Raw genomic sequence first — 57671 nt, 5'->3', positions numbered from 1 at the left:
GAGCTCTTCGACAAGTACAACGTCTTCAACCATCGAGAGATGCACAGCCGCTACGAGGTCGGCCTCGAGCAGTACGCGCTGAGCATCGGCGTCGAGGCACGCCTGGCGGTTGAGATCGGCACGACGCTTATTCTCCCCGCAGCGGTCCGCCATCAGACCGAGATCGCGCAGAACTTCGTTGCATTGAAGGCTGCCGGCCTCGAACCGGATTCAGCGCCGCTGACCGAGGTTTCCGAACCGGTGACCGCTCTTCGGGCAGCGCTAGCCGCTTTGCGTGCAGCGATCAAGGTGATTCCCCACGACTCGCCGCTCGAAGCTGCCACGCATGCGCAAGAGGCGTTGATGCCGGCCATGGCGGATGTTCGCACCGCTGCGGATCTCCTGGAAACCATGGTTGCGGACGACCACTGGCCGCTTCCCACCTATCAGGAAATGCTCTACATCCTCTGACGACAAAGAATATGGCCTGCAACCGAATTCCGGTTGCAGGCCATATTGCTATGCCATATTTCTATTCCATATTGCTATTCTCCGGGCATTCTCATCTCCAGGAGCTGAGCCTCACCGGTTGTCGCTGGGTCCGGCCGGTCGCGCGAATCCGACGACGACATCTTCATACCCGTCAGGTCTGTCTGCATATAGATCACGTTGTAGCGATCCCACGTTGTCGCGACAAACTCGAGCGTGTTGCCGGTTCGAGAGGTCCACGGGTGCATGAACCCGCCGTACAGACTCGGCAGGGTATATCCGCTCAGAAGGGTCTGCGTGCCACTCCACGGACCCTCCGGATGATCGGCCTGCCGAATCACGAGGCTGCCGTCCGCGCTGGTGTACATCGCGACGTACTTGTCGAGATAGTCGTTCCACTGCACCGCGAGTTCACTGACCGGGGCCTTGATGACCTGCACCGCGTCGTCGGAGTTCGCACTCCAACCCGAACCGTCCCAATACGTGTAGGCAAGGGGATTTCGCAGTTCTGTACCGAGGACACGTGCCAAAACTGCCTTACCGAAGCGTCCCGACGGTGTGCCGTACTCGTAGATATAGCCGTCGCCACCGTCGACGAACGCGCTCTGCTGAAAGTTCTCGTTGATCGAGGACACAGCCGGAATTCCCGGAATGTCGAGGCCAGGAGTGTTGGCGCGTACCGTCACGGGATCGATGTCCCAGTTCTCGCCGTTATCCGTCGAGTAGGCCAGCGCCGAGTAGTTGGTTGTCCAGGCGCCCGGCTCGTCCCACGTCCGAACCGACATGAACCGGATGTATTGAACACCGCCGTAGGAGATGCCGGCCGTCGGGATCGTGGTGAACTCGAACGGGATGCCGAATCCGGGGATGATCTCCTTGGAGTGATTCGGAAGGTCCTTGGGTGAACTGTCGATCCGAAGCCGGTCCTGGAAATCGGTGTTACTACTGCGGAAGAGCACATTGCTGCGCCAGTCATCGCCGTCGACCTCGCAGTCGCCGACAGTGTCACCGAATGCCATCAACACGTTGTGGTCAGCTCCGGAAAGCCCGTTGTCCCACATGATTCCAAGGTCTGTACCCGAGACGTTGAACCGGTTGATCGTGTCGTTCGGGCTGCCAGGGCCGGTCACCATTTCGATTGCCTTGGTCCGGCCGGTCAATACGGGCAATGCGCCATTCGGTGCGCCCGTGATCCAGGGCAAAGAATTGACCAGCGATCCCGTGCCGGCAGAGCCAGAGAGGGAACCCGTCATCGAACCCGTCAGCGAGCCAAGCGAACCGGTACCGCCTGCCCCACACGGTCCACCTATCGCCGATGCCGCTGGGGCTGACGCGATGGTCGCCGCAATCGTGATTACACCTATGGACAACAACGCTGACACAGACCGTTTCGAGCGCACACGCATCCCCTCTGTCTATTTGTTCGCTCCGCCAGCAAACCACCAGCGCAGTGTTAACAGAGTGAAAGAAGAGCAAATCGTTATAAAACGGTCACTTGATTTCCCGGAAAAACCCGGTGTGTCGGATTTCACCTTCACCCAACGGATGCCGGATTGGGCAACAAAGGCGCCTACTATGTAACGGAAATGTAAAAAAGTACTCACAATGTCAGGTAGGTGAGCGGTGTCCGTACGTGACCGCGTAGCGCAGATTTATGATCAGGTGTTGGTTCGCAATGCAGGTGAGCCGGAGTTCCACCAGGCTGCAGCCGAAGTTTTCGAATCCCTCCACGTCGTACTCGAGCGCCACCCGCGCTACGCCGACGCCGGGCTGATCGAGCGCCTCTGCGAACCGGAACGCCAGATCATCTTCCGCGTGCCGTGGACCGACGACAACGGCAATGTTCACGTCAACCGTGGCTTCCGCGTCCAGTACAACAGCGCACTCGGCCCGTACAAGGGCGGCCTGCGGTTCCACCCCAGTGTCAACCTGGGCATCGTGAAGTTCCTCGGCTTCGAGCAGATCTTCAAGAACTCCCTCACCGGCCTGCCCATCGGCGGCGGCAAGGGTGGATCGGACTTCGATCCCAAGGGTCGCACCGACGCAGAGGTCATGCGTTTCTGTCAGTCCTTCATGACGGAACTGCAGCGCCACATCGGTGAATACACCGACGTTCCGGCCGGCGACATCGGCGTCGGTGGCCGCGAGATCGGTTACCTGTTCGGCCAGTACAAGCGACTGACCAACACCTACGAGTCCGGCGTTCTCACCGGCAAGGGCATCACCTGGGGCGGGTCTCAGGTCCGCACCGAGGCCACCGGCTACGGCGTTGCGTACTTCGTCGCCGAAATGCTCAAGGCCAAGGGCGAAGACCTCGAAGGCAAGAACGTCGTGATCTCCGGATCCGGCAATGTCGCCATCTACGCGATCCAGAAGATCCACAAGCTCGGCGGCGTCGCGATCGCCTGCTCCGACTCGTCGGGGTACATCGTGGACAAGAAGGGCATCGACCTCGACCTCCTCAAGGAGATCAAGGAAGTTCGCCGCGGCCGCATCAGCGAGTACGCCGACGCCGTTCCGCACGCGCAGTTCATCGCCGGCGGTTCCATCTGGGACGTGCCGTGCGACGTTGCACTCCCCTGCGCAACCCAGAACGAGCTCGATGAAGACGCCGCAAAGACCTTGATCGCCAACGGCGTTCAGGCTGTTGCCGAAGGCGCGAACATGCCCACCACCCCCGGTGGCATCGCACTCTTCCGCGACTCCAACGTCGCGTTTGCTCCAGGTAAGGCCGCAAACGCCGGTGGCGTCGCCACCTCGGCTCTCGAAATGCAGCAGAACGCGTCACGCGATTCCTGGAGCTTCGAGTACACCGACGAGCGTCTCGCCCGCATCATGCGTGGCATCCACAGCCGCACCATCAACACGGCTGCCGAGTACGGCAAGCCTGGCGACTACGTGCACGGCGCGAACATCGCCGGCTTCGTCAAGGTCGCCGACGCCATGATCTCGCTGGGCGTTATCTAAGAAGTACCGTCTAACCGGCAAAGGACGCCTCCACTGAGTGGGGGCGTCCTTTCCGTTGACGAAACAGTGTTGACGGATCAGCGTTGCCGGATCAGTTAAGTCGGTGGTTCGGTTGTGTCGTCGGCGGCGGCTTTCTTTGCCGCCTCACGCATTTCGATACCGTCGGATACCCAGTCCCCGATTTCCCGGGTCACGTCGCGGACTGCACCGGCGATGATCATCGCGATGGATCCGACGTGTGTAGCCGCCGATTCCGTCAATTCCTGGACGGTGTCTTTGCGACGTTCAAATTTCCCGACCATCACGTGTGCGCCTCTCAGGCTACGGTTCTCTGGCGTTCGACAATAACACCGGTAAGACTCTGTGACTTGATCATTCCAGGCGGCAAGGCAAACTTGAAGATCTTGCCCCATACCGATCCGATCTGCTTCCAGAAGCCACCCGTGTTGTACGGCAAACCGTACTGCGCGCACAGCGCCTCGACCTCAGGCGCAATCTGCGGGTACCGATGTGCCGGCAGGTCCGGGAACAGATGATGTTCGATCTGGTGGGACAAGTTGCCGGACATGATGTGGAACAACGGACTGCCTTGGATGTTGGCACTGCCGAGCATCTGACGGACATACCACTGCCCCCGAGTCTCCTCGGCCGTCTCGTCCTCCGTGAAACTCTGTACGCCGGTGGGGAAATGGCCGCAGAAGATGATCGAGTAAGTCCATACGTTCCGGACCAGATTTGCGGTGACATTTCCTGCCAGAGTGGTGACGAACAGCGGTCCGGTAAGAGCCGGGAAGATAACGTAGTCCTTGAGGACCTGCTTGCCTGCCTTCTTCCACCAACCCTTGATCAGCGGCTTTACGTCGTACCATTTCCGCTTGCCGGCGAGGACATTCTCGATCTCCAGATCATGCATCATGACGCCCCACTCGAAGAGCATCATCAGGGCAAACGCCCACACCGGATTACCGAGGTAATAGGGGTTCCATTTTTGGGCTGGGTCGATACGCAGAATGCCGTATCCGATATCCCGGTCTTTGCCCAGAATATTTGTGTAGGTGTGATGCATGTAGTTGTGCGAGTGACGCCACTGGTCCGACGGACACACCGTATCCCATTCGAACACTTCGGAATTGAGGCCTGGTTCACGCATCCAGTCGTACTGACCGTGCATGACGTTGTGCCCGATCTCCATGTTGTCCAGGATCTTCGAGATACTCAGCGCGCCCACCGCTGCGAGCCACACCGGCGGCAAGAAGCCCAGATACATCAGACCTCGACCGGCAACCTCGAAACCACGCTGCGCCTTGATGATCCGATAAATGTATTCGCGGTCCTCGGCGCCGAGCGATGCCACCGTGCGATCCCGGATCGCATCCAACTCACGGCCGATTTCCTCGACCTGGTCGTAGGTGAGTACTACCGGAGCGTCGGGGTCCTTATCAGGTCCGTTGCCCAGGAAAGGGAGTGTAGAAAGGGAAAGTCCAAACATGACAGTCTCCAAAAAGTGTAGGTGTCTTCGCTCAGATATCCACGGCGACATCGCCGACGGGTGCGCTGACACAGAGTTGGATCTTCTTGTCGGGTTCGTCGTCGGTCTCACCGGTGCGAATGTTGCGTGTTCGGCCGAGCTTCTTGACGGAGGTACACGAGAAGCAGATGCCCATCCGGCAGCCGTATTCCGGACTCAACCCCGCGGCTTCCGCCTGTTCGAGGAGGGTTTTGCCTGAGTTTTCGGCCGCCACTCCACTTTTCGTGAACGCTACTTCGCCGCCTGCGTCGCCGGGTTCAGCTGCGGCGGGTGCAAACTCCTCGGTATGGAGCCGGTGCTCGATGTCGAGTTCACGAAAGACCTCGCGCACTCCGTGCATCAGTCCGGGTGGTCCACAAAGATATGCCTGCGCATCTGCCGTTTCCGGATCGGCAATCCAGGGCGCGACCGCGCTCAGGTGCGTGTTGTCGAAGAAACCGTCCAGGTCTCCCCCACCGGATTCGGTGTACACGAGTACCAGTTTCACATTCCGATGCCGCTCAGCGATGGCCTTCAACGCGTGGAGATACGACACATCCTTCTTGGTGTTCACGTAATGCAGGAACACGATCTCGCCGCGATGTTCTGCGTCGACGAGGGTGCGCAGCATCGACATCACCGGGGTGATTCCACTGCCACCGCTGATCAGGAGGATGTGGGAGGGCCGTTCGATGGGGAGCGTAAAAACACCGTCGGCCTGGGACAGGCTGACTACAAGTCCCGGTTCGGCATGCGCGTTCAAATACTGCGACACCAGCCCACCGGGATGGGCTTTCACTGTGAGTTCGATAAGGCCATCACGGCTGGACGCAGAACCAGCCGGCGAGTAGCAGCGGGTATGACGCACCCCGTCGATCACGACGCCTACCTGGACGAACTGTCCGGCAGAGAATCCGCGCCACTGGCGCGTCGGACGCAGGGTCAATGTCACTGAATCAGCGGTCGGATGGTCGACCGCTACGACCTGCGCGCGAATGTCGCGCACCGTCGCCATGGGATTGACGAGTTCGAGGTAACGATCGATCTGATGCGGAGCAGCCATGGCTTCGATCAGGGCCAGCCCGCGTCTGGCCAGAGTCTTGGAGGTTGATGCCATTGTCAGCCACTCCTTCCAGGTTGCATAATTTCAGTGTACAAATGTTCACTGATAATAGTGTGACAGGTGCACACAGGTATATGTCAAGATGAATGTGACGTGAGTTACGCGATCCACAGAAAGAGTCCACCGTGCCGATATCTACACTCGTACATCGTGACCAAGGCTGAGCCGGAAAATCGCGCAGCCAAGAAGGAGCGCACACGCCAAGCGCTGCTCGATACCGCGATGGATCTCCTCGCCGACCGGAGTTTTGCCGGCATCAGCCTCCGCGAAGTGGCCCGCGAGGCGGGCATCGTCCCCACGGCCTTCTATCGGCACTTCGCCTCGATGGAAGACCTCGGAGTCGTCCTGGTCGAGGAGAGCATGCGCATGCTTCGGCAAATGTTGCGCGACGCCAGGCGCGACCCCAGCCCCAAGAACGCCGGAACCTCACTCGATATCCTTGTCCGCCAGGTTCATTCACACGAGCGCGAGTTTCGCTTCCTCTGCCGCGAACGCTACGGCGGCATCAGCGAGATACGACGCGCCATCAACACCGAGATGCGATTGTTCGTCAGCGAACTCACCGTCGACCTCTCCCGAATGGCTGGGCTGGAAAACTGGCGAAACGACGATCTTGAAATTGCGGCCGACCTGATCGTCGGCGTGATGTTCACCGCCGTCGTGGCACTCCTCGACGCAGGCTCGCCGGGATATCCCAGCGAAGATGTTGTAATCGCGCGGGCCGAGAAGCAGTTGCGGCTGATCATTCTGGGTATGGCTACCTGGGATCCCTCTCGAACCTAGAAACAGAGTCGAACACTACGAACTCGTACACGAGGCGCAGTTCCGGTCAGTAGTGGATCCTGAACCCGCCGATGAATGTCAGGGTGTTGCCGTCAGGATCGCTGATGCTCGACAACTGCACACCTTTGTTTGCATCCACCACCGCATCCAGCGTCAGCCCTCGCACACCGATCGCCTCACGGTGCGTCGTGAGGTCGTCCACGGCAAAGTTGAGCAGCGCCAGACCCGCACGGCGAGTGTCCACCGTGACCTGCACCCATCCGGTGTCAGTCACACGCCACTCTGCCAAGTTCACCATCGGGCGATTGTCAGGCCCGCGGCCGAACAGACTCGAGTACCACTGCACTGCCTCTGCGAGGTCTCGAACGGGGACGACAGCAAGAACATGATCGATCGACATAAGGTTGTACCTCTCGACGTAAACAATGGCGCTCGTACTCAGATACTGACCTGGCAGACCGGGCTAAGTCATCGGCGAATTGCTTCTCTTATCGCAGCGTTCGCGAACATTCCAACGCAGCACACACCTGTTCTGCCGCGATCCGTGAGACCCTCGACGCATGAGCGATGTCATCATCATCGGTTCCGGATTCGCCGGATTATGGGCCGCGCTCGGCGCTGCTCGGCGGCTCGACGAACTCGGGATACCGGCCGGGCAGGTGTCGATCACGGTGCTCAGCGCCCAGCCCTTCCACGACATCCGGGTGCGCAACTACGAGGCCGATCTCAGCGCCTGCCGCATCCCGCTGGCCGATGTCCTCAACCCGGCCGGGATCGCCTATGTCACCGCGGAGGTGACCGCAATCGACACCGGTGCGCGGACCGTCTCCGCAAACGTCGGTGGTCAGTCACAGACGTACGGCTACGACCGCCTCGTTCTGGCGGCAGGTAGCCGTGTAGCCCGACCCGATATCCCGGGTCTGACGGAGTTCGGGTTCGACGTCGATACCTACGACGGCGCAATGAAACTCGACGCTCATTTGACCCTGCTGGCCGAAGGACCCCTCACACCCGCCACGGCGACCGTGGTGGTGGTCGGGGCCGGCCTGACGGGCATCGAAACCGCCTGCGAGCTGCCAGGCCGGCTCACTGCCCTGTTTGGCACCGACGTGACCTCGCGCGTGGTGCTGGTGGACCACAACCCCAACGTCGGATCGGATATGGGTGCGTCGGCGAGGCCGGTCATCGAAGCGGCATTGTCCAACACCGGAGTCGAGACACTGACCGGGATGAGTGTGACCACGGTGGACCAGGGCGGGGTCACGCTGTCTTCGGATGAGATGGTGCCTGCCGCGACGGTCATCTGGTGTGCCGGCATGAAGGCAAACCCGTTGACCGCGCAATTCCCGGTCGAACGTGATCGGCTCGGACGGCTCCCGGTCGACGACTATCTCCAGGTGATCGGCGTACCAGGCGTATTCGCTGCCGGCGACGTCGCCACCGCGAAGATGGATAATCAGCATCAGTCGGTGATGTCCTGCCAGCACAGCCGGCCGATGGGCCGCTACGCCGGGTACAACGTGATCGGCGATCTGCTGGGCAATCCGATGCTGGCCCTCCGCATCCCGTGGTATGTCACGGTTTTGGACCTAGGCCCGGCAGGTGCGGTCTACACCGAAGGCTGGGATCGGCAAGTTGTAGCGACCGGCGCACAGGCAAAGGCCACCAAGAACACCATCAATACCCAACGCATCTATCCGCCGTTGACCCGCGATCGGGCCGCCCTACTGACCGCCGCCGCCCCAGAACTACAGACACGGCCGGCCCGCGGACACCAGTAGTCCGCCTTTCGCACACCTTCCCCAAGCGTATCGCCTGCTGAGGCGACCGGCGGTCATCAATTCAGCCCGAAGTGTGGTGTGGATCCGGAGTTGCCTCGTACGGTGGCACCATGTCCTCCACGAATACGTTTCGGATTCCTGTCGGCGACCTGACCTTCGACGTCCTGATTTCCGGTCCGGACGACGGCGTCCCGCTTCTTGCCTTGCATGGATTCCCCGAAAGCGCCGCGTCCTGGGGCAAAGTGACTCCCCTACTGACGGCCGCCGGATTTCGCGTCATAGCGCCGCATCAGCGCGGGTATTCCCCCGATGCCCGTCCCTCCGGCGTCGACGCCTATCGCATCGAGCACCTTGTCGCCGATACCGTCGGCCTGCTCGACGCCCTGGGTTTGCCCGACGCTCATCTTGTCGGCCACGACTGGGGATCCGCCGTGGCCTGGCAGGTTGCGGGACGGCATCCACAGCGAATTCGCAGCCTGACCGCAATCTCGGTTCCCCACCCCACCGCTTTCGGTTGGGCGCTGCGCGAAGACCAGGATCAAAAGGAACGCTCGACGTACATCCGACTGCTCCGCCAGGAAGGGAAGGCCGAAAAGGTGTTGTCGGAGGACAACTTCCGACGATTGCGGGCGATGTTCGACGGCCAGATCGATCCCGAGTTCGCCGACGAACATATTCGCATCCTCAGTGGCGATGGAGCATTGACCGGCGCATTGAACTGGTATCGCGCCATGACTCGCGATTTCGGAGACATAGCCCCCACCACTGTTCCGACGACGTACGTCTGGAGTACGGCCGACACCGCACTCGGCCGCGCCGCAGCGGAACGATGCGGTGAATTCGTGGATGCGCCGTACGAATTTGTGGTTCTGGAGGGCGGCAGTCACTGGGTACCCGAGGAACGCGCCGAGGAACTGGCGGACGCGATAATCCGGCGAGCGGGAGCCTGATCCGACCTACACCTGAGCTTCTATGTAGGTTGTCATACATATACTGACTGCCTACTACACCGATTTCACCGTCAGGAGCTTGTCGTGACCACAACCGTTGCACCCCCGCATCCGTTTGATGCCGCAGTCGACCTGGAATCCATTACGCCGGGTCTCTCGACCGGGCACACCAGTACCGCATACAACAACATGGTCGGCCCGTTCGGCGGAATCACCTCGGCCACGTTGCTGGCCTCGGTTCAGCGGCACCCCGAGTGCCTAGGTGAACCACTGTCGCTGACGGTCAATTTTGCGGGCCCGATCGCCGAAGGCCAGTTCGAGATCACTGCGCGTCCGGTGCGCACCAACCGAACGACACAGCATTGGTGGATCGAACTCGCTCAGAACGGCACCGTGGCGACTACCGCAACAGCTGTGTTCGGCCTCCGCCGCGATACCTGGGACTCCACGGAAATCGAGATGCCCGCGGTGCCGGCTGCAGAAGATGTTCCCGCGCAACCGTTCCCCGAGTTCATCGCGTGGGCTCAGAATTACGAAATGCGGTTTATCGAGGGCGCAATCCCCGATCTGGAATCCGGCGAGCATCCCGACTCCGTCTCGACTCTCTGGGTTCGCGACAGCCCGCCGCGCGCGCTTGATTTCTTCTCGCTGACCTCGTTGTGCGATGTGTTCTTTCCGCGAGTGTTCCTGCGCCGCGGCAAGATGGCTCCCGCTGGAACCGTATCGCTGACGATCTACTTCCATGCCGACGCCGCAGCGCTGGCCCGGCAGTCCGATCGCTCCGTCCTCGGAACCGCACGCACCCAGCGTTTCGGTAACGGTTACTTCGATCAGAGCGCCGAATTATGGGGCAGTGACGGCGAACTGCTGGCCACCACCCACCAATTGGTCTACTTCAAGGACTGACAACCTCCGCACTGTCGCCTTCGGGCGCCTTGACCAGCGACAGGGCAGCCAGGCCCACAGCAAGAACCACCAACAGTCCGACGATGCCGGCGCGATCGGCACCGAACATCCACGCAAACAGGCCGAACAGTGTCGGCGCAAGAAACGATACTGCTCGGCCTGTCGTCGCATACAGACCAAAAAGCTGACCTTCACGACCGGGCGGAGTGATGCGCGCCAGGAACGTTCGAGCGGACGATTGTGCCGGCCCGACAAACAGGCACAGCGCGAGTCCGAAGATCCAGAACATCACCGGCCCGGACACCGCGATCAAGATTGCACCGACCACGATCATCGACGCGAGCGATACGGTGATGACCTGCTTGGGCCCGATCCGGTCGTCGAATCGCCCTGCCACCAAGGCGCCGATGGCCGAAATAACGTTGGCCGCAACGCCGAACAACAGAACGTCCGCCGCACTGATGCCGTACACATTCACGGCAAGGACAGCACCGAAAGTGAACACCCCGGCGAGTCCGTCGCGGAACAAGGCGCTCGCGATCAAGTACCAGATAGTGCCACGGTCGACGATCCACAGTTCACGCAAGTCGCGCCACAGCACGCGGTAGGAATCGAGGAACCCCGCCTTTGCCGCACCCGGATCTGCGTCGGGCGTAGGCAACTCGGGCACCTTGAAGAACACCGGGATCGCGAAGACGGCAAACCACACCGCCGCAAGCAGTGCCACCATCCGGATGTTCAGGCCGCCGTCGGTGGTCAATCCCAGAAAACCTCGCGTGTCGCCGTCACCGACGATGAACCCGAAGTAGCAGAGCAACAACAGAACAATTCCACCGAAATAACCCATGGCCCAGCCGAACCCGGACACGCGGCCCAAGTTCTCCGGCGTCGACACCTGCCGCATCATGGCGTTGTACGGAACTCCGGCCAGTTCGAAGATCACCGAACCGATGGCGAGGAGCACAAGCCCCAGCCACAGATACCGATAGTTGTCCTCGACGAAATACAACCCGGCCATCGACAGAACGGTGATGCCGGTGAGGATCGCCAGCGACCACTTGCGCTTGCCAGACGCGTCGAACCGTTGTCCGGTGATGGGAGCAAGAATCGCGATGAAGAATCCGGCGATTCCGAGTGCCCAACTGAGCCATGTTGTCGCCGACACCGAGCCGGGCAGATCGTCACCCACGGCGTCGGTGAGGTAAACGGAGAAGACAAAAGTCAAGATCACCGCGTTGAATGCTGCAGATCCCCAGTCCCACAGCCCCCACGCAACCACCTGACTCTTGGTCGCCGCGGCGCCTATCCCTGCGGGCGGTTCCGCCTGCGTACTTGTCGACTCTGCGCTCATGATCGCGAGCCTATTCGAGCGAGAGGGACAAAACAGTGCAAACTTTTCAGGGTATGCACTTGGTTGCATATGGAACGAGGTGCATACATACTTCACTCATGGCACTCGAACACGCGCTCCTGACCTCGCTGACCGAGCAGGAGGCGTCGGGGTACGACCTGACCCGTCGATTCGACAAGTCGATCGGGTTCTTCCACAGCGCGACGCACCAGCAGATCTACCGCGTACTCAAGCGGATGGACGAAGCCGGGTGGCTCGAGGTGGAAACCGTCGCTCAGGACGGGCGCCCGGACAAGAAGGTGTATCGGGTCTCCGGAGCCGGCCGCGCCGAGCTGACGCGCTGGATAGCCGAACCGTCCGAACCCAGCCATCTGCGTAATGAACTGGCCGTGAAGATCCGCGCCGCCGGTAGCGCAGACATCCCCGCACTTCGAGACGAAGTCGCTCGCCACCGCGACGGCCACGCCTCCCGACTCGACGTCTACCGACTTATCGAGAAACGCGACTTCCCCAATCCCACAGCTCTCTCCGGATCACCCCTGCATCAGTATCTCGTTCTGCGCGGCGGCATCCGCGTCGAAGAGGGCTTTGTCGACTGGTGCCAGGAAATTCTGGACGCCCTACCCCCTGCCGAAAACAACTCAGCCGCCAACAACTCCGCTGCCAGCAACTCGGAAGGACACCCGCAGCCATGACCACTCCGCAGTTCCCCCTCCTGTTCGAACCCCTCGACCTCGGGTTCACCACACTGAAGAACCGCGTAGTCATGGGTTCGATCCACACCGGTCTCGAGGACCGGGCCAAAGACATCGACAAACTTGCCGAGTACTTTGCCGAACGCGCGCGCGGCGGCGTCGGATTGATCGTCACCGGCGGCTACGCCCCCAACCGCACCGGCTGGCTCCTTCCGTTCGGAGCCAAGCTGACCAACAAGATCGAGGCGCGCCGCCATCGCCGGATCACCAAGGCGGTACACGACGCAGGTGGCAAGATCGCATTGCAGATCCTGCACGCCGGTCGGTACAGCTACCAACCGTTCAGTGTGTCGGCGTCGTCGATCAAAGCGCCGATCAATCCCTTCCGGCCACGGCGGCTCACTGATCGTGGAGTGCGCTGGCAGATCCGCAACTACGTCCGTTGCGCCAAGCTCGCCCAATCCGCCGGATACGACGGCGTCGAAATCATGGGCGGCGAAGGCTATTTCATCAACCAGTTCCTGTGCGAGCGCACGAACAAGCGTAAAGATCAATGGGGCGGTAGCTCCGAGAACCGTCGACGCATGGCCGTCGAGATCGTCAGACGCACCCGCCGCGCCGTCGGCCCGAACTTCATCGTCGTGTTCCGCCTGTCTATGGCCGATCTGGTCGAAGGCGGTCAGACATGGGATGAAATCGTCACTCTGGCACAGGAAATCGAAGCTGCGGGCGCCACGATCATCAACACCGACATCGGCTGGCACGAGTCACGGGTGCCCACTATCGTGACCTCCGTACCCCGCGCCGCCTTTGTCGACATCACCGGCAAACTCGAAAAGCACGTCAGCATTCCGGTGGTCGCATCCAACCGGATCAACATGCCCGAGACGGCTGAGGAAATTCTCACCCGCGGCGACGCGCAATTGATCTCCATGGCCCGCCCGATGCTGGCCGATCCCGACTGGGCAAACAAAGCACAACGCGGAGCACCAGACGAGATCAATACCTGCATCGCCTGCAACCAGGCCTGCCTCGACCACGCCTTTGTGCGCAAACATGTGTCCTGCCTGCTCAATCCACGCGCGGGACGCGAGACGACGCTCGTTCTCTCCGCCACCCGCCGCAGCAAGAATCTTGCTGTTGTCGGCGGCGGACCTGCCGGTCTCTCTGCAGCGTTGAATCTCGCACAACGCGGCCACACAGTCACCCTGTTCGAGGCGTCGGACACGATCGGCGGCCAGTTCGGGATCGCGCAGTTGATCCCAGGCAAGGAAGAATTCACCGAAACCATCCGGTACTACACCAGGCAACTCGACCTTGCCGGCGTCGACGTCAAGCTTGAAACACGCGTGACTCCAGCCGATCTCATCGGATCCTTCGACGAGGTAGTGGTCGCCACCGGAGTGACGCCGCGAGTCCCGAACATCCCCGGCATCGAGAATCCGAAGGTACTGACGTACGCCGAGGTGGTCCGCGAGGGCAAGCCCGTCGGCAAGACCGTCGCTGTGATCGGAGCCGGCGGTATCGGCGTCGACGTCAGCGAATTCCTCACTCACCCAACATCACCCACCTTGCACCTGAAGGAATGGAAGCAGGAGTGGGGCGTCACGGAACCCGAGATGGCACCGGGAGCGCTCACCACACCCATCCCGGAGCATTCGGAGCGTGAGGTCTACCTCCTGCAGCGCAAGCCCGGACGCATCGGAGCCGGCCTCGGCAAGACTACCGGCTGGGTCCACCGCGCCGCGTTGAAGAACAAGGGTGTGCACGAACTCTCCGGCGTGAACTACGAACGAATCGACGACGCCGGCCTGCACATCACCTTCGGCGAGAAGCACGAGAAGCCTCGTCTCCTCGAGGTCGACACCATCGTGATCTGCGCCGGACAGGAATCCGTGCGCGATCTCGTCGACGAGCTGACCGTTGCCGGCATGGTGACCCACATCATCGGCGGGGCAGACGTAGCCGGCGAACTCGATGCCAAACGTGCCATCGAACAGGGCACACGACTGGCCGCGAAGATCTGACCGACTACGCTGACTGATCGTGAGCCTGCCGACACCCACCACCACAGCCCGCGCCGTCGTGACCGGTGCCTCCTCCGGAATCGGAGAGGCACTGGCCACTGATCTGGCCTCCCGCGGACACTCCCTGATCCTGGTCGCACGACGCGGCGACGTCATGGAGGGTCTTGCCGAGACACTTCGCGCCAAGCACGGCGTCGACGTCGAGGTCCGTGCCTGCGATCTCTCGGACAGCGCCGCCCGTGCCGTCCTGGTCGAGGAACTGGGCACGCGTGAGATCAGCATCCTGTGCAACAACGCCGGTATCGCCACCTTCGGGCCGGTAGCCGAGCTCGACCCGAGCTACGAGCGCGCACAGGTCGAACTCAACGCCGTCGCGGTGCACGATCTCACCCTGGCCGTTCTGCCCGGAATGGTCGAGCGCAAGTCCGGCGGCATCCTGATGGTCGGATCGGCCGCCGGAAACATGCCGATTCCCAACAATGCGACCTACGCCGCCACCAAGGCCTTCGTGAACACGTTCGCGGAATCCCTGCGCGGGGAACTCAAAGGCAGCGGCGTCAACGTCACTCTCCTCGCCCCCGGACCGGTTCGCACCGAGACCCCGGACCCCGCCGAGGCCTCGATCGTCGACAAGCTGGTCCCGGACTTCTTCTGGATCTCGAGCGAATACACGGCCAAGGTCTCCCTCGACGGTCTGGCCGAGAACAAGATGCGCGTTGTCCCGGGCATCCTGAGCAAGGCGATGTCCGTCGCCGGCGGTTACACCCCGCGCGCAGTTGTCGCCCCGATCGTGGGCACGTTCTACAAGAAGCTCGGCGGCTGAGTCATCCGAACTTCTCGCTCGTTGGCTGTAGGGGCAATCCTTCTCACGACCGGAGGGTTGCCCTTACTGCTACCCACCACGGCAAACGCGTGCTCGTGTGTTTCCTTCGAGTCGCCGCAAGAGGCAGTGAGTGTCTCCAGCACAATCTTCCTCGGCACGCCCACCGAGAAATCCTCGGACGGGTTCGAGGACACCTATCTGTTCGACGTCAGTCGCGTCTACAAGGGTGATGTCTCGTCCGTGACGTCGGTGGGAACACTCGCAAACGGGAATGGTTGCGGCACAAGCTACGTACTCGGTACCGAACGACTGATGTTCCTGTCGGCGCCCTACGACGTCGACGCCGAATACGAGGGATACAGCTGCGCCCCCTATACCGGAACCGATTTCGACGTCCAGGCAACAGTTGAATCCGTCTACGGCGCAGGTTATGTTCCGGAAGCCGGCGGTACTCCGTCTATCGGCGTCTATATCGACAAAACAGCGGTCGTTAGCGGTGTCGCGGCGGTTGCGCTGCTGGCGGCGCTCGGTTGGTTCGGCTGGAAGCGACGACGAACGACATAAAAGGACGCCGTCAAACTCAGTCGTATCCCCGTCAAATACCCGTCAAGACAAGGTCCACCGGCACTTTTCCGGAGTAGATCTGTTGGTAGCCCCGCACCGAGCGGGTCACCCTCAGGAGATCGACGTGACGCTTCTCGACATCTTCCCGTCCCTACGCAGCGCGATGACACCGCGCTTGGATCCGGCTTTGTGGCCCATCAGCACTCGCCACGATCAGAGCGGACGCATCTGCATCGGCGACGTTTCCCTCGAAGAGATCGCCGACCAGTACGGAACCCCCACCTATGTCGTCGACGAGGCCGACGTGCGCCACCGCTGCCGGATGTATCGCGAGATCTTCCCCGACGCGGAAATCGTGTACGCGGGCAAGGCTCTCATGATTCGAGCGATGGCAAAATGGGTCTCCGACGAGGGGCTCGGGGTAGACGTCTGCTCGGCCGGCGAACTCACCATCGCACTGACAGCCGGTGTGGACCCGGCACGAATCATCCTGCACGGCAACGCCAAATCTGTCGCAGAGCTGAGAGTAGCCGTCAACGCGGGTGTCGGGCGGATAGTTCTCGACTCCCACAGCGAAGCACTACGACTGGCCTCGGTCTGCACCCGGCCGCAGAAAGTACTGATCCGAGTCACGCCCGGTATCGACATTCACGGACACAAGGCAGTGGCCACCGGCATCGTCGACCAGAAGTTCGGCCTGCCGGCATTCTCCGAAGAATTGGATCGTGCGGTTGCCGCCGTCAGCGCAGCGCCTCACCTCCAACTTATCGGCCTCCATTGCCATCTCGGTTCGCAGATCACCGATCCCGAACATTTCCGCTCCGGGATCAATACGATGATCGCGCAAATGGACGACATACGTCGTTCTCACGGGATCATCCTCACCGAACTCGATCTCGGGGGCGGGCACGGAATCCCGTACGTCCCCGGTGACGCGCAACTCGACCTGACTCGACTGGCAATTGTCATCGACGAATCACTCGATGACGCCTGCACCCGAAATCGCTTTCCCCGCCCCGAAATCGTCCTCGAACCCGGCCGGGCCATCGCCGCTCGGGCCGGTGTCACGCTGTACCGCGTGGCGAACATCAAGACCATCAGCGGCGGCAGGACATTTGTCTCCGTCGACGGCGGCATGAGCGACAATCCGCGAGTGTCGTTGTACAACAGTCGCTACGACGTCGAATTGGTCAACCGACATTCGAATGCGCCGCTCGAGGAAGTGACCGTCGTGGGGCGGCATTGCGAATCGGGAGACGAAATTTCCGTCGGCATACAACTTCCCGCAGACCTTCACGAGGGCGATCTGTTGGGAGTGCCGTGTACCGGCGCCTATCACCACAGCATGGCATCCACCTACAACAGTGTGTGCCGTCCGCCGGTGATTGCCGTGCTCGGTGGCGTCGCACGACCATTGATCCGACGCGAATCGATCAACGACCTACTCGCCCGCGAGGTCGGCATCTGACACTCGCGGGCGTCGAATCGTCAGCGCCTACGGCGGCTACCGGTTCCGAAGATACTGCGCGAGATTTCCCGACCGGCAGCAGATGCCGCCGATTTGAGGAAGCTCTTGACCGCAGAATTGCCGAGAATCTGCTCGGCGATGTTGGGACCCTCCGGCTCGACCGGTGGCGGCGGCGGAAACTGCGACAGATCCGGTAACGGCGGCAGATCCAGCGACGGGTCTGCCGTTGGCGCCCCGGCCACCTTGGCCGTCAGCCTCTCGTACGCCGATTCGCGATCGATCGTCTGACCGTACTTCTGGTGGAGCGGACTCGACGCCGCCGCGGCTGTGATGGCGTCGTTGCCGATCGTGTCCATCAGGGAGCGAGGCGGACGAATCTTGGTCCAGGCCACCGGTGTCGGCGCACCCTTCTCCGAGAGGACGGTCACGATGGCCTCGCCGGTTCCCAACGACGTGAGTGCCTTCTCGAGGTCGTAGTGCTCCGTCTTCGGGTACGTGCGGACCGTCTTGTTGAGCGCCTTCTGATCGTCCGGAGTGAACGCACGCAGAGCATGCTGCACCCTGGCGCCCAGTTGCGACAAAACAGAATTGGGGATGTCGGTGGGCAACTGCGTGCAGAAGAACACACCGACACCCTTGGAGCGAATCAACTTCACGGTCTGCTCGACTTGCTGAAGGAAAGCCTTCGACGCGTCGGCGAACAACAGATGGGCCTCGTCGAAGATGAAGACCAACTTGGGTTTCTCCAAGTCCCCTTCTTCCGGCAGGGTCTGGAACAGGTCGGCCAGCACCCACATCAGGAACGTGGAGAACATCGCCGGACGCGCGGCCTGCGCGCCGAGTTCGAAGAGTGTGATGACGCCGGCGCCACCGACAACCCGCAGCAGGTCCTCGGTTTCGAGTTCCGGTTCACCGAAGAAGGTGTCACCACCGTCGGCCTCGAGATTGACCAGCGCGCGCAGGATGACCCCAGCCGTGGCCGTTGACACGCCGCCGATTCCCTTCAGATCTGCCTTGCCTTCGGCACTGGTGAGGTGCGCGATGACCGAACGCAAGTCCTTGAGATCCAACAACGCCAGGCCCTGAGTATCCGCCCAGTGGAAAATCAATCCGAGCGTGGACTCCTGAGTCTCGTTGAGCCCCAGCACCTTACTGAGCAGGATCGGCCCGAAACTCGTGATGGTGGCGCGGACCGGAATCCCGATCCCGCCGGTTCCCAGCGACAGAAATTCGACGGGCATACCGGACGGAGTCCAGGAGTCGTCACCCGTCTCGATTGCCCGAGCTGTGATCTTGTCGTTGCTCTCCCCCGCTTTGGACAATCCCGAGAGATCACCCTTCACATCCGCCATCACGACGGGCACACCCGCGGCGGAGAGCTGTTCCGCGATGCCCTGCAACGTCTTGGTCTTGCCCGTACCGGTTGCACCGGCAATCAAGCCGTGACGGTTGACGGTGGCCAAGGGAATACGCACCCGGGCTGCCGGATCTGCAACTCCGTCGACAACAATCGACCCCAGCTCCAGCGCCCGACCCTCCGACGAATAACCCGCGGCGATCTCGGCTGCAGCACCCGATGGAGCCGGGGGCGTCGCTGCGCCTTCGCCGGCAGCACTCTCTGCAGCGAGAGCCTCACGCTCAGCGTCCTCGGCGGCCTGTGCGGCCTCGGCAGCAACCCGAGCAGCTTCGGCAGCAGCGGCCTTGGCCACTTTCGCCTTCTCGGCCGGCGTCAGTGAAACAGCGCCGTCCTTGGGATCCACGGTCATACAAGGCCCTCCTCATTTGCACTACAAAAGAAGATCTACGCGCGTCGAGATGTCACCGCAGACCTTATCCTTCCGGCCGCGCCCACTACTGTGTTCCTGGTGCAGGACAAATTGGTATGGATCGATTGTGAAATGACCGGGCTGCGGCTGGAGTCGGACAAACTCATCGAGATTGCGGCTCTGGTAACCGACAGCGAATTGAACATCTTGGGCGAAGGCGTGGACATCGTCATCCACGCCGACGACGACGCGCTGGCCGCAATGCCGGACGTCGTGAAGAAGATGCACGCCAAATCGGGTCTGACCGAAGAAGTTCGCAAGTCGACGGTCACGCTTGCCGAGGCGGAAAAGGAGGTGCTCGCCTACATCCGTGAGCACGTGCCCGTCGCCGGCACCGCTCCCCTGGCGGGCAATTCCATTGCCACCGACCGCGGATTCATCTCGCGGGACATGAGCGCGCTGGACACCTACCTGCACTACCGGATGATCGACGTCAGCTCCATCAAGGAGCTCTCGCGTCGCTGGTACCCGCGAATCTACTTCGGCCAGCCCGAAAAAGGCCTCGCGCACCGTGCCCTGGCCGACATCAAGGAATCCATCCGCGAACTCAAGTACTACCGCAGTACCGCATTTGTCCCCGCTCCCGGACCGTCCAGCGCGGAGATCGCAGCCGTTGTAGAGGGCCTCGGGCCTGCCTGACCTGCCGATTGGCATCCTGGCCAACTTTCAGGCTAGTATCTTCTACGTCAAAGCAACCGGGTCAAACCGGTCGCCGAGGCAATGGTGGGCGTAGTTCAGTTGGTAGAGCACCAGGTTGTGATCCTGGCTGTCGCGGGTTCGAGTCCCGTCGCTCACCCAAAGGGAACCCCCGGAAATGTCGAAAGATATTTCCGGGGGTTCTTTTGGTTGGGTCCGCAAACACCACTGCGAACGAAAATGCCCCCAACCGATCGGCTGGGGGCATTCTGACGTTTCAGTACTTCAGGGACGCACTCAGACGTCCGCGTTACCGGCCTTCCACACGTTCCACGGGATGTTCCAGTCCCCCAGGCCGTCGGTGCCCGAAAGCGTGCCACCGACGGTGTTCTTCACGATGACGATGTCGCCGCGTTTGGTGTTGTCGTACACCCACTTGGCATTGGCGGGGCTCAGGTTGAGGCAGCCGTGACTGGTGTTGGAGTAACCCTGCTGCCCGACAGACCACGGCGCTGAGTGGAAGAAGATGCCGCTGTAGGACATTCGCGTCGCCCAGTCGACCGGAGTCTTGTATCCGTCAGCGGAAGTGACAGGCACCCCGTACGTCGAGGAGTCCATGACCAAGTTCGCGAACCTGTCACCGATGATGTAGACACCGTTGTCGGTGGGGGTGCTGTCCTTACCCATCGACGTGGGCATGGTCATGACAGTCTCGCCGTTAACCTGGAAAGTGACCTGTTTCGTGTTGTCGTCGGCAACGGCAATCACGGAATCACCGATGTCGAAGGATGTCGTGGCGTCCTCCTGGCCGAAGACGCCTTTGCCCAGATCGCGGCCGTAGACGTTGACCTTGACGTCAACCTTGGTGCCCGGCGCCCAGTACGCCTCCGGACGCCACCTGACCTCGCGGTTGTTGACCCAGTAGAAAGCACCTTCGACAGCCGGCGTCGTCGTGACGGTGATCGACTCTTCGGCAGCCTTGCGATCCGGAATGTTCTCGTCGAACTGCACGGCGATCGGCTGGCCGATACCGACCACGGAACCCTCGCCCGGCATCACGTACGGCTTGGTGAGGTTGCCGGGCGCGCTGGTCGTGAACGACGTCACCGTGGTGCTGGCGCCGCCCAATCCGTAGGCCTGGGCCTCGATCTTGTACTTGCGGTTGTAGCCGAGGGGTTCAGCGGTCACCCACGACGCTCCGTCGGCCGCGAGGGTGCCGGCAACGGTCTTACCGTCGGCGTTGACCATCCGAACGTCGGACAGGCTGCCGTCGGCAACGTCGATGCGGACCGGATCGCCCGGGGAGAAACCGATTGCGCCGTCAGCGACGGTGGAGGTGACTTTCGGCTTGATGAGCTCGGTCAACGGGTTGGAGTCGATCGGCGCGGCGCCCTCGTTGTCCACGGCAGCCCCACTGGACGTGCACGCGGTCACCAGAACCAACGCTCCCAACGACACGGCGGCCATGGCGGCGCCCCTCGAGATTCGGCCTGTCCCTCCACGCACGGACATGCCCCACCACTGACGACTCATTTGTTCGACTCCGCTTCACATGTTAACGACCAGCAATTGCGCCAGGTCAATGATGCCAGGCACAGTCGTTACTCACGGTCATGAAAACCCCGTCGAAGAGTAACGTTCGAATATCAATCGTTTCGTACCGATTGGAATGTTACCGATTTCGGTCAATGTCACAGAAACCACCCGTCCAACGACGGCCCACCAGGCGATTTGCTCCCGACGGAACGGTTCGGCTAATGTTCTGTCTCGCAAGAGCGAGCGCCTATAGCTCAGTTGGTAGAGCAAGTGACTCTTAATCACTGGGTCCGGGGTTCGAGTCCCTGTGGGCGCACTTGCAAAGATCCCCATCGTGGAAACACGGTGGGGATCTTTTTTGTGTCCGGGCGGCGAATACACTCCAGCGAACCCGACAAAATGGAGCGAGCCATGACTGATCTGCCCGATTCGGAAGTCGCATTTGCCGGTGTCGTCGGTCAAGCCGAACTGATCCGCAGCGGCCAACTGTCGGCTCGTGAATTGACCGAACATGCACTCAGACGTATCGAACGCCTCAATCCCACACTCAACGCCTTCACCCGCGTCCTCGCCGACGAAGCGATCGCCGAAGCCACCCGACTCGACGAGCGCCAGGCCTCCGGCGACCCTGTCGGTCTCCTGCACGGCGTGCCCATCGCGATCAAGGACGAGAACGACGTAGCCGGAACACCCACCACCTACGGCGGTGCTGCAGTCACTCGGATCGCGAATTCGGACTCCGAGGTGGTACGACGCTTACGCGACGCCGGAGCAGTCATCATCGGAAAAACCACGATGCCGGAGTTCGGCATCTGGCCGTTCACCGAGACCGCCGCGCACGGCTACACCCGAAATCCCTGGAACACAACAGTATCCACGGGAGGATCGAGTGGCGGCACGGCAGCAGCTGTCGCGTCGGGCATGGTTGCCGCAGGAATCGGCGGCGACGGCGGCGGTTCCATCCGGCTTCCGTCGGCATTCTGCGGATTGTTCGGACTGAAAGCGCAACGCGGCCGAGTAAGCACCGCACCGAACGGCAACCTGTGGCGCAGCCTCGGAACGCTCGGCCCGCTTACCCGCTCGGTCGAGGACAGCGCACTCGTCTACGACGCCATTATCGGCACCACACCGGTGGACGACTACAGAGCCGAACCACTCGGGGCCCGCTTCACCGAAGGTGCGGTGTCCCCGCTGCACCCCCTCCGTATTGCCGTGTCCACCCGCTGCCCCGTGCGCGGCGTCACGCCGGCGCCCGAAGTGGTTGCCGGGGTTCGTGCGGTCGCAGAAATGTTGAGCGCGTTGGGGCACCACGTCGACGAACATGATCCCCGATACCCCGATGCAACGGCGTCGTTCCTCCCCCAGGTACTCGGCGGCGTACGCGACGAAGCTTTGCGCGTCGATCGGCCCGATCTTCTCGAAAAGCGAACTCGCGCACTGTCTTCGATCGGCAGAATCGCGTCGCCCCGGCGCGTCGGCCGGGCGGCGTACCGGCGTGGCCAACGGATCGCGCACACCGTCAACCAGGTTTTCGACACGTATGACATCGTGCTGATGCCGACCACACCCGCCTTGCCGCGGCGGATCGGCCAACTCGAGGGCACAGGACTGCTGTCCGCCGTCCGCAAGGCTTTGCCGATCGCGGCGTACTGCTCGATCTGGAATGTGTGCGGCAATCCGGCGGCGGCCGTTCCGGCGGGATTTTCGACCGACGGGCTCCCCCTCAGCGTCCAACTGGTGTCGCGACCGAACGGCGAGCTGACAATTTTGTCGCTCGCACATCAGCTGGAGGGTCGGATCGGGTGGACGAATTCCCGTCCGCCGCAGGCCTGAAAGACACGTGCGATGTAACTGCCGTCACGATTACGACGACGCGTTTTGCAAACTGAGGAGCCCGTCGGCTAATGTTCTGTCTCGCAAGAGCGAGCGCCTATAGCTCAGTTGGTAGAGCAAGTGACTCTTAATCACTGGGTCCGGGGTTCGAGTCCCTGTGGGCGCACTTGCAAGAAGGCCCCCATCTCATCGAGATGGGGGCCTTCTTCATGTCCGACGCCGTTCGGTGATCAGCGAATGATCTTGCGAATGACCAGGAGTCCGACAACGGATCCCACGGCGATCAACGCGTACTTCACGTTCGGCTCGTTGAGCTTGGCGAGCACCGTCTTCTTGGTGTTCTCGACCAGCCGCTTCGGGTTGGTCCGTACCGTCAGTTCGTCGAGTGTGCTCGCGAGCTGGTTACGCGCCTTCTCGATCTCGCGCTCGATGCTCTCGGTGTCCCTGGGCACGTGTCCTCCAACTTGTCTGTGTGCTGTCGCTTGATGTTCGTTGCCGCTACGTCCGTGCAGACGCAAGGCGTCGACACCTGGTTCTACCGTAGAGGAGCAGATTGCCCGCGCGCCCACCTGGCGCGCAATTTCTCGACTAACCTCGATTCCCGTGACCGAGAACAGTAGATTGTCTGCCGGCGATATCGCGCCGGATTTCACGCTCCCCGACGCCGAAGGCAACGAAGTTTCGTTGCACGACTACCGAGGCCGCAAGGTCATCGTGTACTTCTACCCGGCGGCCAGCACGCCGGGCTGCACCAAGCAGGCCTGCGACTTCCGCGACAACCTCGCCGAATTGAACGGGGCGGGCCTCGACGTCATCGGCATCTCGCCGGACAAGCCCGCCAAGCTCGCCAAGTTCCGCGACAACGAGGAGCTGACCTTTCCGCTGCTCTCCGATCCGGAAAAGGCGACGCTGGAGGCCTGGGGCGCGTTCGGCGAGAAGAAGATGTACGGCAAGACCGTCCAGGGTGTCATCCGATCCACCTTCCTCGTCGACGAAGAGGGAAAGATCGAGGTTGCCCAGTACAACGTCCGGGCCACCGGTCACGTCGCCAAGTTGCGACGCGACCTGTCCGTCTAGCTACTCGAACCGGCTCGAGACTCGAACCGACTCAAAAACAGGGCTTCCGCGTACGCGAGATTCTCGATCTCCGACGGGTCGACGCTCTCGTTCGGGGCATGGATGCGGCACTGCGGTTCCTCGACGCCAATCAACGCGATCTCCGCGTCGGGGAACTGCTCCGCCAGCGCGCTACACAGGGGAATCGAGCCTCCCTGTCCGGCAAATCCGACTTCGGCGCCGTACGCCGCACTCAGAGCCGCTGTGAGCTGCTTGAATCCCGGCCCACCCGTGGAAGCACCGAACGGCATTCCCGTCGCCTCCGGGTCCACGCTCACCCGCACGCCCCACGGCGCCGCAGCCAGCAGATGCCCGATCAGCAAGTCCTGGGCCTCGGCGGGATCCGTGCCGGGTGGAACGCGCAGGTTCAACCGTGCGGAAGCTCGTGGCGTAATTGCCGCAGCCGAGCCGACCACGGGCGGGCAGTCGATCCCCAAGATCGTGAGCGCCGGCCGCGCCCACACCTGGTCGGCCACAGAACCCGAGCCGACCAGATCGACCCCTTCGAGGACTCCTGCGTCGCCGCGGAATTGTGTGTCGTCGTACTCGACGCCATTCCAGTGCTGATCGCTGACAAGACCGTCGACGGTGGTGTTGCCTTCTTCGTCGTGCAGGGTTGCCAGCATCTGCACCAACGCGGTCATCGCGTCGGGCGCCGGGCCGCCGAACACCCCGGAGTGCACCTCACCTTCGAGCGCCGAGACGTGGACGACCACATTGGCGATACCGCGCAATGACGTCGTGATCGTGGGCTCCCCCACTGCGGTATTGCCGGTATCGGCGATCAGCATGACATCGGCGTCGAACAGTTCGGGGCGCTGCCGCAGCAGGTCTTCGAGGCCTCCGGTGCCCATCTCCTCCGAGCCTTCGGCGACGATTCGCAGGTTGACAGCCGGCGCCTGCCCGGCTGCTGCGAGCGCTCGGAGTGCGGTCAGGTGCATGACGAGGTTGCCCTTGCAATCCGACGCGCCTCGCCCGTACCACCGTCCGTCGCGCTCGGTCAGCGTGAAAGGTGGCGAATTCCAAAGCTCTTCGTCTCCGGGCGGTTGAACGTCGTAGTGGCAGTACAGGAGAACGGTCGGGGCATCCGCTGGGCCAGGCCGAAATCCGATTACCGCAGCGGAACCGTCCGACGTCTCGACCGCCTCGGCGTCCGCAAATCCCTGTTCGCGGAACGCGCCAACCACCCAGGCGGCAGCTGCTGCACATTCTTCCGGCGGGAATTGCCGCGCATCCGCGACCGACCGCAACGCAACCAACCGCGTCAGATCCTCGTGCGCGCGGGGCATGAGCTCGCGTACTGCGGCTCGCAACTGTTCGGCCATTTCGGTCTCCTTTTCTCGCCGACTCCAGTGTGCCCGAATCACCGATGAGCAACCCTCTCCTGCAGCGCACCTTCGGTCACCTAGTATCGAAGAGTGGCAACGTCGTCGGATTTCCAGCAGTCGGTCGGGTGATCTTTCGGTGAGCCCGGATATTCCACAAGCGCCAAATTCTGCTGCAGATGCCGATAGCCTCGAATCTGTGCAGCCCTCTACCCGCAACCGCGTACGCCGTCGGCCGGACCCCGCACTCGAAAATTCTCAGAGCGACGCACCTCAGGAACTGCTTCCACGCAAACGTCCGACGCAGGAACGAAGCCAGCGCAAGTTCGATGCCCTTCTCGCCGCCTCCCGCGAACTTCTCACCGACGTCGGTTTCGAATCGTTCACGTGCGAAGAGGTCGCGGCGCGTGCTGACGTGCCCATCGGGACTCTGTATCAGTTCTTCGCCAACAAGTACGTCATCGTGTGCGAATTGAACCGTCAGGACCTCGTGGGGGTGCAACACGAGCTGGCCCAGTTCGGCGGTGAAGTGCCGTCACTCGATTGGCTGCGGTTCCTCAACAGTTTTGTCGACCACATGGCCGGACTCTGGACATCCGATCCGTCCCGCCGCGAGGTGTGGTTGGCAATGCAATCCACGCCGTCCACGCGGGCAACCGGTGTCATTCACGAGAAGCAGTTCGCGGAAACCGTCGCCAAGATGCTTGGTCCACTCACACCGCGCTCACCGCGGGATCGCCGCATGATGATGGCGGAAGTGCTTGTGCACGTGGTGTATTCGATGCTGAATTTCTCCGTGCAGGACGGCCAGAGCCACGCCGACGCCGTAGTGGAACTCAAGCGTCTGATGGGTGCGTATCTTCTGGTGGCGGAGAAGGAATCTCGATTGAAGGGCCGCGGCACAGCCGACTACGAGGGCTGACGCCAGCTCGACCCTAAGTCGATTCGATCACGGCAAATGCGCCGGCCATGTCTCCGTCGTGCGTCAGCGAAATGTGAATCTTCACGTCGGTGAGGTGTTTCGCGACGTCGCCCCGCAATCTGATGCTGGGCCGCCCCCACGCGTCGGAGACGACTTCGATTTGATTGTGGATCATCTCCCCCAGCACCGGCGGGCTGGCGAAGAGAGCAGTGGACCACGCTTTGATCACTGCTTCCTTCGCCGCCCACCGGGCCGCGAAATGTCTTGCCGGATCGGAACTCCGAGTATTGGAATCCCGACGCTCACCCGGTGTGAAGTTGTCGAGCATAGCCGTTCCCGGCCGTTTCAGTTGCTCGGCGAACTCCGACACCGTGACGAGGTCGAAACCGATACCCAGAACTCCCATCCTGCGATTATCTACTTGCAGCCAGGCAGATTCGAGCGGTAACGCTGATCTTCACCCAGGCGTGCGTTCTCGCTGAGGAGAACATCCGCTTCGAGCTGACGCGAAGCCTTTGCGGGCGTTCCGTCGGCGCCGAGACGACGATCGGCGGGACGCTCGTACAGGCTGTCGCCACCGCACATCGCCTTGGCGAGGCGACGCTGACCGTCGATGGTGCGCTGCTGCGCGGCTGCAACATAGTCCGCACGCTTGTCGGCGGGCACCGACTCGACAAATGCCTGCGGGTGAACGACGGCGATCAGTCCGGAGACGTGACCGAAGCCCAGGCTGGTCAGCAGGCCGGCGCGCAGCGGGAGCTGCTCACCGAACTTGAGCGGCTGACGTGCCCACACGAGGTGCTCGAACTCGGCCATCTTGTCGTCGACGCAGTCGAGGCTGCGGTTCGGCGGGATGACGCCCTGGCTGAGCACCTGGCACAGACCGATCAGCTGGAAGGCAGCTGCGCCGCCCTTGGCGTGGCCGGTCAGGCTCTTCTGCGACACCACGAACATCGGAGCACCGTCACTGCGACCCAAAGCCCCGGCGAGACGCTCGTGCAGTTCTGCCTCGTTGGGATCGTTTGCCGCGGTGGACGTGTCGTGCTTGGAGATGACCGCGATGTCGTCCGCGCTGACGCCGAGGGCGTTGAGCGAGAGTGCGAGCTGCGAATCCGCTCCGCCGCGTCCGGCACCCAGTGCGCCGATTCCCGGAGCCGGGATCGACGTGTGGACACCGTCTGCGAACGATCCGGCCCAGGCGACAACGCCGAGAACGGGCAAGCCCATTTCCAGTGCCAGGTCACCGCGAGCGAGCAGGATCGTGCCACCACCGGCGGACTCGACGAAGCCGCCGCGCCGGCGATCGTTTGCCCGCGAGAAGCGGCGATCCTCGATGCCCTTGGCGTGCATGTCCGACGTCTTGGCCGTGGCCGACATGTCACCGAAGCCGATGATGCCTTCCGCGCTCAGGTCGTCGAATCCACCGGCAACAACCAACTGGGCCTTGCCCAAGCGGATCTTGTCGACGCCCTCTTCGACGGACACGGCTGCCGTTGCGCAGGCCGCGACGGGGTGAACCATCGCGCCGTAGCCACCGACGTACGACTGAACGACGTGCGCCGCAATAACATTCGGCAGAGCTTCCTGCAGAATGTCGTTGGGACGATTCTCGCCGAGCAGCGTGTCGATGTACAAGCTCCTCATGGACGTCATGCCGCCCATGCCGGTGCCCTGCGTGTTCGCCACCAGGCTCGGGTGAACCCAACGCAGCAGTTCGCTCGGAGTGAAGCCGCCCGTGAGGAATGCGTCCACGGTCGCAACGATGTTCCACAGTCCGACGCGGTCGACCGAATCGGCCATGTCGGCGGGGATGCCCCACTTCGTGACGTCGAAGTTGGTCGGAATCTGGCCGCCGACACTGCGGGTCAGCTTCATCTTGCGCGGAACACGGATCTCGGTGCCGGCGCGGCGCGTGACCGTCCAGTCACCGGACTCGGCCGAAACCGACGCCACTGTGTTCTCGGGATCGGATTCGACGAAGGCCTGAGCCTCTGCCTCGCTGCCGACCACGAAGCTCAGATCCTTGTCCAGGAACACGGAGGTGAGCAGCGGTGCGGTGTTGTCGATCATCTGGCCTTCGTCGACGTAGCGACGGATGCCGCACCGCTCGACAACTGCGTCATGGTACTTGTCGGCGATTTCCGCCTCTGGCACCAGATCGCCTGATTCGACGTCGTACCAACCCGGCTTGGGGTCGTTCTCCCAGACGATCAGTCCGGTGTTCCACGCCAATTCGAGAACGCCTGCGGCAGAGAGCTGCTCGTCGACCTCCATCTCGAAGCGGGTACGCGAGGAACCGTAGGGGCCGAGCTCTCCGGCGCCCACGATGACCACGAGGTCCGCGGGAGTGACATCGAGTTCGGGCCAGCTCGGAGCCTTGATCGAGGCATCGATGCGTGCCGGTGCGGACAGCGCGAGGATGGTGTTCTCGTCGACTGCTTCGTCGACTGCCTCGGCGATCTCTGCGGTCGCGGCGGCTTCCTTGGCGAGGGCGCCCAGGTCGAGGTTCGCCTCCGCAAGTCCACCGGTCAGGTCGACCTCGAGCGGAGCCTTGGCTGCGCTACGACGCGACTGCGCGGTAGCCGTCTTCAGCAGTTCGGTTGCCATTTCCTGGGTGGACCAGGTACGGACACCGGCAGCTTCGACAGCGTCGACGATCGGATCGTTGTGACCCATCAGGCCGGTTCCGCGGACCCAGCCGATGACGGCGTGTGCCAACGTGACTCGCTCGGCCCAGTTGCGCTCGGCCTTCCAGCGGTTGACCACGGCGATCAGCGAAGCCTTGGCCTCACCGTATGCACCGTCACCACCGAACGTTCCGCGGTTCGGCGAACCGGGCAGGACCACGTGCAGATGTGTGTCGACGTCGCTGTCGTAACCGATCTTCGACAGACCACCGATCAGGCGCTCCACCGACCACAGCAGCACGCGCATTTCCATTTCGGCGCGAGCGCCGGCGTCGGAGAGTTCTCCGCCGACGCGAGGAGCCGCGAACGGGAAGAGCATCGTCGGCGTCATAGCCGGCTTGATCAGCTTCTTTGCGCCACCGGCATTTTCGGTGGCCTCGTTGCCGATCCAGTCGATCAGTGCGTCGACGTCGGTGTACGACGCCATGTTGGCAGGAACCACCCAGAGAGCGGCACCGGCACGAGCGTTCTCGCGGTACAGGTCACGGTAGAAGCCGAGACGCGAGCCGTCGAGACGCGACGTGGTGACGAATACCGTTGCGCCACCGGCCAGGAGCTTGCCCGTGACCGCTGCTGCGATCGAACCCTTGCTGGCTCCGGTCACGACTGCGACCTCGCCGGCCCACTCAGGTGCGTCGGATTCTGCAGTCACGGCCGCATCAGCGATGCGGGTGTAGACCTCGGCCAGCGTCGTGCGACCTTCGTCGGTGGCGCGGGTGGCCCACCACTTTGCCTGTGCGGCAACGGTGGAACCGGCACCGATGAAGTTCTCGACCGACAGAGTCTCACTGCCGAGCCAGATGCGAGCGAGATCCTCACGCGCACTTGCCCAACGGTCGTCAAGCAGGACCGCCTTCTGAGCGTCGAATGCCGGAGCAACCAGACGCGGCCAGTCGGAACCGAGTTCAGCCGAGACCAGGTCGACCAGTTCGGTGTCCTCGACCGTTGCGGCCGGAGCCTCTTCGCTGAGTCCGAGCTGCTCGAGCACGAGGCGGGCGGCCGAAGCCAGAACGCCGTTGCGGCCCGTGATGTTCTCGGTGAACTCACCAAGAGCGGCTGCGTCGACGGTTCCACCGCCGCCACCACCGGTTGCCGGCAGCGAAACGCTGGTGCCGCGAGCGGACGCAACCGAAGCAACGGCGCTGTCGATGACTGCGTCGACTGCTGCTGCGTCGGCCAGAGCGCCGGAGGTCAGGCCGCCGAGGTCGCCGCCGCGGATGCTGGCACCGTCACGGGTACCGAGCGCTACCGCTGCGGTGACGTGGTGCGCCCAACCGTCGCCGAGTTCCCAGACCTTCTTGACACGATCGGCGATGTAGCCGGGACGCTTGCCCGAGGGGCCGAAGACCTTACGCAGGTGATCGTTGATCGAATCGGAAAGTACCGGTCCGAACGGCTTGTACGTACGCGCCAGCTTGTCGACAGTGGCTGCGAGCGAGCCCATGTCGGCATCCGCCGCACCGTCGATGGCACCGAGCGACAACTCGGATCCGAGGTCGACCAGAAGCTGGTTACGACGTGAGGACACACCGTCGCACAGTGCCTCGATCGTGTCGGCGGGGCCGACCTGATCGGGACGCAGCTTGGTCCACAGGCTGATCAGAACCTTGGTGGCGTCTGGCGCCTTGAAGGTGATGTCGTCCGGACGCGGTCCGCTGGACGTCGCGACGGGTGCAGCGGCGACCGGTGCGGCAGCGGCAGCCGCCGGAGTGGCAGCGGGTGCTTCCACCTCGTCGTCATCGTCGGCAGCAGCCGGATCGACATCCGTGCCGTAGACGATCGCAGCTTCACGCTCGATGTTCAGGACCTCGACCGGGTAGCCGAAGCGGCCCGGCAGCTTGAGGGTCTGCGATGCGAGGTTCGCGACGGTCGGGGCAGCGCCGAGGCCGACCTCGACAAAGCGCTCGACACCGAGTCCACCTTCGGACTCGTCACTGAACAGCAGATCCTGGGTCTCGATCCAGCGGACCGGGCTGGCGAACTGCCACGCCAGCAGCTCGATCAGGATGATCCGGGACAGTTCGTGGCTGCGCGTTGCGTAGCTGTCGAAGTCAGCAAGGACTTCCTGCAGCTGCTCCGACGGCACCAGGTCGGCGATTTCCTGAACGAAGTCGCGGCTCAGCGAGAAGAGCCTCGGAACGAGGTTCGGGATGTAGCGGCCGATAAGGATGTCCGGATCGATGTCGTGCGGGAGCAAGTCCTGCAGGCATACGCGGAAGTCCGCCACGCCGCCGCGAAGGACGGTGGAGTGGAACGGCACGTCGATGCCGGGAACCTGGATGTAGGCGCGCTTGCCACCGAATTCCGCACGGAGACGATCGATCTCGATCTCGAGTGCGTCGAGGCCGGCAACGGATCCGGCGATGGCGTACTGGCTGCCGCGCAGGTTCAGGTTGACGATTTCGAGGAACTCACCGGACGCCTCGGCAACACCGGCGACAAAGTCCTGCACGTCGTCGTCGGACACACCGATCTGCGACGGGCGGATGGCAGCCATGCGGTAGTCGGAACGGCCCGCTGCGTCACGGGGAACCAACTGGTGCATCGCGGAGCCGCGCTGGAAGACAACCTCGAGAAGTGCTTCGAGCGGGAAGACCTCGGCAACAGCGGCGAGCGCGTTGTACTCACCCACCGAGTGACCGGCGAGGAACGAGCCTTCGATGAAGGTGCCGGACTCGCGCAGTTCGGCAACCTGGGCTACACCGAGAACAGCCATCGCGACCTGGGTGAACTGCGTCAGGTGCAGAACACCGTCCGGGTGCTTGTGCTCGACGCCGCGGGCCTTGACGGTGACCGGGTTGTCGCGCACCACAGCAAGAATCGAGAATCCGAGCGCCTTGCGGGTGTGCTTGTCCGCACGCTCCCAGACGTCGCGCGCAGCCTTCGAGCGAGCGCGGGCGTCGAGGCCCATGCCTGGACGCTGGATGCCCTGGCCGGGGAAGGCGTAGATCGTCTTCGGTGCTGCAGTGCGTCCCGTCGCGACCATGACCAGGTCACCGTCGATCCGGCAACCGACCTCGACGATCTCGGCACCCTGATCGATACCGATGCGATCGACGCGGACGTCGATCTCAGCGCCGGGGCGGACCATTCCGAGGAAACGAGCGGTCCACGCGGTCAGGCGACGCGGAGGGGTGCGGGTCTCGTTGGGATCAACCGCGGTGACAACCTGCTGCGCCGCAGCCGAGAGCCACATACCGTGCACAATCGGGGTTCCGAGGCCGGCCAGCAGCGCGGCGTTGTCGGACGTGTGAATCGGGTTGTGGTCACCGGAAACCTGAGCGAATGCGCCCATGCTGACCGGAGCCAGGATCTTCGCGTCACGGCGACGACGACGCGAAGTATCGATAGCGGCATCGCTGATCGATCCACCTGCGCGCGCCGGGTCGGCAAGCTCGCCTGCGCCGGTACGTCCGCGGATGGCAAAACGCTCGGTCATGGTGACCACGGCGGGAGCGTCGAGGCCCTCGCCGAGCATGGCACCGACCTCGACCTTGACCTCGACGACGCGACCGAGGTCGGTGTCGAGAACCGAGGCGACCTCGGCATTGACCACGAGAATGCTTGTCTCGGAGGGCAGCTCACCGACAAAGTCGACGGAGTGGTCGAGGTGGACGAGATCGAGCATGCCTTCGATGACGGAAAGACTGTCGAGCTTGGCTGCGCCGAGGACGGCGAATACTGCGGGCCAGCACGCGCCGACAACCACGTCCGGAACAGCCTTGCCGCTCACGCTCAGTGTGGTCGGCAGACCGGAACCGGTGACTCCGGCGTGATCGGCGATGCGGTCGGGTACCCACGCGACATTGAGGCGTGCGGAGCCGTTCTTGACGGTCGGCAGTTCCTGTCCTGCAGCAACTGCCAACAGTGCGGACATCGCGGCTTCAGCGTCGGCCTCGGTGACGACCGGGGCGCCGCCGTCGACAACGGAGCTGGGAATGGTGATCGTGATGTCGACCGACTTGTCTGCCACAAGCGGAACCGAGAGCAGGACGTGAGTCTCGTCGACAACCGTCAGGCTCGATCCGGTCGAGGCGTGAACAGCCTTGTCAACGGACTCGGCACTCCACTCTTCGAGGTCACCGAGACGACGGACCGGGTTCTGGGTCAGGCGGCCGGCCCACTGGAGATCCGGCGCCGAGAGAATCGCGTCGAGCAGACCGGGAGCGGAATCCTGGTGGCGACGGCTCGCGAGGACAACCGGAGTGGTTCCGGCAGCAACCAATTCGTCGTACGTGGCCTTCTCGAAACGATCGAGCAGGTCACCGACGGGCTCGTCGACACGCGTGATGCCGGCAACGGCAACGGTGCCGGGGATGACGCACACCTGATCGGCGGTGTACCGCGGATCGTGTGCCTGCCACAGGGAGTCACTGCGCCACCAGCGGCGCACGTCACCGTCGACGACGGGAACGAAGTTGACCGGCTTGCCCGGCGTCTTGCACAGCGAGATGAAGAACGAGATGTCTGCGGGATGCAGAACCGTGCTCGTGTAGTCCGGGTACGACGCCTGGAGTGCGCAAATCGCAGCTTCGGGACGCTCGAGGGTCTCGGCATCGCCGAACAGGGTCGGGATGGGGCCGCGGTCGACGGGGTGCAGACGAGCCTCGGTGCGCTGGAGCATCTCACCGAAGCGAGCACGCCAGGTGATGTCGAGCCACGGGCTCGTCGTTGCCTCGGCGATAGCGTCCTGAAGGTCTGCGCCGCAGTCGAATTCCTTGGCCGCGTCGATACCGACGGTCAGCTCGAGGTAGCGACGCAGCCACTGCGCGTACGTCATGGTCTCGATGTCACCGAAGTACGGCTTGGCGGTGACGTCGAGTGCTGCGATGATCTCGTCGCGGCGCTCGGCAACGGCGTCGGCGTCGCCGGCAACCTCGTCGAGGAGGCGTCCGGTGCGCGATGCGGCGTTGTCGATCTCGTGGATGTCGGCACCGAGCTGGCTACGGCCCGAAGCCATTCCACCTTCGGCGGTGCCGGCGCCTACCCAGTCCGGAGTACCCGGTGTGTCGACGAGGAGCTGCTTGACCTCGGGAGACGTGGTGGCCTCCAGCGTCGCCATCGCTGCCGTGCCGACGAGGATGCCGTCGACGGGCATTGCCGGGAAGCCGGCTCCGACAGACCAGCGGCCGGTCAGGTAATCGGCTGCGCGCTCGGGTGTTCCGATGCCGCCGCCGACGCAGATGATCAGGTTCGAACGCGTACGCAGCTCGGCGTACGTGTCGAGGAGCAGGTCGTCGAGGTCTTCCCACGAGTGGTGTCCGCCGGCGCGGCCACCTTCGATGTGAACGATGACGGGGAAGTTCGGAACCTCGTTGGCAATGCGGATCACGGAACGGATCTGCGCCACGGTGCCCGGCTTGAATGCGATGTTGGTGATGCCGATCTCGGACAGCTCTTCGATAAGCGCAACGGCCTCTTCGAGTTCCGGGATACCGGCGGTGACGATGACGCCGTCGATGGGTGCACCGGCAGTACGAGCGCGCTGCACGAGGCGCTTGCCACCGAGCTGCAGCTTCCACAGGTACGGATCGAGGAACAGCGAGTTGAACTGGACCGCGCGGCCCGGCTCGAGGAGCATCTTCAGTTCTGCGACACGGTCTTCGAAGATCTCTTCGGTGACCTGTCCGCCACCGGCAAGCTCGGCCCAGTGACCGGCATTGGCTGCGGCGGCAACGATCTTGGCGTCGACGGTGGTCGGAGTCATGCCGGCCAACAGGATCGGTGAGCGACCCGTGAGCTTCGTGAAGGCCGTCTCGACGCCGATGCGGCCGCCGGGAAGCGCTACAGGCTTGGGCGCGAATTCGGTCCACGAACGTGAGACCTCAGGCGCAGCACCGGGGGTGAGCAAGTTGCGATGTCCACCGCGGGTGGACGCGGCGATGATGCCAACACCCTGCCCACGCAGCGAGGACGACGTCATACGGGTCAGCTGGTCGCTGGGTCCGAGATCGAGAATCCACTGCGCGCCGGCGTCGATGGCACCATTCACGGCCTGCACCCAGTTGACCGGGTCGACCAGGATGGCCTGCGCAAGTGCGCTGGCGCGATCTGCGTCGAGGCCGCAGCGCGCTGCCCAGCTGCCGACCAGGTCGACTGCGTCGGCGAGCGCCGGGTGGTGGAAACCGATTTCGGTGTCGAGGGCGTCGAAGGTGGGAGCGAAGACCGAACCGCCACGCTTCTTTCCATCGCGCTCGCGGGCTTCGTTCGCCTCGATCTGCTCGCAATGTTCCTGCACGCGGGCCAGCTGAGCGGGCGGTCCGGCGAGGACAACACGGCGGCGTCCGTTGCGAATAGCGAGGACTGCTGCACGATTGTCCGTCGTGGTCTCGGCAAGTTCGGCGACAATCGCGGCGAGGCGCTCGGGATCGACGTTGGACACGGCGACCATCGGCTTGCCCGACGCGCTCGCGATGATGCCGCGACGACGGCCGACCAGGCTGGCTGCGGCGCCGACGAGCTGAGCAACAGCAAGAAGCTCGCCGTCGTCGTTGCCACCAGCTGCAACTGCAGCAGTCGCGAGCACGCCCTGCGAATGTCCGATGACGGACACGGGCGGATGCGCTGCAATATCGAGACCCTGCGCAGTCAGCGCACGCAACGCCGCAAGTTGCGTGAGGAAGACGCCGGGGAGCGAAACGGGTGCTGCGGTGAGTGCTGCAGCAGAGGGACCTGCCGGCTTCTCACCTTCTTCTTCGTCAACGATCTCGGCTTCGAGAATCCACGCGACCGGATCGAATCCGATCGGGCGCACCACCACAAGATCCTGCGCGAGCGGAGCGAGGCGCGCTGCTGCGTCGTTGACCAAGTCGGTGAGAATCGGCTCGAGGCCGTTGTCGCGGCTGAGTTCTTCGAGCGTGCTGAGCCACGGGGCGCCCTGTCCACCGAAGGCAAGGGCGTACGGCAATCCGTTGTTCAGTGAATCGACGAGGGCACCTTTACTGTTCGTGCGGGAGGCTCCCCCGTCGACGCCGACGCGGCGTCCATCCTTCGAGTCGCGTCCGTTTCCTGTAGGTGTCGTGTCATCGATCGTCACGCGTACGTCCTCTCCTGGTCACCTCTGCGGCGAGGTGGGAATTGTGGGTCTGCCCGGGGCGCACATCTTGCAAATCGACCGAAAGAATCGGCATGTCTGCGCCTGCCGTGCACGTTAAGGCTGACACAGGATCATGAGGATTTCCTCACGTTTGCTGACGGCCCGAAATACGGGACTTTCCACGCGGTGATCTTCCTCACGGGATGTCGAGAAAGTGACTGGCGAGTAGGTCGCAAACGCGCTGCCAGGGACTGTTACTCGGATTTCCACAAACCTGAGGAACTCCTCATATTTATCGTTACCAAATCGTTACCCTCTTGACGGTTGGCCCATCGCGTGCCTTTCACCCCAGAACCTGTCGGACTCCCGCGCTAGGTTCAGCGCGTCCGATCGGACAACTTTCTCGGGGGGAGAAATCATGGGTACCGACACCACAAAAATCGTCATCGACTTCATCGCACGCGAGCTGCCACAGTCCGCGTGGCCGCACTGGACCGACGGGTGGGCACACGAAGCCGAAGCAGCCATCCTCGACGCGGCCTTCTCGGCCCGCGCCGCGTACGGAACACCCACGACGGGCGTGCGGGCCGTCATCACGCGGTGGCGTCACCACCGCCAGTCAGACGCACCACTGGACAACCTCTCCGCTCTGGCAGCCTTTGCGGAGCGCGGCGACGAACTGGCCGTCATTCTCGGTAACCGTCAGCGGGTGCCGGGCAACTACTCCACCAAAGCGGAGGCTGCCGCACTGGGCGCCGCATCACTGGTTGCCGTCGGATGCACCGGAAGTGCAGATATCGGCAACACCGACGCGCATCGAGCGGCAATCATGTCGGTTCCAGGGTTCGGAGCGCGCACATTCGACATGCTGCTGTTCTTGTCCGGCACACTCACACCCGATTCGGTGGAACTACTGACTCGTTTTGCCACCGAGGCAGCCGGTAGCGCCGAACCGCTGGGCGGCGTGGAGGCAACGTCACTGCTCGCTGCAGTGGCTGCAGAATTGGATGTCCCCGCAACAACTCTCACGCACGCAGCGTGGCGGTACCAACGCACCGCCGAACAACCACGGCGACCGGCAAAATCGGACCCGGTTCCAGCCATGTGAGGGCCGTGTCCGCCGGCGGGTCGGCAATCGCGTATCCTGTGAATTCCGCGCGCGAGTGGCGGAATTGGCAGACGCGCTGGATTTAGGTTCCAGTGTCTCAGGACGTGGGGGTTCAAGTCCCCCCTCGCGCACAACGCAGAACCCCATCGAGATCGTTTCGGTGGGGCTCTGCTTTTGGCATCTACGACACGCCGTGGCACGGCATCTACGACACCGTGTCGGAGATCGCAGGGCGCGGCACTATAGCTCTGCGGTACCGTCGTAGTGTGTCGAAGAAGCCTACAAAAAGCCGACCTGCGCTGATCCTGCTGGTTCTTGTGTCAGCAGCGGTCTGCTTGTCGCTCGGCTGGTGGCAGTGGGAGCGCTTCGAAGCTGTGGGCGGCAGCGGGCAGAACCTCGGCTATGCGTTGCAGTGGCCACTGTTCGCCGCGTTTGTGGTGTACGCATATCGCAAGTTCGTTCAGCTCGAGGATGCCGATCCGGACGAGGTCGAAGCCGAGGAAGCCGCAGCGGAGCCGCGAGAGATTCCGGCCGATCTGCTGCCGCAGCGCCCCCGGGCACCGTTCGGCGACGCGGAACTCGATGCCGATGACCCCGAAGCACGCCAAATGCTCGAATACAACGACTACCTTGCGCAGCTCGCCGCTCGCGAGCCCGATAGGAGCACTACGTGAGTACCGGCCCGGAAGCGAGCACCGCTACCACCTCAGACAAGGCCACCAAGGCGCAGGCCGAGAAGCAGAAGAAGGTTGCTTCTGCGCTTGTTCGCTACCGCGTTCTGGCGTGGATCACCGGCCTGTGGCTGCTGTTCCTGACCGGTGAGATGGTCTACAAGTACCTCATCCTGGAAAACTCCGCGGATGCTCCGTCGTGGCTGTTCTACATCGGCCAGATTCACGGGCTGTTCTACATGCTGTACCTGGTGTTCACAGTCGACCTGGCTATCAAGGCCCGCTGGAAGGCAGGCACGACGGTTGCCACGGCACTGGCCGGCACCATTCCGTTCCTGTCGTTTGTGTTCGAACACAAGCGGACCATCCAGGTCAAGAGCGACTACAACCTCTGATTCTCCGTAAAGCAAAGGCCCTGAACGTCATTCACGTTCAGGGCCTTTTCTCGTGTGTGCGATCAGTCGGCCAGTGCCGCCAGCGCGGGCACCAGCTGCACCAGCGCTCTCCCGCGATGCGAGGCCGCGTCCTTCTCGGCCGGAGTCAGTTCCGCCGCCGAGCGGGTGTCACCGTCTGGGTGGAAGATCGGGTCGTAACCGAATCCGCCGTCGCCTGCCGGTTCCCGGCCGATTACGCCGCGCCATTCACCGCGGACCACGGTCTCGTCGCCGCCGGGGATCACCAGCGCGCAGGCCGAGACAAAGGCCGCGCCGCGCCGTTCGTCGGGCACGTCACCCAACTGAGCGAGCACCAGCGCAGTGTTGGCGCCGTCGTTTCCGTGGGTACCGGACCAGCGGGCAGACAACACACCGGGCATCCCGTTCAGCGCATCGATCTCGACACCGGAATCATCTGCGATACACGGCATTCCGGTGGCAGCGGCTCCGTCACGAGCCTTCGCGAGCGCATTTTCTTCGAATGTCGCACCGGTCTCGGGCGCTTCCGGAAACGGCGGCACCTCATCGAGCCCGACCAATTCGATTCCGCTCACACCGGCCGCGTCGAGAACGCGATGGAGTTCCTTCAGCTTCTTGGCATTTCTACTTGCTACCAATACTCGTACGCTCACAGCTCAGGCACCGAACTTCTTCTTGGGTTCCGGGTTCTTGGGTTCGGGCAACACACCCGGATACGGCTCCGCCAATGCCTGACGCTGGATCTCGAACAGCTGCTCACAGCCCGCCAGCGCGGAGTCGAGAAGCTTGTCCAGGGTCGAGCGCGGGAACGTGGCACCTTCGCCGGTGCCCTGGATTTCCACCAAGGTGCCGGTATCGGTGGCGACGACGTTCATGTCGACCTCGGCACGCGAATCCTCTTCGTACGGCAGATCGAGGCGCACTCGTCCGTCGACGACGCCGACGCTGACGGCCGCGATGCCACACGAGATGGGCTGAGGGTCGCTCAGCAGATTGGCAGCGCGAAGATACGTCACCGCGTCGACGAGAGCTACGTACGCCCCTGTCACGGCGGCGGTACGGGTGCCACCATCTGCCTGCAGGACATCGCAGTCCAGAGCAATGGTGTTCTCGCCGATGGCCGCGAGGTCGATGCAGGCCCGAAGGGATCGACCGATGAGCCGGCTGATCTCCTGGGTGCGGCCACCGACCTTGCCCTTGACGGATTCACGTCCACTGCGGGTATGCGTAGCTGCGGGCAGCATCGCATATTCGGCGGTGAGCCAACCGAGCCCGGAACCCTTGCGCCACCGCGGAACACCCTCTTCGACGCTGGCCGTGCACATCACTCGGGTGTTTCCGAACTCGACCAGAACCGAGCCGGCCGGATGGCTGGTGAACCCGCGGGTGATCTTGATCGGGCGAAGTTCGTCGTCCGCCCTGCCGTCTTCTCGTGTAGTCACCTTCGTGAGCCTAGCGTCCCACCCCAGACAACACGTCAGATGTCGTAGACGCTTCCCGCGGACACAGCGTGAACCGGCCCTGCGAACTCGGATTTCGCTTCGGCGATGACGTCCTCCCTGGACGTCCACGGCGGGATGTGGGTGAGGAGTAGTTCCTTCACTCCGGCCAACGTCGCGATCCGGCCGGCTTCCTTGCCGGACAAGTGAATACCTTCCGGCCGATCAGGACTGTCCGTCCACGACGCCTCGGAAAGGAGGATGTCGGCTCCACGAGCAAGCTCGACGACGTTGTCACACATTCCGGTATCGCCGGTGTACACGAGAATCCGTCCGTCGGCGTCCGTGATCCGGAATCCGTACGCCTCGGGCGGATGATTCATGCGGCTTGCCACGACGGTCAGTTCACCGAAGGTGACGGGTTCGTTCTCCGCCCACAACTTCAGATCGATGGTGTCGGAAATATCGTCCATCTCGCCCGCGCACTCGGCGGACGACGTTCCGATCCTGCACGCCGTGTCTGTCGGGCCGTACACCAACGCTCGCCCCTCGGGGCGGTTCGGATGATAGCGACGCCACACGAGCAGGCTCGGCATGTCGAGGCAGTGATCGGCGTGCAGATGTGAGAGCAGAATCGTCGCGTCCCCTGGGTCCGCGTACCGCTGCAGAGCCCCGAGCACTCCGGGACCGAAATCTATGACGAGCGGCGGGGTACCCGGCGCTGTGAGCAGGTAACCCGAAGCCGGTGAATCCGGCCCCGAGACGCTGCCGGAACACCCCAGGACGGTCATGCGCATAAGGTCATGCTGCCACGTCGACCCATTAACAAAAAAGCTCCCGGTCGTTTTGGCGAGTCGAAGTCACACCGCCGGTGGGGTGTGACCCACGTCCGATCAGAAAGTTGCTGGTCGGGCAGGTGTTGTAGCGCCGGCGCGGTTCGCTCGATCGCCGGAGGAGAGTGCCCACGCCGCTACGACGCCGCCGACCGCACCGAACAAATGCCCCTGCCACGAGACTCCCGGCGTGCTGGGCACCACGCCCCACAGGACTCCGCCGTAGATCACGAAGACAACAACGCCGATCAGAATCTGGCCGAAACTCCGGGTGAAAAATCCACGCGTCAACAGGTAGGTCACCCACCCGAAGATCAGCACCGACGCCCCGACGTGATTGGTATTCGCTCCGGCAACGAGCCACGTTCCGACCCCGCCGATGACCCAGATGATTCCGGTCGCAGCCAACCCTCTCGATATGCCAGACACCAGAACGAGATAGCCGAGTATCAGTACGGGGATGGTGTTCGCGATCAAGTGTGCCCAGTCGTCGTGCAACACGGGCGCAAACAGGATGCCCCACAAACCGTCGAGCGTTCGCGGTGAGACTCCGGCGTTCTGGACGTTCTGACCGGAAATGACGTCGATGATCTCGATGACGTACAGCGCTAGTACAAATCCGCCGACCAGCACCGCGGACTGCTTCCACACCGACGGCGGTTTCGGCGCGGGAACCGGTGCCCGTGAACCGAAATCAGGACTGTTGAAATCCATCGTCATCGCGTGCGTCCTCACAGTAGATGTGTCTACTTCGAGGTTACCGGCGCTCGCCGGGCTAGACGAAAGCCGACGGGAACAGGTCTCGGTAACTCGGGATCCCCGCCACCGATGTCGCGTCGAGAATCGCCTTGACGATCGCGCGTTCCACGACCTGGGCGGCAGCCGCACAGACAGCGTCGAGGATCGGCAGATCCGCAGGGAACGCGGCCGGTACGTCGATCGCCGATTCCGGCGTGTGCGTTCCGGTAGCGAGCGCAAAGATCGTGTCGCCGTCCAACGGCGAATGGGCCGGACGGATTGCCCTGGCCAAACCGTCGTGACCGGCAACTGCAACGCGTCGGCACCCGGCTTTGGTCAGGGCCGCGTCGGTAGCGACGACGCCGATGGTGGTGTTGAGCACTGTCCCTTTGGCCCCGATTGCGTTGGCTGCGTCGAGCTCGCACGGAATCGGCATGCCGATCCCGAAGGACGCCTCCCCCTCGGACCCGACGCCCCACGGCAGACCGGTACGCGGATCGAAGACCGAGCCGACCGGGTTTGCCACGATCAAGGCCGACACAGTTGTCCCCTTGGCCGGTCCGTCTGTGATCACGACGCTGGCAGTTCCGACGCCGCCTTTGATCCCACCGGCACGGGCACCGACACCGGCGCCCACTGTTCCGGTCGCACATTCACGCGACGCGGATTCTGCTGCCAGATATCCGAAATCGGCGTCAGGTCGAATCTTCCAGTCCCCGACCGGAAGATCGAAGATGACGGCGCCCGGCACGATCGGCACCACCTGGCCAGGCAGGCCCATCGCGATTCCGTGGCCGTGTTCCTCGAGCCAGCGCATGACACCGTCGGCGGCAGCGAGGCCGTACGCACTTCCACCGGTCAGGAGCACGGCATTGACCTGCTGAACCGAATGGCTCGGGTCGAGGAGATCGGTTTCGCGAGTACCCGGCCCGCCGCCCCGAACATCAACTCCCGCAACCACTCCCGCCGGGGCCAGCACAACGGTGCATCCCGTCGCGGCCCCCGCCCCCAGAGCAGCGTCGTCGTCGAGCCGATGATGATGACCGACAGTCAAACCGGCGATGTCGGTCAACGAATCCGTGGGGCCGGGCGCCGTGGTGATCACGGCATGAGCGCCTGAACGAGCGAATCCTGCATCCACGTCAACCAGTGATAGACATCAAGATGCGGTGCTCGCGGATCATCCGGATCCAAACTTTCCGGAGTGTCTGCGTCGATACCGAGATTGGTGCCGAGAGCCAGACGAACGTCGTTGAGCGCGGACAGCCACGCGTCGGCCTGCTCCTGGGTCAGGAGGATCTTGCCGCCGTCCGCGGGAAGCGAGGCCAGCAAAACCCTGCCGGCAGCCTTCTTCGCGTCGATGATCTCGGGTTCGTGCAAACTCCGCAGCGCTCCGTTGACATTGGCGCCGGCGTCGTCGAGATCATCGGAATCCGGGGACGCCTTACTGGGGTCGGTTCGCTGAAAATCTGGGAGCAACCGCGCCAGAACCGGATTGTCGGGCGATTCCGAATTACCGGTTCGAAGACCGGTGAGCGCCGCCAACTCGTCCTGCGGTGCGCCGGACTCACGATCTTCCAGCAGTCCGATCACCGACTCTACGAGCGAACTCAGGACGGTCACCTCATGAGCGTCCATCTCGGATTTGAACTTCACTCCGGAAAGCGAGTTCTTCTTGATCCACGTCCGCACGCGTCGGACTCCCCTCTTGTGATCGGATCGAACTTGTCGAAGGTGAGCGAGCCCTAGGTGTCGTCGCGCTGCATCGTGGCCCACAGTCCCGCCGCGTGCAGACGCCGAACATCGGCTTCCATCTTGTCGCGCGAACCACTGGACACGACGGCCTTGCCCTCCGAATGCACCTTCATCATCAAATCGGTAGCCTTGGCCTTGCTGTACCCGAACAGTTTCTGGAACACGTAGGTCACGTAGTGCATCAGATTGACCGGATCGTCCCAGACGATCGTCACCCAAGGCCTGTCAACAGCTTCGATGATTGCAACAGCCTCCGACTGCTCCGGGACCGCGCGCGGCGCAGAGGCAGTTGTGGAAACAGTCGCAGAGCCGAAAACCATGTCTCCAGGGTACGGCGCGATCCGAGGTGACAACACCCACCCTCGTGGTCTCCCGCCTAGAGTTATGTGCGTGCCTACGCAAATCTCCGACACCCGTGACGCCGCCGCGAGTACCGCTCTGCTCACCGACCAGTACGAGCTCACCATGCTCTCTGCCGCGCTTGCCGACGGATCTGCTTTCCGTACCTGCAGTTTCGAAGTATTCGCGCGCAGACTTCCCGACGGCAGGCGTTACGGAATCGTCGCCGGCACGGAGCGATTGCTCGACGCTCTCGAGCACTTCCGTTTCGGGGAACCCGAACTGGCGATCGTCTCGAAGTTCCTGGACGACACCACCGTCGAGTGGCTGCGCAATTACCGGTTCTCCGGCGACATCGACGGTTACCGCGAAGGCGACTTCTACTTTCCCGGCTCGCCGATCCTCTCCGTCCGCGGATCGTTTGCCGAATGCGTGTTGCTCGAGACACTGGCCCTCTCGATCCTCAACCACGACAGCGCGATTGCGTCGGCTGCGGCCCGCATGGTCAGTGCCGCAGACGGTCGACGGCTCATCGAAATGGGCTCACGCCGGACCCATGAGCAAGCCGCAGTCGCGTCGTCCCGCGCCGCGTACCTCGCCGGATTCGACGCCACGTCCAATCTCGAAGCTGTCCGCCGCCACGACGTTCCCGGCGCGGGTACCAGCGCCCACGCCTTCACCCTCCTGCACACCACCGACAACGGAACCGACGAGGCCGCGGCCTTCCGCGCGCAGGTCGACGTACTCGGTGTCTCGACCACATTGCTGGTCGACACCTACGACATCACCGAAGGCGTGAAAACCGCTATCGCCGTAGCCGGAACCGAGCTTGGCGGGGTGCGGATCGACTCCGGAGACCTCGGGGTGGTCACCCGCCAGGTGCGTCGACAACTCGACGACCTCGGCGCCACCAAGACCCGCATCGTCGTCTCCGGCGACCTCGACGAATATGCCATCGCAGCGCTGCGCGCCGAACCCGTCGACACCTACGGCGTCGGCACGTCCCTCGTCATCGGCTCCGGCGCTCCGACGGCCGGCATGGTCTACAAACTTGTCGAGGTGGACGGAATTCCCGTCGAGAAGCGCAGTACCAACAAAGCGTCGCGCGGCGGAGCGAAGAAAGCACTGCGCATCGCTCGCCAGACCGGAACACTGGTCGAGGAAGTGATCTACCCCGCCGACGCGCCCTCGCCGTTCACAGCCGCGGACGGCGCGACCGAGCTGATGATTCCGTTGGTACGCGGCGGCAAGACCGTCGACGGCGTCCCCACATTGGAAGAGAGCCGAGCAGTCGTGAAAGCCGGGCTGCTCAGCCTCCCGTGGGAGGGCCTCAAGCTCTCACGCGGAGATTCCGCGGTACCGGTCCGATTTGTCGGTGGAGGTCACCGATGACTGCACGTGCATTGATCGTGGTGGACGTCCAGAACGACTTCTGTGAGGGCGGCGCCCTAGCCGTCGACGGCGGCGCTGCCGTAGCTGCGGCAATCAACACCTTCGTCGACTCTCACGAGTACGACGCCGTCGCAGCGACCCGCGATTTCCACATCGATCCGGGCGCTCACTTCTCGGAAAACCCCGATTACGTCGACACGTGGCCGGTGCACTGTGTAGTCGGAACCTCGGGCGCCGACTTCCACCCGGCTTTCGATGCATCGATCGCCGGATCTGCCGTGTTCTCCAAAGGTGCATACAGCGCCGCGTACTCCGGGTTCGAAGGGTTTTCCGAGGACGGCACGCCCCTCGAGGAGTGGTTGCGGGCACACGACATCACCGACGTCGACGTCATCGGCATTGCCACCGATCACTGCGTGAGGGCCACGGCACTCGACGCGGTCCGCGCCGGCTTTGCCACCACAGTCCTCCTGCCACTCACTGCGGGTGTGGCAACCGCCACGATCGAAGCTGCTTTGACGCAGATGCGCGAGCACGGAGTGCAGCTCAGCGGCCGTGACGAACATGCGCCTTCGAGTGGCGTCGATATTTCTGACGTAGGTATCCACTAACCTGCTTCAGTGGCCGATGAACTTCCGAATGTCCCCGAACTGCTTCGCACGGCGGTGCAGGCGCTGGGCGGTGCCGAGCGGACCAGCCAGCTCACGATGGCGTCGGCGGTAGCGCATTCGATCGATACCGGTGAGCATCTTGCCGTCCAGGCCGGCACCGGTACGGGTAAGTCGCTGGCCTACCTGGTGCCGAGCCTGCGCCATGCCGTCGAGTCCGGTCGCACCGTCGTCGTGTCGACGGCCACCATCGCCCTGCAGCGGCAGTTGGTCGATCGTGATCTCCCCCGCCTGGCCGATGCACTGAAGAAGCCACTCGGGCGTCGCGCGGAATTCGCAATCCTCAAGGGCCGCAACAACTACCTGTGCATGAACAAGATCCACACCGGTGCCTCCGAGCAGCCACCGGAGGACGAACTGTTCGATCCGTTCACAGTCTCCCGGCTGGGCCGTGAAGTGGTGCGCTTGACCGAGTGGTCGTCGGACACCGACACCGGCGACCGCGACGAACTCGTGCCAGGTGTGTCCGATCAGGCGTGGCGGCAGGTCAGCGTGACGTCCCGCGAATGCATCGGAAAGAACCAGTGCCCGGTCGGCGAGGACTGCTTTGCCGAACGCGCCCGCGTCGAGGCGTCGAAGGCAGACGTCGTGGTCACCAACCACGCCCTACTGGCGATCGACGCCATTACAGGCATCCAGATTCTGCCCGAGCACGACGTCGTTGTCATCGACGAAGCCCACGAATTGGTCGACCGCGTGACCGGGGTCGCGACGGACGAGCTCACCGCGGCCGCCATCAGCGCAGCCGCTCGTCGCTGCGGCAAGATCGTCGAAGAACAGGACGCCGATCGTCTCGAGGCCGCCGGCGAAGGCTGGGCCGGACTCCTCGAAGAACTTCGCCCCGGACGCTGGGACGGGCTTCCCGACGGCGCTGCTCCCGCGCTCGCGGCCATCCGCGATGCCGCGTGGGCCCTGCGCACAGCCATCGGCCCGGCCAAGCCCGGCATGATGGCAGCCGATCCCGAAGCAGCGGCCGCCCGCAACGCGGCACTCTCCTCGGTGGAAGACATTCACGACAGCGCCGTACGAGTCCTCACTGCTTTCGACGAACCAGATCCCGCCCAGCGCAAAGATGTGGTCTGGCTCTCGTCCGACGAGTTCCGCGGATCGGTCCGCCGCTCCGTCCGGATGGCCCCGCTGTCCGTCGGCGGTTTGCTGCGCTCACGCCTGTTCGCGGAATCCACTGTGGTGTTGACGTCCGCAACACTCACCGTCGGAGGTTCCTTCGACGGTCTTGCGATCAACTGGGGACTACCCGCGCAGTCGTCGGTTCGCCCCGATTCCGGAACCGCGATCGGAAGCGAAGCCCCTTCCGATGCCAACGCATTTCGTTGGAACTCGGTCGACGTCGGATCGCCGTTCGACCATGCGAAAGCCGGAATCATCTACATTGCCCGCCACCTGCCCACACCCGGCCGGGACGGCTTGTCCCCGGTCTACCTCGACGAAATCGCCGAACTCGTCGAGGCTGCGGGTGGGCGCACCCTCGGACTGTTCTCGTCGATGCGCGCCGCCAAAGCCGCTTCCGAAGCCATGCGTGATCGCCTCGACACGCCGATCCTGTGCCAGGGCGACGACGCCACCGGCACCCTCGTCAAGGCCTTCGCCAAGGATGAACCCACATCACTGTTCGGGACACTGTCCCTATGGCAAGGCGTCGACGTTCCCGGCCCGTCGCTGTCCCTGGTGATCTTGGACCGCATTCCATTTCCGCGGCCGGACGATCCGCTGCTGATGGCTCGTCAACAGGCCATCGAGGCACACGGCGGAAACGGCTTCCTCAGCGTCTCGGCCAACCATGCAGCGCTGCTCCTCGCCCAGGGAGTGGGCAGACTGTTGCGTAGCGTCGACGACAAAGGTGTTGTGGCCGTACTGGATCCGCGTCTTGCAACAGCCCGGTATGCCGGATACCTGCGGGCGTCATTGCCACCGTTCTGGGAGACGACCAAGCCCGAGGTCGTCCGCAAGGCACTGACCCGTATCCGCGATTCGCGGCCCTGACGCACTTCTGCCCCGGACCTTGTGACAAGGTCCGGGGCAGAAAGTGGGTTTACACAGCCGGCGTCGTGACCAATCCCAGCTCTGATGCGTTCACCAGCAGACGGTGATGCGGAAGAACCCGAACCGTGTAGCCGACCGATCCCGAAACCGGAAGCGCTACTTCGGCTTCGAAGATCTCGATGCCGTCTTCCGAACCGAAATGCGTCATCGGGAAGGTGACCACATCGGTCAGTTCCTCACCCGGAGTGACGCGTCCGATGACTGCTTGCACCTCGACGTCTGTCACCGACAAATCGCCGAGACGAACCTGAGCCTTCAGCGAGAGGGTCGCACCGATTTCCGGGGTATCCGGCAAACCGGAACCGTCAACCTGCACAACGCTCACGGACGGCCACTGCGATTCGATCCGTCGACGGAACTCGGCAACCTCACGCGCGCCGGCGTAGTTGTCCGCCACCACAGCCCGAGCAGATTCTGCCGACGGCGCGTAGTACTGCACTGCATAGTCACGAACCATGCGTGACGCCAACACCTTCGGGCCCAGATTCTCGAGTGTGTGGCGAACCTTCTCGACCCACCGCGTCGGCAGGTCGGCAGCGTCACGGTCGTAGAACGTGGGTAGCACCGCGTGTTCGAGCAATTCGTAGAGCGCGCTCGCTTCGAGATCGTCACGGCGAACGTCGTCGAGGACGCCGTCGGCGGTCGGGATTGCCCAGCCGTTCTCACCGTCGTACATCTCGTCCCACCATCCGTCACGGATGGAGAGGTTGAGTCCGCCGTTCAGTGCAGACTTCATACCGGAAGTTCCACACGCCTCGAGCGGGCGCAGCGGATTGTTCAGCCACACATCGCAACCCCAGTACAGGTAGCGGGCCATCGACATGTCGTAATCCGGCAGGAAGACGATGCGATGACGGACATCCGCCTCGTCGGCGAACCGCACCACCTGCTGAATGAGCGCCTTGCCACCGTCGTCTGCGGGATGCGACTTTCCGGCCACCACCAACTGCACTGGCCGCTTTTCGTCGAGGAGCATCGCGCGCAGTCGATCGGGGTCGCGCAGCATCAGGGTGAGTCGCTTGTACGTCGGCACGCGCCTGGCAAACCCGACAGTCAACACATTCGGGTCGAAAACTCCACTGGTCCAACCCAGTTCGGCTTCGGTGGCGCCGCGCTCGAGCCACGACGCCTTCACACGTCGACGCACTTCGTCGACGAGTTTGCCGCGCAAGTCGTTGCGCGTTTCCCAGAGTTCGGTGGCGGACAGCTCGTGCAAGCGTTCCCAGCCGCGCGATTCCTCGAGCTGCTCCTGTCCGACGATCCGGCGGGCGACGTTCATCCATTCCGGCGCCGCCCAGGTGGGTGCATGGACACCGTTGGTCACCGAGCCGATCGGAACCTCGTCAGCGTCGAATCCCGGCCAGAGACCGTTGAACATGTCGCGACTGACGATGCCGTGCAGCTTCGACACACCGTTGGCACGCTGGCCCAGTCGAAGGCCCATATGCGCCATGTTGAAGATCGACGGATCCGATTCGCGGCCCATGCCGACGATGCGATCGACCGTCAGGCCGGGAAGAAGCGTCGATTCGTTCTCGCCGTTGGAACCGCCGAAGTAGTGGCGAACCAGATCTGCCGGGAAGCGGTCGATTCCGGCGGGCACCGGAGTGTGGGTCGTGAAGACGGTACCGGCGCGTACAGCCGCCAACGCCGAATCGAAATCCAGCCCGCTGGTGGTGACAAGTTCACGAATTCGTTCGATACCGAGGAAACCGGCGTGGCCCTCGTTCATGTGGAACACCTCGGGATCGGGCAATCCGTATGCCGCGGTGTACGCCCGAACTGCACGTACGCCACCGATACCCGCAAGGATTTCCTGCTTGATGCGGTGATCCTGATCGCCGCCGTACAGCCGGTCGGTCACGCCGCGGAGATCGGGATCGTTCTCAGCGATGTCCGAATCGAGGAGAAGCAGGGGCACCCGGCCGACCTGCGCGATCCACACCCGCGACCGGAGAACTCGCCCACCGGGCATCGCGACGTGGATCACTACCGGCGAACCGTCGTCGGACGACGGGCCGGCATCCGTCAGCAAACGCAGGGGCAACCCCTGCGGATCGTGGGGTGGGTAGTGCTCGGCCTGCCACCCGTCGGCTGTCAGGGACTGGCGGAAGTAGCCGGATCGATAGAGCAGTCCGACACCGATCAGCGGCAGTCCCAGATCCGATGCGGCCTTGAGATGATCGCCGGCCAGAATTCCCAGGCCACCCGAGTAGTTCGGCAGGACTTCGCTGACGCCGAATTCCATGGAGAAGTACGCAATTCCCCCAGCCAGCGACACCCCCTTTGCCTGCTGCGACTGGTACCAGCGCGGAGTGCTCAGGTAGCTGTCGAGATCGGCGGCTGCGGTGTCGAGGTCAGCGAGGAAGTCGTCGTCGCTGCTGAGCTCGTCGAGTCGGGCGGGATCGACCCCTCCGAGCATTCGAACCGGATCGAACTGAACTGCTTGCCAGAGTTCAGGGTCCAGGCGCGAGAACAGATCCTGAGTCTCGGGATGCCAGGACCAACGCAAGTTGGTGGACAAGGGGCCGAGCGCTGCAAGGCGCTCCGGAAGGTGGGCTCGGACAGTGAACCGACGCAAGGCTTTCACCCCGCGAACCCTAGTCGAGTTGAACCACCGTGTCCGCTGGAGCGACGACATGGCGCTGTACCCACTACGGTTGAACTCGGCCACACCAGTAACACTCCACCATCAGAAATGGAGCTTCCCGTGACAGGACGCCTCGGTATCGACGACGTGGTACCCGCGATCTCGGGTAACTATCCAGCCAAGGCCGTAGTGGGTGAAGTGTTTCCCGTACACGCCACGGTATGGCGAGAGGGCCACGACGCAGTTGCGGCCACCCTCACCGTGCGCGGACCCCGCGGAACCAAACCGATACGCATCCAGATGGACCCGGGCAGCGAACCGGACACCGTCGACGCTGTATTCGTTCCGTCCACCGAGGGACTCTGGACGTTCCGGATCGAAGCGTGGAGTGATCCCGTCGCAACCTGGAAGCACGCCGTCGAAGCCAAACTGTCCGTCGGGCAAGGCCCGGCAGAGCTAGCCAACGACCTCGAGATCGGCGCGCGACTCTTCGAGCGCGCCGCCCAGGAACAGCCCCGCGCCAACCGCTCGAAGTTGGAGGCGGTGACGGCGTCGCTGCGCAGCACCGCGCCGGTGACAGCCCGGGTCGCCCCGGCATTTGCGTCGGACGTCGCCGAGTTGCTCCGCGCGCATCCCCTGCGCGAGTTGGTCACCAAGGGCGAACCGCACAACGTGCTGGTCGACCGCAACCGAGCACTGTTCGGTTCGTGGTACGAGTTCTTCCCCCGCTCCACCGGTGGCTGGGACGAGAACGGGGTGCCGAAGCACGGCACGTTCAAGACCGCGTCCGAGGATCTACCACGCATTGCCGCAATGGGTTTCGATGTTGTCTACCTGCCGCCGATTCACCCGATCGGTGAGATCAATCGCAAGGGCCGCAACAACACGCTCACTCCCGAACCCGGGGATGTCGGATCGCCATGGGCCATCGGCTCCGCCGAAGGTGGGCACGACGCAGTCCATCCGGAACTCGGAACGCTCAAGGATTTCAAGGCGTTCGTGTCGCGGGCACGCAAACTCGACCTCGAAGTGGCACTCGACCTCGCACTGCAATGTGCACCCGATCATCCTTGGGCAGCAAAGCATCCCGAGTGGTTCACTGTTCTGCCCGACGGCACCATCGCCTACGCGGAGAACCCGCCGAAGAAGTACCAGGACATCTATCCGATCAACTTCGACATCGACCCGGACGGGTTGGACAAGGAAATCCTGCGCGTCGTTCGCCACTGGATCAACGCGGGGGTCAAGATCTTTCGCGTCGACAACCCCCACACCAAGCCGCCCAACTTCTGGGAAAAGCTGATCTCCGAAGTCAAGAAATCCGATCCGGACGTTCTCTTCCTGGCCGAGGCGTTCACCCGGCCTGCCCGCATGTACGGCCTGGCCCGACGCGGCTTCACACAGTCGTACACGTACTTCACGTGGCGCGTCGCAAAGTGGGAACTGACGGAATTCGGCAACGAACTCGCAGCCAAAGCCGACGAGGCGCGCCCCAATCTCTTCGTGAACACCCCGGACATCCTGCACGAGTCGCTACAGCACGGCGGACCCGGAATGTTCGCGCTGCGGGCAGCTCTCGCCGCAACACTCGCACCGACGTGGGGCGTCTACTCGGGGTACGAACTCTACGAGCACCAGGCGGTGCGTCCCGGTAGCGAAGAGTATCTGGACTCGGAGAAGTACGAACTGCGTCCGCGCCGGTTCGCGGAAGCCGCTGCGCGCGGCGAATCCCTCGAACCCTGGATCACCACGCTGAACCGCATCCGCCGCGCGCACCCCGCTCTGCAACAACTCCGCAACCTGCATTTCCACCACATCGACAACGACGCGATCATCGCCTACTCGAAGTTCGATCCGATCACCGGCGACGCCGTACTCACCGTCATCAACCTCAATCCGTTTGCCGCGGAAGAGGGAACGATCTGGCTGGACATGCCAGCACTCGGGCGCGAATGGCACGACCACATGAGCGTGCTCGACGAAGTGAGCGGCGAGCAATATCAGTGGGGCCAAGCAAATTTCGTTCGCCTAGAGCCGTGGCGGTCCGTCGCCCACATTCTTGCGCTACCGCCAGTTCCCTACCCCGCCAGAACTTCCCTGGCATACCGCGGAGGTAAATGATGGTCGCCGAACTGCCTGCCGGGGTTGCTCCAGCGCCCCACGATCTGGAATTGCTTGCCCGCGGCGAACACCACGATCCGCACAGCGTCCTCGGCGCGCACGCACACCCCGACGGAACAGTGCTGCGTACCCTTCGGCCACACGCCGAGTCTGTCAACGCCGTCATCGGCGGAAAGGCCTTTCCCCTCCACCACATTTCGGGTGGGGTCTTCGCCGCACTGGTCCCCTACCCGGAACTCATGGACTACCGGTACTCGGTCACCTACCCGGGTGGGCATACCGTCGTTGTTGCCGATCCGTACCGATTCCTCCCCACGCTCGGCGAACTTGATCTCCATCTCTTCGGTGAGGGTCGGCACGAACGCCTGTGGGATATCCTCGGCGCCCACCCGCGCAGCTACGAAACACCGGACGGAGTAGTCGAGGGAACCTCGTTTGCGGTGTGGGCACCCGCCGCCCGGGGAGTCACCGTCATCGGCGACTTCGACGGCTGGGGTGGGCAATTCGCGCCCATGCGCGTCCTCGGTTCGACAGGAGTCTGGGAACTGTTCCTGCCCGGAATCACAGCAGGTGAACTGTACAAGTTCCGCGTCCACGGGCGAGACGGTTCGGTAGCGGACAAGGCCGACCCCATGGCCTTCGCCACCGAGGTACCGCCGGCGACGGCGTCACGCGTGAGTACCAGTTCCCACATCTGGCACGACGCCGACTGGCTCGAGGCCCGCGCGCACGTCGACCCAGCGCAGTCACCGATGAGTGTGTACGAAGTGCATCTCGGATCCTGGCGCCCTGGCCTCGACTACCGGCAGATGGCCGAGCAACTCGCGCAGTACGTCACCGAAACCGGGTTCACACACGTCGAATTGCTCCCAGTCGCCGAGCACCCGTTCGGCGGATCCTGGGGATATCAGGTCACGTCGTACTACGCTCCGACGGCACGATTCGGGACACCCGACGATTTCCGCTGGTTTGTCGATCACCTGCACGCCGCCGGCATCGGCGTCCTCGTCGACTGGGTTCCCGCTCACTTCCCCAAGGACGAGTGGGCACTGGCCCGCTTCGACGGCACACCGCTCTACGAACATGCCGATCCGCAGCGCGGCGAGCAGTTGGACTGGGGTACATACGTATTCGACTTCGGTCGACGCGAAGTCCGCAACTTCCTCGTCGCCAACGCACTGTTCTGGCTCGACGAATTCCACATCGACGGCCTACGCGTCGATGCTGTCGCATCGATGCTCTACCTGGATTACTCCCGCCCGGAAGGTGGCTGGACTCCCAACATTCACGGTGGCCGAGAGAACCTGGAAGCAGTTGCGTTCCTTCAGGAGATGAACGCCACCGTCCACAAGAAGCACCGTGGCGTTGTCACCGTTGCGGAGGAATCAACCGCGTGGCCTGGAGTCACCCGCGCGACCAATGTGGGCGGTCTCGGATTCAACATGAAATGGAACATGGGATGGATGCACGACACCCTGGGATTCCTGGGCCGCGACCCCGTCCACCGCACGTACCACCATCACGAGATCACCTTCTCGCTGATGTACGCGTGGAGCGAGAACTACCTACTGCCCATCAGCCACGACGAGGTCGTCCACGGCAAGGGAACCTTGTGGACACGTATGCCCGGCAACGATTTCGCGAAAGCCGCGGGGCTTCGCGCTCTCCTCGCGTACATGTGGGCGCACCCGGGTAAGCAGCTTCTGTTCATGGGCCAGGAGTTCGGCCAGACGGCCGAGTGGTCCGAAGAACGAGGCCTCGACTGGTGGCAACTCGACGACCCGAACACCGGCAATCTCCACCGCGGCGCGATGCAGCTGGTCAGCGATCTCAACTCTGCATACCGCCGGCATCCGGCAATGTGGACCCTGGACACCTCGCCTGGCGGGTATTCGTGGATCGACGCCAACGACACCGAGAACAACGTCCTGAGTTTTCTGCGTTACGGTACTGACGGCTCGATTGTCGCCTGCCTCTTCAACTTCTCGGGCAGCGAACACTCGAGCTACCGCGTCGGGCTACCGGAGCCCGGCCGATGGGTGGAAATCCTCAACACCGATGCGCAGGCGTACGGCGGCTCGGGGGTGGGCAACCTCGGTGCGGTCACAGCGACGTCGCAGTCGTGGCACGGTCGGCCGGCGTCAGCTCAGGTCGCACTTCCCGCCAACGGTGCGATATGGATCAGTCTGGAGCGTTGATGGTGGGCCGGCGAGCAGCACTAGTCACTTCGTCGTTGTTGGCAACTGCTGCCGTGTTGTCCGGCTGTTCGCAGACCTCCAGTGGCCAGGCCGTCTCGATCTACCACGACCCCTTCCGCGTTGCCGGCCTCGACGCGTCGTCCGGTCCTAGTGGCCTGCGACCCGGTGCGCCCGACGCCGAACGCGACATCGTCGGCACCGACGGCGGTTCCATCGACGCACTCGCCGCCAACGCGATCACCGACATCGAAACCTTTTGGAACACGCAGTATCCGACACTGTTCAACGAACCGTTCCAACCCGTCGACACGCTGATCTCGTGGGATCCCACCGAATCGAACGGCCCGGACTTCTGCGAGGAGACCACAGAAGACCTCATCAACGCCGGCTACTGCAGCCTCGACCACACCATCGGGTGGGATCGCGAACTTCTCCTTCCCGAGGTGCAGGAAAAGTTCGGGGACGTCGCCGTCGCGTTCATCTTCGCGCACGAGTACGGCCATGCCGTCCAGCGCAAAGCCGGAATCGTCAAAGGTGGGTCCGAATCGGCCCTGGTGCGTGAACAGCAGGCCGACTGCTTCGGTGGCGCGTTCCTGCGGCACGTTGCCGAGGACAAGGCAGCACACTTCACCATGAACACATCCGACGGCCTGAACAAGGTGCTCGCCTCTGCGGTCGCTATCCGTGACGACGATCCCAACGATCCCGACTCACACCACGGTTCCGCGTTCGAACGCGTCACCGCAACACAGATCGGGTTCACCGACGGCGCGTCCGCCTGCACGCGTATCGACCAGGAAGAAATCGAATCCCGGCGGGCTGAACTGCCCCAGCAATTCGACTCCGAAGGCGATTCAGGAGAACTTCCCGTCACCGAGGAAACGCTGCAGGAGTTCCTCACGACATTCCAGTCGGTCTTCGAATTGGAGAATCCGCCGACAGTCACATTCACCGGCGCGGACACCGGATGCGCCGACGCCGTCGCTACCGAACCGGTCTCGTTCTGCCCCTCGACCAACACCATCGGCATCAATGTCGACGAGTTGGCGGAACGCGGAACACCGGGACGGGTCGGTCGACGCGAATTGATGCAGACCGACATCACCGGCGACTACAACGCATACGTACTGCTCGCGTCGCGGTACACCCTCGCGATGCAGCAGCAACGTGGTCAGGCACTCGACACACCACAGACCGCGCTGCGGGCGGCGTGCTTGGCCGGAGTGATCACAGCCGCACTGAGCCCCTCCAATGCAGCCGAGTCCGGAGCACAGGTCACCCTGTCGCCCGGCGACCTCGACGAGGCCGTCTCCGGCTTGTTGACGGACGGGTTGGCTGCCAGTGACGTCAACGGCGACACCGTCCCGAGCGGCTTCGCCCGGGTCGACGCCTTCCGTACCGGTGTGTTGGGTGGGCAGGTGTCCTGCGACAGCCGCTATACGGAGTAGCGGCCGTAGTAGGCCTAGTAGAGCGCTGCCGCCAGTTTGCGGCGGGCTGCCATCACCATGGGCTCGGCGGGATCGAACAATTCGAAGAGTTCGAGCAGACGCGTCCGCGCCGCGGCCTTGTCGTCACCTGCACTGCGTGACACGACGCCGATGAGGCGAGCAAAAGCTGCTTCCGGTTGCTGTCCGGCCATCTCCAGGTCCGCTGCCGCGAACTGCAGTTCGGCATTCGACGGATCTGCGTCGGCCGCCGCCACGGCGTCGGGTTCGGTGTTCTGGGCACGCGCCATGAACTTGACCTGGCGAACAGCGTTGAGGGCCTCGGCGTTGGTCGGCTCGACATCGAGAATCACTTGGTATGCCGCAATGGCACCGTCGAGATCACCGGCGTCGAGGGCGGTTTCGGCAGCAACGAATCGTGGATCTTCCACTTCTGGTTCGTCGCGCTCAGCAGTCGGAACGGGACCGCTGAGCTTTCCGGCGGTAGCTTGCAGAACGGCGGCAAACCACTGAGTCAACTGCTCTTCGGGCTGTGCACCCTGGAAATCTGCCAACGGCTGACCGGCGGCAACGGCAACAACCGTCGGCACCGACTGGATTCCGAAGGCCTGCGCGATCTGGGGGCTGACATCGACGTCGACGTTCGCAAGAATCCACTGACCACCTGCCTGCGCGGCCAAGCGCTCCAGCACCTCGGTGAAGACGACAGACGGCTCGTACGCGCGCCCACCGAGGTTGACGATCACGGGCACCTGGCTCGACTTGACCAGAACTTCGGCCTCGAAGTTCGCTTCCGTCACCTCGATGACAAACCCATTGGCAGCAGAAACGGCCCCATCGCCGCTGGGATTACGCGGAGGTGGGGCCGTGGCCCGCTCTTTGAGAGCGGACAAGTCGACTGCGCCGCTCATAGCGGCTGCAACTGCTGACGAACGCGCTGGGGGCCTGGATCCTGGTCGAGTCACAAGTCCCAGTTTGTCACGAGTTGCCGGAACCTTCGAAGAGGCCTACTTCACTTAAGCGAGCGCGGGGTCTGCAGCGGCTGTGTTCACCTTGGACAGTTCCGCCAACTTGCCTGTGCGCGCGGCCCACGCCTCGAAAACAATCGTGCCGAACGGCGGGATGCTGGCAAACAGTGCCCAGAACGTGGTGACCAGGTTCCACTTCAACTGCTTTGCAGTCCAGAGCGCAACCAGGATGTAGATGACGAACACAGCACCGTGGAAGGGACCGAAGATCTTGACGCCTGCCACCATTCCCTCTTCGGGGATGTACTTGAAGGCCATTCCGACCAACAGTCCGAGCCATGTGAAGGCCTCGAGGACGGCAATGAAACGGAACCGCTTTGCGGTGGTACTGAGATCGAAGACGTTCGCCATGAACCCCATTGTGCCCGAACAACTACGACGCCCCGTAGTGGTGTGAGGAATACCACGAGGCGTCGTAGAGCGAACTGAGGTGTTCAGGTGTATTTAGACTCTCAGGCCTTGGGCACGCGGACGATCAGTGCGTCGCCCTGCCCGCCGCCGCCGCACAGTGCGGCCGCGCCGATGCCGCCGCCGCGGCGCGC

General features: G+C 63.1%; 46 protein-coding genes and 4 tRNA genes (1 of these 50 running past the window's edge). 28 read left to right on the top strand and 22 right to left on the bottom strand.

The window, feature by feature from the left end:
- Positions 1 to 450, top strand: partial view of a glutamine synthetase III family protein gene (locus tag CJ178_RS00250; protein WP_092808728.1) — the 3' end only. It extends 1728 nt beyond the left edge of the window; only the last 450 of its 2178 coding nucleotides appear in the window; its start codon lies beyond the left edge, outside the window; it ends in the stop codon at positions 448 to 450.
- A 74-nt stretch (positions 451 to 524) separates the two neighbouring features.
- Here CJ178_RS00250 and CJ178_RS00245 read toward each other — a convergent pair whose 3' ends face one another.
- Positions 525 to 1874: a DUF4185 domain-containing protein gene (locus CJ178_RS00245; protein ID WP_179300702.1), complete on the bottom strand. Its 1350-nt coding sequence runs from the start codon at positions 1872 to 1874 to the stop codon at positions 525 to 527.
- Between the two features lie 217 nt (positions 1875 to 2091).
- On the opposite strand from CJ178_RS00245, the gene gdhA reads away from it, so the two are divergent.
- Complete coding sequence (gdhA, locus tag CJ178_RS00240; RefSeq protein WP_033232785.1) at positions 2092 to 3435, top strand: NADP-specific glutamate dehydrogenase; 1344 nt, start codon at positions 2092 to 2094, stop codon at positions 3433 to 3435.
- Positions 3436 to 3530: 95 nt separating this feature from the next.
- Here gdhA and CJ178_RS00235 read toward each other — a convergent pair whose 3' ends face one another.
- The 3 genes from CJ178_RS00235 to CJ178_RS00225 are packed head-to-tail and all read right to left on the bottom strand — an operon-like array spanning position 3531 to position 6065.
- Positions 3531 to 3737, bottom strand: a complete 207-nt coding sequence (locus CJ178_RS00235; protein ID WP_033232783.1) for a hypothetical protein — start codon at positions 3735 to 3737, stop codon at positions 3531 to 3533.
- A gap of 14 nt (positions 3738 to 3751) precedes the next feature.
- The gene (locus CJ178_RS00230; RefSeq protein WP_095885882.1) at positions 3752 to 4924 is read right to left on the bottom strand and encodes a fatty acid desaturase family protein; all 1173 of its coding nucleotides are present in this window, start codon (positions 4922 to 4924) and stop codon (positions 3752 to 3754) included.
- A gap of 31 nt (positions 4925 to 4955) precedes the next feature.
- Positions 4956 to 6065: a ferredoxin reductase gene (locus tag CJ178_RS00225; RefSeq protein ID WP_373557466.1), complete on the bottom strand. Its 1110-nt coding sequence runs from the start codon at positions 6063 to 6065 to the stop codon at positions 4956 to 4958.
- Between the two features lie 150 nt (positions 6066 to 6215).
- On the opposite strand from CJ178_RS00225, the gene CJ178_RS00220 reads away from it, so the two are divergent.
- Positions 6216 to 6848, top strand: coding sequence for a TetR family transcriptional regulator (locus CJ178_RS00220; protein ID WP_257012938.1), 633 nt, complete (start codon positions 6216 to 6218; stop codon positions 6846 to 6848).
- Between the two features lie 46 nt (positions 6849 to 6894).
- Here CJ178_RS00220 and CJ178_RS00215 read toward each other — a convergent pair whose 3' ends face one another.
- On the bottom strand, positions 6895 to 7248 hold the full coding sequence (locus CJ178_RS00215; protein WP_095885880.1) for a VOC family protein: 354 nt from the start codon (positions 7246 to 7248) through the stop codon (positions 6895 to 6897).
- A gap of 160 nt (positions 7249 to 7408) precedes the next feature.
- Here CJ178_RS00215 and CJ178_RS00210 point away from each other — a divergent pair, with 160 nt between their 5' ends.
- From CJ178_RS00210 to CJ178_RS00200, 3 genes are all read left to right on the top strand, one after another.
- Positions 7409 to 8629, top strand: a complete 1221-nt coding sequence (locus tag CJ178_RS00210) for an NAD(P)/FAD-dependent oxidoreductase (protein ID WP_095885879.1) — start codon at positions 7409 to 7411, stop codon at positions 8627 to 8629.
- Between the two features lie 110 nt (positions 8630 to 8739).
- The gene (locus CJ178_RS00205) at positions 8740 to 9579 is read left to right on the top strand and encodes an alpha/beta fold hydrolase (RefSeq protein ID WP_033232769.1); all 840 of its coding nucleotides are present in this window, start codon (positions 8740 to 8742) and stop codon (positions 9577 to 9579) included.
- An 84-nt stretch (positions 9580 to 9663) separates the two neighbouring features.
- Positions 9664 to 10485 (top strand): acyl-CoA thioesterase, encoded by an 822-nt coding sequence (locus tag CJ178_RS00200; protein WP_045066907.1) that lies wholly within the window; start codon positions 9664 to 9666, stop codon positions 10483 to 10485.
- Here CJ178_RS00200 and CJ178_RS00195 read toward each other — a convergent pair.
- Positions 10475 to 11836: an MFS transporter gene (locus tag CJ178_RS00195; protein WP_095885878.1), complete on the bottom strand. Its 1362-nt coding sequence runs from the start codon at positions 11834 to 11836 to the stop codon at positions 10475 to 10477. The genes CJ178_RS00200 and CJ178_RS00195 overlap by 11 nt on opposite strands.
- Positions 11837 to 11934: 98 nt before the next feature.
- Between CJ178_RS00195 and CJ178_RS00190 the strand changes: the two genes are divergently transcribed.
- From CJ178_RS00190 to lysA, 5 genes are all read left to right on the top strand, one after another.
- Positions 11935 to 12531 carry a PadR family transcriptional regulator gene (locus CJ178_RS00190; RefSeq protein WP_095885877.1) on the top strand — a complete coding sequence of 199 codons (597 nt, stop codon included), beginning with the start codon at positions 11935 to 11937 and terminating at the stop codon, positions 12529 to 12531.
- A complete protein-coding gene (locus tag CJ178_RS00185) occupies positions 12528 to 14558 on the top strand; it encodes an NADPH-dependent 2,4-dienoyl-CoA reductase (RefSeq protein WP_095885876.1) in 2031 nt (676 codons plus the stop codon). The genes CJ178_RS00190 and CJ178_RS00185 overlap by 4 nt, the downstream gene beginning before the upstream one ends.
- A gap of 19 nt (positions 14559 to 14577) precedes the next feature.
- On the top strand, positions 14578 to 15381 hold the full coding sequence (gene cmrA, locus CJ178_RS00180; RefSeq protein ID WP_033232762.1) for a mycolate reductase: 804 nt from the start codon (positions 14578 to 14580) through the stop codon (positions 15379 to 15381).
- 126 nt (positions 15382 to 15507) lie between these two features.
- Positions 15508 to 15945, top strand: coding sequence for a hypothetical protein (locus CJ178_RS00175; RefSeq protein ID WP_095885875.1), 438 nt, complete (start codon positions 15508 to 15510; stop codon positions 15943 to 15945).
- 124 nt (positions 15946 to 16069) lie between these two features.
- Positions 16070 to 17413, top strand: coding sequence for a diaminopimelate decarboxylase (gene lysA, locus CJ178_RS00170; RefSeq protein WP_033232758.1), 1344 nt, complete (start codon positions 16070 to 16072; stop codon positions 17411 to 17413).
- Between the two features lie 20 nt (positions 17414 to 17433).
- Here the strand turns inward: lysA and CJ178_RS00165 are convergent, their stop codons facing one another.
- On the bottom strand, positions 17434 to 19179 hold the full coding sequence (locus CJ178_RS00165; RefSeq protein WP_095885874.1) for a helicase HerA-like domain-containing protein: 1746 nt from the start codon (positions 19177 to 19179) through the stop codon (positions 17434 to 17436).
- A gap of 99 nt (positions 19180 to 19278) precedes the next feature.
- Here CJ178_RS00165 and orn point away from each other — a divergent pair, with 99 nt between their 5' ends.
- Positions 19279 to 19878, top strand: a complete 600-nt coding sequence (orn, locus tag CJ178_RS00160) for an oligoribonuclease (protein ID WP_072782550.1) — start codon at positions 19279 to 19281, stop codon at positions 19876 to 19878.
- A gap of 84 nt (positions 19879 to 19962) precedes the next feature.
- Positions 19963 to 20035, top strand: a tRNA-His gene (locus tag CJ178_RS00155).
- A gap of 137 nt (positions 20036 to 20172) precedes the next feature.
- Here CJ178_RS00155 and CJ178_RS00150 read toward each other — a convergent pair.
- A complete protein-coding gene (locus CJ178_RS00150) occupies positions 20173 to 21387 on the bottom strand; it encodes a L,D-transpeptidase (RefSeq protein ID WP_033232754.1) in 1215 nt (404 codons plus the stop codon).
- Between the two features lie 267 nt (positions 21388 to 21654).
- On the opposite strand from CJ178_RS00150, the gene CJ178_RS00145 reads away from it, so the two are divergent.
- The 3 genes from CJ178_RS00145 (at position 21655) to CJ178_RS00135 (ending at position 23410) form a co-directional block, all read left to right on the top strand.
- Positions 21655 to 21727: transfer RNA gene (locus CJ178_RS00145), tRNA-Lys, on the top strand.
- Between the two features lie 95 nt (positions 21728 to 21822).
- On the top strand, positions 21823 to 23244 hold the full coding sequence (locus CJ178_RS00140) for an amidase (protein WP_162487737.1): 1422 nt from the start codon (positions 21823 to 21825) through the stop codon (positions 23242 to 23244).
- Positions 23245 to 23337: 93 nt separating this feature from the next.
- A tRNA-Lys gene (locus tag CJ178_RS00135) sits at positions 23338 to 23410 on the top strand.
- Positions 23411 to 23474: 64 nt separating this feature from the next.
- Here the strand turns inward: CJ178_RS00135 and CJ178_RS00130 are convergent.
- Positions 23475 to 23696 (bottom strand): DUF3618 domain-containing protein, encoded by a 222-nt coding sequence (locus tag CJ178_RS00130; protein ID WP_033232750.1) that lies wholly within the window; start codon positions 23694 to 23696, stop codon positions 23475 to 23477.
- 151 nt (positions 23697 to 23847) lie between these two features.
- Here CJ178_RS00130 and bcp point away from each other — a divergent pair, with 151 nt between their 5' ends.
- Positions 23848 to 24321 carry a thioredoxin-dependent thiol peroxidase gene (gene bcp / locus CJ178_RS00125; RefSeq protein ID WP_033232748.1) on the top strand — a complete coding sequence of 158 codons (474 nt, stop codon included), beginning with the start codon at positions 23848 to 23850 and terminating at the stop codon, positions 24319 to 24321.
- Here bcp and CJ178_RS00120 read toward each other — a convergent pair.
- On the bottom strand, positions 24318 to 25685 hold the full coding sequence (locus CJ178_RS00120) for a dipeptidase (protein WP_045066897.1): 1368 nt from the start codon (positions 25683 to 25685) through the stop codon (positions 24318 to 24320). The genes bcp and CJ178_RS00120 overlap by 4 nt on opposite strands.
- Positions 25686 to 25884: 199 nt before the next feature.
- Here CJ178_RS00120 and CJ178_RS00115 point away from each other — a divergent pair, with 199 nt between their 5' ends.
- Positions 25885 to 26607 (top strand): TetR family transcriptional regulator, encoded by a 723-nt coding sequence (locus CJ178_RS00115; RefSeq protein ID WP_033232744.1) that lies wholly within the window; start codon positions 25885 to 25887, stop codon positions 26605 to 26607.
- A gap of 13 nt (positions 26608 to 26620) precedes the next feature.
- On the opposite strand, the gene acpS is transcribed toward CJ178_RS00115, so the two are convergent.
- Positions 26621 to 27013, bottom strand: a complete 393-nt coding sequence (acpS, locus tag CJ178_RS00110) for a holo-ACP synthase AcpS (protein WP_033232742.1) — start codon at positions 27011 to 27013, stop codon at positions 26621 to 26623.
- Between the two features lie 11 nt (positions 27014 to 27024).
- Positions 27025 to 36330, bottom strand: a complete 9306-nt coding sequence (locus CJ178_RS00105) for a type I polyketide synthase (RefSeq protein ID WP_095885873.1) — start codon at positions 36328 to 36330, stop codon at positions 27025 to 27027.
- 418 nt (positions 36331 to 36748) lie between these two features.
- Here CJ178_RS00105 and CJ178_RS00100 point away from each other — a divergent pair, with 418 nt between their 5' ends.
- The 4 genes from CJ178_RS00100 to CJ178_RS00085 all read left to right on the top strand — a co-directional run bounded on the left by CJ178_RS00100 (position 36749) and on the right by CJ178_RS00085 (position 38504).
- Positions 36749 to 37438 carry a hypothetical protein gene (locus CJ178_RS00100; protein WP_045066895.1) on the top strand — a complete coding sequence of 230 codons (690 nt, stop codon included), beginning with the start codon at positions 36749 to 36751 and terminating at the stop codon, positions 37436 to 37438.
- A 49-nt stretch (positions 37439 to 37487) separates the two neighbouring features.
- A tRNA-Leu gene (locus CJ178_RS00095) sits at positions 37488 to 37569 on the top strand.
- Positions 37570 to 37704: 135 nt separating this feature from the next.
- Entirely contained in the window at positions 37705 to 38112 is a 408-nt protein-coding gene (locus tag CJ178_RS00090; protein ID WP_175393702.1) for a transcriptional regulator, read from the top strand.
- Positions 38109 to 38504 (top strand): DUF3817 domain-containing protein, encoded by a 396-nt coding sequence (locus CJ178_RS00085; protein WP_045066894.1) that lies wholly within the window; start codon positions 38109 to 38111, stop codon positions 38502 to 38504. Before CJ178_RS00090 ends, CJ178_RS00085 begins: the two co-directional genes overlap by 4 nt.
- A gap of 62 nt (positions 38505 to 38566) precedes the next feature.
- Here CJ178_RS00085 and rdgB read toward each other — a convergent pair whose 3' ends face one another.
- The 7 genes from rdgB to clpS all read right to left on the bottom strand — a co-directional run bounded on the left by rdgB (position 38567) and on the right by clpS (position 43607).
- Complete coding sequence (gene rdgB, locus CJ178_RS00080; protein WP_095885872.1) at positions 38567 to 39175, bottom strand: RdgB/HAM1 family non-canonical purine NTP pyrophosphatase; 609 nt, start codon at positions 39173 to 39175, stop codon at positions 38567 to 38569.
- A 3-nt stretch (positions 39176 to 39178) separates the two neighbouring features.
- Complete coding sequence (gene rph, locus CJ178_RS00075; RefSeq protein ID WP_033232735.1) at positions 39179 to 39964, bottom strand: ribonuclease PH; 786 nt, start codon at positions 39962 to 39964, stop codon at positions 39179 to 39181.
- A 35-nt stretch (positions 39965 to 39999) separates the two neighbouring features.
- Positions 40000 to 40758, bottom strand: coding sequence for a cyclic nucleotide-degrading phosphodiesterase (locus CJ178_RS00070; protein WP_045066892.1), 759 nt, complete (start codon positions 40756 to 40758; stop codon positions 40000 to 40002).
- Between the two features lie 96 nt (positions 40759 to 40854).
- Positions 40855 to 41514 (bottom strand): rhomboid family intramembrane serine protease, encoded by a 660-nt coding sequence (locus tag CJ178_RS00065; RefSeq protein ID WP_033232731.1) that lies wholly within the window; start codon positions 41512 to 41514, stop codon positions 40855 to 40857.
- A gap of 55 nt (positions 41515 to 41569) precedes the next feature.
- Positions 41570 to 42637: a P1 family peptidase gene (locus CJ178_RS00060; RefSeq protein ID WP_095885871.1), complete on the bottom strand. Its 1068-nt coding sequence runs from the start codon at positions 42635 to 42637 to the stop codon at positions 41570 to 41572.
- Positions 42634 to 43224: an oxidative stress transcriptional regulator AosR gene (aosR, locus tag CJ178_RS00055; RefSeq protein WP_033232729.1), complete on the bottom strand. Its 591-nt coding sequence runs from the start codon at positions 43222 to 43224 to the stop codon at positions 42634 to 42636. Before aosR ends, CJ178_RS00060 begins: the two co-directional genes overlap by 4 nt.
- A gap of 53 nt (positions 43225 to 43277) precedes the next feature.
- Positions 43278 to 43607, bottom strand: a complete 330-nt coding sequence (clpS, locus tag CJ178_RS00050; RefSeq protein WP_033232727.1) for an ATP-dependent Clp protease adapter ClpS — start codon at positions 43605 to 43607, stop codon at positions 43278 to 43280.
- Between the two features lie 64 nt (positions 43608 to 43671).
- Here clpS and CJ178_RS00045 point away from each other — a divergent pair, with 64 nt between their 5' ends.
- The 3 genes from CJ178_RS00045 to CJ178_RS00035 are packed head-to-tail and all read left to right on the top strand — an operon-like array spanning position 43672 to position 47687.
- Complete coding sequence (locus tag CJ178_RS00045; protein WP_095885870.1) at positions 43672 to 45018, top strand: nicotinate phosphoribosyltransferase; 1347 nt, start codon at positions 43672 to 43674, stop codon at positions 45016 to 45018.
- On the top strand, positions 45015 to 45629 hold the full coding sequence (locus CJ178_RS00040; protein WP_095885869.1) for an isochorismatase family protein: 615 nt from the start codon (positions 45015 to 45017) through the stop codon (positions 45627 to 45629). The genes CJ178_RS00045 and CJ178_RS00040 overlap by 4 nt, the downstream gene beginning before the upstream one ends.
- Positions 45630 to 45638: 9 nt before the next feature.
- Entirely contained in the window at positions 45639 to 47687 is a 2049-nt protein-coding gene (locus tag CJ178_RS00035; RefSeq protein WP_033232721.1) for an ATP-dependent DNA helicase, read from the top strand.
- A gap of 49 nt (positions 47688 to 47736) precedes the next feature.
- Here the strand turns inward: CJ178_RS00035 and glgP are convergent, their stop codons facing one another.
- Positions 47737 to 50337, bottom strand: coding sequence for an alpha-glucan family phosphorylase (glgP, locus tag CJ178_RS00030; protein WP_095885868.1), 2601 nt, complete (start codon positions 50335 to 50337; stop codon positions 47737 to 47739).
- A 120-nt stretch (positions 50338 to 50457) separates the two neighbouring features.
- On the opposite strand from glgP, the gene CJ178_RS00025 reads away from it, so the two are divergent.
- The 3 genes from CJ178_RS00025 to CJ178_RS00015 are packed head-to-tail and all read left to right on the top strand — an operon-like array spanning position 50458 to position 56104.
- Entirely contained in the window at positions 50458 to 52458 is a 2001-nt protein-coding gene (locus CJ178_RS00025) for a maltotransferase domain-containing protein (RefSeq protein WP_095887764.1), read from the top strand.
- A complete protein-coding gene (glgB, locus tag CJ178_RS00020; protein ID WP_095885867.1) occupies positions 52458 to 54656 on the top strand; it encodes a 1,4-alpha-glucan branching protein GlgB in 2199 nt (732 codons plus the stop codon). The genes CJ178_RS00025 and glgB overlap by 1 nt, the downstream gene beginning before the upstream one ends.
- Positions 54656 to 56104 carry a neutral zinc metallopeptidase gene (locus CJ178_RS00015; protein WP_045066887.1) on the top strand — a complete coding sequence of 483 codons (1449 nt, stop codon included), beginning with the start codon at positions 54656 to 54658 and terminating at the stop codon, positions 56102 to 56104. Before glgB ends, CJ178_RS00015 begins: the two co-directional genes overlap by 1 nt.
- Positions 56105 to 56118: 14 nt before the next feature.
- On the opposite strand, the gene CJ178_RS00010 is transcribed toward CJ178_RS00015, so the two are convergent.
- Together CJ178_RS00010 and CJ178_RS00005 are read right to left on the bottom strand one after the other, a co-directional pair.
- A complete protein-coding gene (locus CJ178_RS00010; RefSeq protein WP_095885866.1) occupies positions 56119 to 57012 on the bottom strand; it encodes a tetratricopeptide repeat protein in 894 nt (297 codons plus the stop codon).
- A 105-nt stretch (positions 57013 to 57117) separates the two neighbouring features.
- Positions 57118 to 57480 carry a DUF3817 domain-containing protein gene (locus tag CJ178_RS00005; RefSeq protein WP_033233155.1) on the bottom strand — a complete coding sequence of 121 codons (363 nt, stop codon included), beginning with the start codon at positions 57478 to 57480 and terminating at the stop codon, positions 57118 to 57120.
- Positions 57481 to 57671: the final 191 nt, after the last annotated feature.

The sequence above is a fragment of the Rhodococcus sp. ACPA4 genome (genome assembly GCF_002300185.1).
GTDB classification, from domain to species: Bacteria; Actinomycetota; Actinomycetes; order Mycobacteriales; family Mycobacteriaceae; genus Rhodococcus_F; species Rhodococcus_F globerula.
Note: the sequence above shows the minus strand (reverse complement) of the source record. Positions and strands in the feature narration are given on the sequence as shown.

Excerpts from the sequence above, each read along its gene's own strand:
- CJ178_RS00245 (WP_179300702.1), bottom strand. The coding sequence starts at position 1,874 with ATGCGTGTGCGCTCGAAACGGTCTGTGTCAGCGTTGTTGTCCATAGGT.
- CJ178_RS00235 (WP_033232783.1), bottom strand. The coding sequence starts at position 3,737 with ATGGTCGGGAAATTTGAACGTCGCAAAGACACCGTCCAGGAATTGACG.
- CJ178_RS00230 (WP_095885882.1), bottom strand. The coding sequence starts at position 4,924 with ATGTTTGGACTTTCCCTTTCTACACTCCCTTTCCTGGGCAACGGACCT.
- CJ178_RS00215 (WP_095885880.1), bottom strand. The coding sequence starts at position 7,248 with ATGTCGATCGATCATGTTCTTGCTGTCGTCCCCGTTCGAGACCTCGCA.
- CJ178_RS00210 (WP_095885879.1), top strand. The coding sequence starts at position 7,409 with ATGAGCGATGTCATCATCATCGGTTCCGGATTCGCCGGATTATGGGCC.
- CJ178_RS00205 (WP_033232769.1), top strand. The coding sequence starts at position 8,740 with ATGTCCTCCACGAATACGTTTCGGATTCCTGTCGGCGACCTGACCTTC.
- CJ178_RS00195 (WP_095885878.1), bottom strand. The coding sequence starts at position 11,836 with ATGAGCGCAGAGTCGACAAGTACGCAGGCGGAACCGCCCGCAGGGATA.
- CJ178_RS00190 (WP_095885877.1), top strand. The coding sequence starts at position 11,935 with ATGGCACTCGAACACGCGCTCCTGACCTCGCTGACCGAGCAGGAGGCG.
- CJ178_RS00185 (WP_095885876.1), top strand. The coding sequence starts at position 12,528 with ATGACCACTCCGCAGTTCCCCCTCCTGTTCGAACCCCTCGACCTCGGG.
- CJ178_RS00165 (WP_095885874.1), bottom strand. The coding sequence starts at position 19,179 with ATGACCGTGGATCCCAAGGACGGCGCTGTTTCACTGACGCCGGCCGAG.
- CJ178_RS00150 (WP_033232754.1), bottom strand. The coding sequence starts at position 21,387 with ATGTCCGTGCGTGGAGGGACAGGCCGAATCTCGAGGGGCGCCGCCATG.
- CJ178_RS00140 (WP_162487737.1), top strand. The coding sequence starts at position 21,823 with ATGACTGATCTGCCCGATTCGGAAGTCGCATTTGCCGGTGTCGTCGGT.
- CJ178_RS00120 (WP_045066897.1), bottom strand. The coding sequence starts at position 25,685 with ATGGCCGAACAGTTGCGAGCCGCAGTACGCGAGCTCATGCCCCGCGCG.
- acpS (WP_033232742.1), bottom strand. The coding sequence starts at position 27,013 with ATGGGAGTTCTGGGTATCGGTTTCGACCTCGTCACGGTGTCGGAGTTC.
- CJ178_RS00100 (WP_045066895.1), top strand. The coding sequence starts at position 36,749 with ATGGGTACCGACACCACAAAAATCGTCATCGACTTCATCGCACGCGAG.
- CJ178_RS00070 (WP_045066892.1), bottom strand. The coding sequence starts at position 40,758 with ATGCGCATGACCGTCCTGGGGTGTTCCGGCAGCGTCTCGGGGCCGGAT.
- CJ178_RS00065 (WP_033232731.1), bottom strand. The coding sequence starts at position 41,514 with ATGACGATGGATTTCAACAGTCCTGATTTCGGTTCACGGGCACCGGTT.
- clpS (WP_033232727.1), bottom strand. The coding sequence starts at position 43,607 with ATGGTTTTCGGCTCTGCGACTGTTTCCACAACTGCCTCTGCGCCGCGC.
- CJ178_RS00045 (WP_095885870.1), top strand. The coding sequence starts at position 43,672 with ATGTGCGTGCCTACGCAAATCTCCGACACCCGTGACGCCGCCGCGAGT.
- CJ178_RS00040 (WP_095885869.1), top strand. The coding sequence starts at position 45,015 with ATGACTGCACGTGCATTGATCGTGGTGGACGTCCAGAACGACTTCTGT.
- glgB (WP_095885867.1), top strand. The coding sequence starts at position 52,458 with ATGGTCGCCGAACTGCCTGCCGGGGTTGCTCCAGCGCCCCACGATCTG.
- CJ178_RS00015 (WP_045066887.1), top strand. The coding sequence starts at position 54,656 with ATGGTGGGCCGGCGAGCAGCACTAGTCACTTCGTCGTTGTTGGCAACT.
- CJ178_RS00010 (WP_095885866.1), bottom strand. The coding sequence starts at position 57,012 with ATGAGCGGCGCAGTCGACTTGTCCGCTCTCAAAGAGCGGGCCACGGCC.
- CJ178_RS00005 (WP_033233155.1), bottom strand. The coding sequence starts at position 57,480 with ATGGCGAACGTCTTCGATCTCAGTACCACCGCAAAGCGGTTCCGTTTC.